A 56,099-nucleotide genomic window follows, 5' to 3' on the forward strand; every position below is an offset into this window, starting at 1 on the left:
GAACTCTTCCAACCGACGCGCGACCGCCACGATCGTCTCGGCATTGCGCATCGAGGTGCCCAACCTCCAGGCGATCAACCCCTCCATCGACTTCACCCCGGTAAATCCCCACAACCGAGCCTCATCGATCTCCGCAGCGATCTCCGCGACCCGCCCGTCAATGGCATTGCGCTGCCCCGCCAACTCCGCCAACTCGGCGAAAAACCCGTCCAGGCGCTCGGACTGACCCATCGCCACATCGGCGGTGTCAGCGGCAACCCGGGAGGACATGACCCCATTCAAGCACCACCCACCGACAAAAACCGGCACCCGAAAACGGCTCGCGCACAGCATGATTTCACGAGATCCACACCAAGGTCGTCACTTGCCCCGCCGAGCCGCAGACGCGACGTAAGCTCACGCTGTGACGTCGCCCGCCGTCGAGATCATCGACAACTACTTCACCTGCGAGTTCACCACGATCTCGCGCGACGGGACGCCGCAGACCTGGCCGGTGAGTCCGCGGTTGCTCGCCGACGGCAGGCTGCTGGTGACCACGAGTATCGGGCTGCCGCAGAAGGCCTTCAACATCCGGCGCAACCCGAAGGTCGGCATGCTGTTCTCCGAGCCGACCGGCAGCGGGGTGTCGCCGCCGGGCGCCGTGCTGATCCAGGGCGATGCGATTGCCGAGGACCGCATCGTCACCGACATCGCGTCGGAGCCGGAACTGGCGGAGCTGGCACGGACGGTGTCGGCGCGCCAGCCGGCCAGCGCGATGTGGAGCACCCGGCTCGGACGCCGGCTGTGGTGGTCCTACCACCTGCGCCTGCTGATCTACGTGACGCCGCGCCGCGTCCTGTACTGGCCCACCCGCGACTTCGCCAGCGCGCCTGAGGAACTCGACCTCAGCGAGGTGCGCCGTGTGGGCTGATGCGGCCAAGCGGCTCAACAGATTCGGCGAGGCGGTGCTGACCGCGTTCGACGCGCACGGCTACCCGATCAGCGTGCGCGTGCCCACCGGCGCCTACGACCCCGCGACCGGCGAGCTGCCCGCGGTGCTGCCCGCCGAGCTCGGCGCCGTCGAGGGACCGGCCAACCTGCTGTGCCACTTCCACGACGAGAAGCTGTGGCGCCTCGACAGCGCACAGGTCATCGGCCGGCTGGAACGCCGCGGCTCGGGCTGGGCCTTCGTCAGCCAGACCTACAGGCCGCGCTCGCGCTGGTACGTCCTGACCTTCCTGCGGAACAACAACCGCGCGGCCCTGCGCTATCTCGACAGACGGGGGCTCGACCGCCCCACTGTGAATTGGGCTGCCGTGCAGGACATCCGGCAGGGCAAGTGATGTCCGGCGAGCTCGCGATCGCACTGACCGCAGCGCTGATCCTGCTCGCGGTCGCCGCGGTGGTGCTCGCCGTCCGGACCCGGCGGGTGGTCGCGACGCCCACCGAACGGGCGGTGCACACCGCGCTGCACACGGCCTCGCTGGCGGCCAGGGCGCTGCGCCGCGGCCTCGACACCGACTCCGCCGAGACCGCGGCGCCGTTCCTGCGCGGCCTCACCGGCACCGACGGTCTGGCCCTGTTCGACGGTGACGGCGGCCTGCTCGCCGAGGACGCCTGGGCCGACGGGTTGTGGGAGCCCGACGTGCGGGAGGCGTGCGTCGGCGCGGCGCGTCAGTCCGTGGCGGGCGGGCGGCGGGTGATGACGCACGCACGGACCGCCGCGGTGGTGGCCCAGCCGCTGCTGGCCGAGTCCGGCGACACTCTCGGCGTGCTCGTGGTCGTCACCACCCGCTCCCCCGCCCCCGGCATGCTCGGCGCCGTGGGTGAGGTGGCCCGCTACGCCGCCAGTCAGGTCGAGCTCGCCGAACTCGACGCGTCCCGGGCCCGACTCGACCGCGCCGAGGTGCTGGCGTTGCGCGCCCAGATCAGCCCGCACTTCATCTACAACGCGCTGAACACGATCGCGTCGTTCGTGCGCACCGACCCGGACCGGGCCCGCGAGCTGATTCTGGAGTTCGCCGACTTCACCCGCTACTCGTTCCGCGCGGCGGGCCAGTTCACCACGCTGGCCGAGGAACTCCGCAACATCGACCGCTACCTGACGTTGGAGCGGGCCCGGTTCGGGACGGCGCTGAAGGTCACCCTGCAGGTCGCACCGGAGGTCCTCAACGTCGTGGTGCCGTTCCTGGCGCTGCAGCCACTGGTGGAGAACGCGGTGCGGCACGGCTTCGCCGGCCGGGGCAGCGGGTCCATCGAACTCGTCGCCCGCGACGAGGGCTCCGATTGCGTCATCACCGTCGAGGACGACGGGGTCGGCATGGATCCCGACGCGTTGCGTGCCGGACCGGGCGACGCCCTGGCCGACGGTGCCCGGGCCTCCGAGGGGGCGGGCGCCCACGTCGGGCTGACCAATGTCGACCATCGTCTGCGGGCCGCGTTCGGCAACGATTACGGTCTGGTGGTCGAGACGGCGATCGGCGCCGGCACGAAGGTGCTCATGCGGGTGCCCAAGTTCCGGTCGGGCGTGCGGGCCAGCGGAGGTGGGTTCGGAGTGGGTCGAAATGAGTAGCGCGTGACCAGGTCGCTCACCGTGCTCGCCGTCGACGACGAAGCTCCCGCCCTCGACGAACTCGCCTATCTCCTCGGCAGACATCCCTGCGTCGCGGAGGTCCACCGCGCCGGCGATGCCACGTCGGCGCTGCGGGAGCTGAACCTGCGCACCATCGACGCGGTGTTCCTCGACATCAACATGCCCGGCCTGTCAGGCATCGAACTGGCCGGTGTGCTGGCCAATTACGCGCAGCCGCCGGCGATCGTGTTCGTCACCGCGCACGACGACAAGGCCGTCGCCGCCTTCGACGTCGGCGCTGTGGACTATCTGCTCAAGCCCATCCGGGAGGGCCGCCTCGACGACGCGGTCCGCCGCGCGGCCGCGGCCCGGTCCGCAGCCCCGGCGGCCGAAACCGTCGACGAGGAGCCGGATTCCGGCGTCGTCCCGGCCGAGCTCGGCGGCGTCACCCATCTGGTCCCCCGGGACAGCATCGGCTGGATCGAAGCCGAGGGCGACTACGCCCGGCTGCACTCGGCGTCGGGTTCGCATCTGGTGCGGATCCCGCTCAGCACGCTCGAAACCCGCTGGCGCGACCACGGGTTCCAGCGGGTGCACCGGTCCTACCTGGTGGCACTGCGCCTGGTCACCGGGCTGCGCACCGCCGACGGCGCGGTGCTGGTGCGGTTGCGCGCCAACGGCGCCTCCCCCGCGGTCGAACTCCCGGTGAGCAGGCGCCAGGCCCGCGAGCTGCGCGACCGTCTGGTGCGCACCCCGATGCGCAGCCTGCGACCGGCCGGAGGCGTCGATGACCAGCAGTGAGCGGCCGCAACGCCGGCGGGTGGTGCTGGCGCACCGGCGCGGCGCCCGCATGGTGCGGACCCGGGTGGAGGTGCAGGAGCAGACGCAAGTCGGCGACGCGCTCGTGCGCGGCCTGATGCGCGCCCAGCTGGGTCTGGCACTGCGGCTGGCCGCTGTCGTGGTCGGCCTGATCGGCGCCATCCCGTTGCTCAATGCGCTGTTCCCCGAACTCGGCAGCATCACGGTGTTCGGGGTCCGGTTGAACTGGCTGGTGCTGGCCGCACTGGTGTACCCGCTGTTGTACGGGATCGGCTGGTTCTACGTGCGCCTGGCCGAACAGGCCGAGCGGGATTTCGTCGGCGTCGTCGACTCCGAGCCGTGACCGGTTCCGCACTGACGGCAGCCGCGCTGCTGAGCGCGGCGGTGGCCACCGTCGCGATCGGCGCCTACGGCGTCCGCTTCTCGCGCACCACCTCCGACTTCCTGGTCGCGTCCCGCACCGTCGGGTCGAGATGGAACGCCGCCGCGATCTCCGGCGAATACCTCTCGGCTGCCTCGTTTCTCGGGGTGGCCGGGCTGATCGCCAAGTACGGCGCCGACGCACTGTGGTATCCGGTCGGGTTCACCGCCGGCTACCTCGGCCTGTTGCTGTTCGTCGCCGCGCCGCTGCGCCGATCGGGCGCCTACACGGTGCCCGACTTCGCCGAGTTCCGGCTCGGCTCGGCACGGCTGCGCAAGATGGCGATGCTGGTGGTCGTCGTGATCTGCGTGTTCTACCTGGTCCCGCAGTACCAGGGCGCCGGCCTGGCCCTGAAAACGCTTCTCGGCATTCCGGTCTGGCTCGGCCCGCTGGCGGTCGGCACGATCGTCATCACCAACGTCGTCGCCGGCGGGATGCGCTCGATCACGTTCGTGCAGGCGTTCCAGTACTGGCTCAAGCTGACCGCGGTCGCGATTCCCGCGCTCGCCCTGGCCGGGCTGTTCCTGACCGACCGGGGCGGCGAACTGGGCGGCCCGCTGCCGCCGACCGTGCAGCAGGACACCACCGTCGAGATCGAGACCGACGTCGTGGTGCAGGTTGCCGAACCCGGCGGGATCACCGTGACCGGCACGCTGGACGGCCGACCGGTCGAGGGCGTGATGATCGGCCCGGCGGGCGAGCACACGCTGGGCGCGGGCAGCACGCTGTCCCTGTCGGCGGGCGCGGCCACCCCGGTGGTGGCAGGCACCCCGAGCGCGGGCACCGACTGGATCGCCTCCGGCGGCGGACTCGGCGGTCATCATCCGCTGTACCAGGTGCTCTCGATCATGGTGGCGACGTTCCTGGGCACCATGGGGCTGCCGCACGTGCTGGTCCGCTTCTACACCAACCCCGACGGCCGCGCGGCGCGGCGCACGGCGCTGACGGTGATCGCGCTGCTGTCGCTGTTCTATCTGTTCCCGACGCTGCTGGGGGTGTTCTCCCGGCTGTACGTGCCGCAGCTGCTGATCACCGGAACAGCCGACGCCGCGGTGCTTCTGGCGCCGGAGTCGGCGATCGCCGGGGCCGCCGGACAGCTGCTGGGCGCGCTCGTGGCCGCCGGTGCGATCGCGGCGTTCCTCGCGACCTCGTCGGGTCTGCTGGTCAGCTTCGCCGGCGCGCTGGCCACCGACGTGCTGCCGGGCCGGGTACGTGACTTCCGCGCCGCGGCCGTGGTCGGCGGTCTGATCCCGATCCCGTTGGCGCTGGCCGCATCCGGCGAACTGGAGCTGTCCCGCAGTGTCGGGCTGGCGTTCGCGGTCGCGGCGTCGACACTGTGTCCGCTGCTGGTGCTGGGCATCTGGTGGCGTGGGCTGACCGCAACCGGGGCGATGTCGGGACTGGCCGTGGGCGGCCTGTTGTCCGGCGGCGCGGTCACCGTCGCGGTGGCCGGCGGCGTCGACGAGGACGTGCTGGGCGGCTGGCCCGCGGTGCTGGTCGGCTACCCCGCGGCCGTCACCGTGCCGGTGGCGTTCGCGACGATGCTGGTGGTCAGCCGCCTCACCCGCGCCACCGCGCCCGCCGACGTCGCGCAGACCTTCGCGCGGATGCACGTGCCGGAGCATCTGGGCATGGGGGTCGAGCGGGTGCCGAACCGGTGAACGCCGTCACCGTTCGTCGTCGCTGATCGACCGTTCACCGCAGCCTGCCCCGAGCTTGCCGTGTCGGCGCCCGCGACCCTGGGTATGTGACCCGCATCTCAACTACGTTCACCCGAGAGCCGGTTCACAGCAGTCAGGAGTGCGATCAAGGTGTCCGAGACAGACCTTCCGATTCGCCCGGAAGCCATCAGCGGCGAACGCTATCTAGAAGTCCAGGCCAGCCCCGAGTTCCAGGAACTGCGAAGCAGGCTGCGCCGCTTCGTCTTTCCGATGACCGCGATCTTCCTGATCTGGTACACCACCTACGTCCTGCTGGGCGCCTTCGCCCACGACTTCATGGCCACCAGGGTCTGGGGTGACATCAACGTCGGGCTGCTCATCGGCCTGGGGCAGTTCCTGTCGACGTTCCTGATCACCGGCCTGTACGTGCGGTTCGCCAACCGGGAACTCGACCCGAAGTCCGAGGCCATCCGCGCCCAACTGGAGAGTGAGCTCAAATGACCACCCTCATGGCCCAGTCCGAGACGGTGGGCAACCCACTGGCCAACATCGGCATCTTCAGCCTGTTCGTGATCGTGACCATGGTCGTGGTGATCCGGGCCAGCAAGCGTAACGCCACCGCCGACGAGTTCTTCACCGGCGGCCGCGGCTTCTCCGGCCCGCAGAACGGCATCGCGATCGCCGGTGACTACCTGTCGGCGGCCAGCTTCCTCGGCATCGCAGGCGCGATCGCGGTCTACGGCTACGACGGCTTCCTGTACTCGATCGGCTTCCTGGTGGCGTGGCTGGTCGCGCTGCTGCTGGTCGCCGAATTGCTGCGCAACACAGGCAAATTCACCATGGCGGACGTGCTGAGCTTCCGCCTGCGGCAGCGGCCGGTGCGGCTGGCCGCGGCCACCAACACACTGACGGTGTCGCTGTTCTACCTGCTGGCCCAGATGGCGGGTGCCGGCGGTCTGGTCGCGCTGCTGCTGGACATCAACAGCCGCGCCGGGCAGTCGCTGGTGATCGCCGTGGTCGGCGTGCTGATGATCGTCTACGTGCTGGTCGGTGGCATGAAGGGCACCACGTGGGTGCAGATCATCAAGGCAGTGCTGCTGATCGTCGGCGCGGGCTTGATGACGGTGATGGTGCTCGCGAAGTTCGGGCTGAACTTCTCCGAGATCCTCGGGTCCGCGCAGTCGGCCATCAGCGGCGCGACCACCGCCGGTGTCGCCGACCGTGACGTGCTGGCCCCCGGCGCGCAGTACGGCGGCTCGCTGACCTCGCAGATCAACTTCATCTCGCTGGCGCTGGCGCTGGTGCTCGGCACCGCGGGCCTGCCGCACGTGCTGATGCGCTTCTACACGGTGCCGACCGCCAAAGAGGCCCGACGGTCCGTCGTGTGGGCGATCGCGCTGATCGGCGCGTTCTACCTGTTCACCCTGGTGCTGGGCTACGGGGCCGCGGCGCTGGTCGGCCCGGACCGCATCCTCGGCGCCGCGGGCGGGGTCAACTCGGCGGCACCGTTGCTGGCCTTCGAACTCGGCGGGGTGATCCTGCTCGGCGTCATCTCCGCGGTCGCGTTCGCGACGATCCTGGCGGTCGTGGCCGGACTGACCATCACCGCGTCGGCATCGTTCGCCCACGACATCTACGCCAGCGTGCTGCGTGGTGGTCCGGGCAAGAAGCCGGTCACCGAGGCCGAGCAGGTCAGGGTCTCCCGGATCACGGCCGTGGTGCTCGGCGTGCTCGCGATCGGGCTGGGCATCCTGGCCAACGGCCAGAACATCGCGTTCCTGGTGGCGCTGGCGTTCGCGGTGGCCGCGGCGGCCAACCTGCCGACGATCATCTACTCGCTGTACTGGCGGCGGTTCAACACCCGCGGCGCGCTGTGGAGCATGTACGGCGGTCTGATCTCGACGATCGTGCTGATCGTGTTCTCCCCGGCGGTGTCGGGGTCGAAGACCGCGATGATCCCTGGCGTCGATTTCGCGTGGTTCCCGCTGGCCAACCCGGGCATCGTGTCGATTCCGCTGGCGTTCATCCTGGGCATCGTCGGCACCCTGACCTCGCCTGATAACGAGGACCCGAAGGTGGCCGCCGAGATGGAGGTGCGCTCGCTGACCGGCATCGGCGCCGAGAAGGCTGTCTCGCACTAACCCCCTTTCCGACGAAATTGCATTCCAGTAGGCAAGAATCGATAAACGCCTACTGGAATGCAATTTCGGCCGTTCTGCGTTTACCGAGCAGTGCCCACCCGTGAGATGTCCGCCTCCGCCACGCCCACCCGCCGCCGCGACTTCGCGCTGCTGACCTATGTGTTGGCGGCCGTGATGCTGGGTGCCACGCTGCCGACACCCATGTACGACCTCTACGGGCGGCAACTGCACTTCTCGGTGCTGACCACCACCGTCATCTTCGCCGTCTACGCGGGCGGGGTGCTCGGCGCGTTGCTGCTGTTCGGCCGCTGGTCCGATGTGGTCGGCCGCAAACCGATGCTGCTGGCCGCCGCGCTGCTGGCGATCGGCAGCTCGGTGGTCTTCCTGGCCGCCGATTCGGTCGCGGCGCTGCTGGTCGGGCGGGTGCTGTCGGGTCTCTCGGTCGGCATCGTCACGGGCACGGCGACCGCCGCGATCCTGGAATCGGCACCACCGCGGTGGCGCACCCGGGCCGCGGGCGTCGCGACGCTGGCCAACCTGGGCGCGCTGGGGCTGGGCCCGATGGTGGCGGGTGCGCTGATCCAGTTCGCGCCCGCGCCGCTGGATACCGCGTTCGTCGTGCACATTGTGCTGATGGCGCTCGCGGTGCTGGCGCTCGCGATGACCGGTGAGACGGCCGAGCGGGGCGGCCGGCTCAGCGTCCAACGCCTCTCGTTGCCGCCGCAGACGCGCGCGGTGTTCGCGGTGGCCGCGACCGCGGCATTCGCCGGCTTCGCGGTGAACGCCATGTTCACCTCGCTCGCACCGACGTTTGTGACCACGTTGATGGGTGTGCAGAGCCACGCCGTGGCCGGTGTGGTGGCGGGTCTGACGGTGTTGACCGCGGGCGTGGTGCAGCCCGCCGCAGTGCGGGTGGCCCCGTCACGCGCGATCGCGGTCGGCAGCGCCGTGCTGGTCTTGGCGATGGTGATGTTGCTTGTGGCACTGACGTTCTCGTCGCTGTGGGGATTGATCGTCGCCGCGGTCGTGGCGGGCATCGGCCAGGGGCTCAGTTTCGGTCGCGGGCTGGCGGCGGTGTCGGAGCGGACACCGCCGGATCGGCGCGCGGAGGTCAGTTCGTCCTACTTCCTGGTCGCCTACGTCGCGCTGTCGCTGCCGATCGTCGCGATGGGGGCCGCCGCCCGCGCCTGGGGTCTGCAGGCCGCGGGCGAGGTGTTCGCGATCGTGATCGGAGTCCTCGCGCTGGTCTGCTTCGTGTCGATCGTGCTCCAGGAGCGGCGTCGCCCGGTCGGGTAGTTCTACCTAGGCACCGCCGAGCCGCCGCGCCCTAGCGTGGGGTGTCATGACCACCTCGGCGTTCCCCACGCCCGCCGACGTCGCGGCGCGCACCCCGCCCGAGCGGGACCGGGCCATCGACGTCATCCGGATCACCGCGCTGATCGCCGTCGTGGCCGGGCACACGGTGATGGCCACCAGCACGATCCGCGACGACGTCTTCATCTGGGAGAACCTGCTCGCCGAGGTGCCGGTGTTCCAGGCGCTGACGTGGGTGTTCCAGGTCATGCCGCTGTTCTTCTTCGCCGGGGTCGCCGCGTCGGTCGGGTCGTGGCGCCCCGGCGCCGGCTGGGGCAACTGGTTGCTGCGCCGCTGCACCCGGCTGTACCGGCCGGTGTTCTGCTACCTGGCGTTCTGGGCCGTGGCACTGGTGATCCTGCGGTCGTTGCTGCCGGTCCACGTCTACGAACCCGTGGCCGGGATCTCCACCCAGCTGCTGTGGTTCCTCGGCGCGTACGTGCTGGTGCTCGCCGCCGTCCCGGTGCTGGCCCGGATCACGACGACAGGCAGGTTCGTCGTCGCGGTGCGGCCACCTATGCCGGCGTCGCGGCGGTCGACGCGATCAGGCTCGCCACCGACGTCCCCGTGCCGTTCGGCTACCTGAACCTGGCGGCGTGGCTGATCCCCGGCATGTGCGGCGTGGCGTACCGGCGGCGCCTGCTGTCGGTGCCTGCGGCATGGCGACCGGTTCGGCGATGTTCGCGGTGAACGTGGCACTGGTGGCGTTCGGCCCGTACGAGCTGAGCCTCGTCGGCATCGAGACCCAGGAACTGAAGAACATGGCGCCGCCGTCGCTACTGATGGCTGGGCACGCAATCATGGTGTGCGCGTGGGCGATCGCCGCGGCACCGCTGATCGCCCGATGGGCCCGCAGGCCCCGGGTGTGGCACCTGACAGTCCTCGGCAACAGCGGCGCGATGACGCTCTACCTGTGGCACATCCCGCTGCTGCTGGGCATGCACCTGGTCTTCGACTATCTCGGTCACCCGCGCTTCGATCCGGCCGCCCCGGGCTTCGTCGCGCTGTCGGTGGTGCAGATGCTGGTGATGGCGGTCGCGGTCGGCGCCGCGTTCGTGGTGCTGCGGCCGCTGGAGAACGATCCGCTCCCGTTCTGGGACGGCGGGTGCGTCTCCGGGCCGGGTCTGCGCAGTGCGGCGGTGGGGACGCTGCTGTGCGTCGCCGGCGCCGCGACGCTGGCCTCGGTCGGGTGGGGCCTCAAGGACCAGGGGCTGCACCTGACCACGGTGATGCTGGCGGCGCTGGCCGGGGCGCGCATGCTCGCCACCGACAGCCGGTGAAGCTCAGCCGCTCTTGCGGCGGAACTCCCGACGGTTCTCCAGCGGGCCGTGCGCGCCGCGCGACTGCTTGGCTCCGGCGTCGCGGTGGGCCGAGCCGTCGACGGCCTTGGCATTCTTGCGCTCGAGCGCTTCTTTGAATCTGCGCTTCTGATCGTCCTCGCCGGCTTCGACGGGCTCATTGGATGCCATGACGGCAGCCTAGTCCTATTGCGAGGTCGCTCGCGTCAGCGCTCAGCGCTTCCCCGGCGGCATGCCGTAGACGTGCGAGATCGGCAGCTTCATCAGCACCCTGCGGTCGTCGACCATGGCCCGCCGGTAGTCGTCCCAGTCCGGATGCTCGCCGGAGATATTGCGGTAGAGCTCGATCAGCCCCTCGACGGTGTCGTCTCCCGGCTCGGCCGCCGGCGGGGTCAGCACCGCGTCGCCCTCGGCGACCGCGTACGACCATCCGTCGTCGGAGCTGACGTGGATCGCCGCCCGCGGATCGCGGCGCAGGTTGCGCGTCTTGGCCCGCGGTTCGGTGATCGACACCGAGATCGTCAGCGTGCGTGGGTCGAAGTGGTAGGACACGTTGGACAGCTGGGGCCTGCCGTCGCGTTTGATGGTGGCGAGCACGCCCAGCGTGTTTCCGCCGATCAGCGCCAGTAGCTTGTCGTCGAAAACGTCGCGCGTCATGGAGACGAGCCTACGACCTCGACGGGTCTGGAATCATCGTGCACGTGGGCCGATTTTCGCCGGGATGTGGGCCGTGACGCGGTATGCGGCGTTCCTGCGCGGGGTCAACGTCGGCGGGGTGAACCTGAAGATGGCCGCCGTCGCGCACACTCTGGAGGCCGCCGGGTTCACCGACGTGACGACGATCCTGGCCAGCGGCAACGTGCTGTTGAGTACCCGCGGAGGCGCCGCCGCGGCGCGGCAGCGGGCCGAGCGGGCGCTGCGCGACGAGTTCGGTTACGACGCCTGGGTGCTGGTCTACGACCTGGACTCCGTCGCCGCGATCTCGGCCGCGTTCCCGTTCGAGCGGGAGGTGCCCGAGCACCACTCCTACGTCACGTTCGTCAGCGACGACGACGTGTTCGGCGAGCTGTCCGGGCTGGCGCGCCGGCCCGCCCCCGACGAGCTGATCCAGCCGGGCGACGGCGTCGTGTACTGGCAGGTGCCGCGGGCCGCGTCCGTCACCAGCACGATGGGCAAGACGATGGGCGCCAAGAGGTACCGGTCCTCGACGACCACGCGCAACCTGCGCACCATCGACAAGATCCTGCGCAGTTGACGCGGGGCGGAACAGGAGAGCTCATGGAACCCGGCGACAAGCCCAACGGCAAACACGACGCCGCCGACGTCACCGGCGTCTCGGAGACCGCGCTGCTGACGCTGCTGGTCCGCGCGACCGAGGCCAGGCGCCCCGACGCGCTGCTCAAGGATCCGATGGCGATCCACCTGGTGGACTCCATCGACTTCGACTTCGCCAAGTTCGGCTTTGTGCGGCGCCAGGATATGTCGTTGCGCTCGTTGGCATTCGACAAACAGACCAGCCGCTACCTGCACGACCATCCGAAGGCCACGGTGGTGGCGCTGGCCGAGGGGCTGCAGACCAGTTTCTACCGGCTCGACGCGCAACCCGGCATCAGCCACGACTTCCGCTGGCTGACCGTCGATCTGCCCCCGATGATCGAGCTGCGCCGCAAACTGCTTCCGGCATCCGACCGGGTGCGCATGCTCGCGCAGTCCGCGCTCGACTTCAGCTGGATGGACCAGGTCGACCCGAGTGAGGGCGTGTTCATCACCGCCGAGGGGCTGCTGATGTACCTGCAACCCGAGGAGTCGATGGGCCTGATCACCGAGTGCGCGGCCCGGTTCCCGGGCGGGCGGATGATGTTCGACCTGCCGCCGGCGGGCTTCGCCCCACTGGTGCGCCGCGGTATGCGCGCGTCGCGCCGCTACAAGGTGCCGCCGATGCCGTTCACGATGTCGGTCGCCGAGGCCGCCGACCTGGTCAACACCGTTCCCGGGGTGCGCGCCGTCCACGACGTGCCTGCCGAACACGCGCGCGGCCGGGTGCTCAACGCGCTGCTGTGGACCGCACAGCGGGTGCCGCTGCTCGATCCGTTCCGGCCCATGTTCACACTGCTCGAGTTCGGCTGACCGGCCGCGCCGGGCGGATTACCCCGCTCAGCCGAAAGCCGTCTCGATGTATTTGAGCGCCTCCCCCTTGTCGACCCCGAGCGCACGTGCCGCGGACACGTAGGTGTGCGCCGCGGTCGCCATCGCCGCATCAGCCGGGTCCGAACGCGCGACGAAGGTGCCGAAGCGTCCCCTCGTCTCCAGAATCCCCGCCGCTTCCAACTCCCGGTACGCCCGCGCCACGGTGTTCACTGCCAGGTTGATCTGACCCGCCAGTTCGCGGACCGTCGGGAGCCGGGTGCCGGGCGTGAGCCTGCCTTCCCGAATACCCCCGATGATCTGCGTTCTGAGCTGGTCAAACAGCGGCCTGGCAGCGTGCGGATCAACGCGTACCCAATCCCCCAACTCGGCCACGTGCCCAGTATCACCCACAGCCGCTAATTTGGGGGTGTGCAGGTGACGGTATTCAGCGGTGCGGGGATCTCCGCCGAGAGCGGTGTCCCGACGTTCCGTGACGTCGAGACCGGCTTGTGGGCCAAGGTCGACCCGTACGAGATCTCCAGCGCCGAGGGCTGGCGGGCGCACCCGGACCGGGTGTGGGCGTGGTATCTGTGGCGCCATCACATGATGAGCGCCGTGGCGCCGAACAACGCGCACCGGGCGGTCGCGGCATGGCAGGACTACGCCGACGTGCACGTGGTCACCCAGAACGTCGACAACCTGCACGAACGTGCGGGCAGTACCCGGGTCCACCACGTGCACGGCAGCCTTTTCGAGTTCCACTGCGACCGGTGCGGGACCGCCTACACCGGCGAGGTGCCCGCGATGGCCGAGCCGGTGGAGTCCGTCGCGCCTCCGACCTGTGAGGTGTGCGGCGGACTGATCAGGCCCAACGTGGTGTGGTTCGGGGAGGCGCTGCCCGACGACGCATGGGAGAAATCGGTCGCCGCGGTGGTCAACGCCGACCTGGTCGTGGTGGTCGGGACGTCGTCGGTGGTATACCCGGCGGCCGGACTGCCCGAGCTGGCGGTGGCCAACGGCACGCCCGTCATCGAGGTCAACCCCGAGCCGACCCCGCTGTCGGCCAGCGCCACGGTGACCCTCCGGGAGAAGGCGGCCGCGGCGCTGCCCGGGCTGCTGCAGCGCCTGCCCGCGCTGCTGGATTAGGGACGGACCGCCACCCCGAGCGCGAACTCGGCCGTGGGCACCGGCACCCACGCCGGGAACGCCCACACCCGGCGGGCTCCGGTGACCCGGAAGCCGGCGGCGGTGATGGTCTTTTCGGTGTCCCTGTGCGTGTGGCAGTTGCCCAACAGTCGCGGCCACACGGTGGCGTCGGCGAAGCGCTGCAGCCGGGCCCGGGGCCCGGTCGAGGCGATGTGTTCCAGGTAGCGCAGCTCCCCACCCGGTCGCAGCATGGAGAATAGTTGCGCCACAACCGATTCCGGGTCCCTGACCGAGCACAGCACCAGTGAGCACACCACCGCGTCGAACGGTTCGGCGCCGGCGTACTCTTCGACGGTCTCGGTGCCGACGGCGATCGGCACCGCGGCGCGGTCGGCGGCCTCTTGCGCGGCCGCGGCGAGCCTGTGTTCGGGTTCGACGGCCACCACCTCGGTCACCGTGTCGGGATAGAACGCGAAGTTGCTTCCCGTGCCTGCGCCGACCTCCAGTACCCGACCGGTCAGCCCGGCAAGGTTGTCCCGGCGCATCGCGCGCAGGTTCTCGGGTTCGCGTGCGGCCATCGCCGTCCACACCCGCGCGAAGAACGGGTTATCCACGCTGTCGCTCATCCACCGCCTCCTTCAGCCAACCCATGATGTCCTGCGGCGAATCCTCCGGCCGGATCGCCGCGGACACCACGTGGCCGCAGCACACCGCCCGCATCAGACTGTCGGCGAACTGCTCCACGTCGCCCCAGGGTAGATAGGGCCGGGAGATGAGCATCGCGGCGATCCCGTGCACGGCGGTCCACAGCTGCAGGGCCAGTATCGTCGGGTCCCCCGGCGGGTAGATCCCCTCTGAGATCAACGCCTGCACCGTCGCGCGCAGGTGTGCGAACGCCGAACTGTTCAACGCGACGTCGACGTCGCTGCCGGGACTGCCCGGACCCAGCATCGCGATCCGGTACAGCACAGGCGTTTTCATCGCGAACGACAGATAGGCCATGCCCTGGGCGCGCAGCACGTCCAGCGCAGGCACGGACGCCTCGGCCGCGGCCTGCATCTCCTCGTCGAGCTTCTCGAAGTAGTGGCTGCACACCGCGTTCAGCAACGCGGTCTTGTCGGCGAAGTGCAGGTAGATAGACGGCGGTGTCACCCCGACCCGTTCGGCGACCGCCCGGATCGACACCGCCTTCTCGTCCCCGCTCTCGAGCAGCAGTTCGGTGGCGGCGTCGAGGATCTCGTCGTGCAGCTGCTCGCCGGCGCCGCGCGGTGCGCGGTGTCGACGCCGTCGTGGCGCGCTGGTCTCAGTCATTCTCGTTCCCGGTCGCAACCCGTTCCCCGGGCTTGCGTGCGGCGGGGACCTCGACGTCCCCCAGCGTCTCACTGAACCCGATCCGTTCGTGCAGTTTCACCAACGGTTTCGGCGCCCACCAGTTCCAGCGACCGAGCATGTGCATGAACGTGGGCACCAGAAGCATGCGCACCAGGGTGGCGTCGGCGAGGATCGCCAGCGTCAGGCCGACGCCGAACATCCGCATGAACGCGACCTTGGCCGCGATCAGCGCGGCGAACGAGATCGACATCACCAGCGCCGCTGCGGTGACGACCCGGCCGGTGCGGGCCAGGCCGAGGGCCACGGCCTCGTCGCTGCGCCGGTGGGCGTCAACGGAACCACCCTCGGCGGACGACCCGCCCGAGGCCAGCCAGTACTCGCGGATGCGCGAGATCAGGAACACCTCGTAGTCCATCGACAGGCCGAAGGCGATGCAGAACAACAACACCGGCATCGTCGCGACGAGCGTTCCGGTCGGTGTGGTGCCGAGCGCTCCGAGATGGCCGTCCTGGAAGATCCACACCAGCGCCCCGAATGCCGCGGTCAGCGACAAGATGTTGAGCACCAACGCTTTCAGTGGCAGCACCACACTGCCGGTGAGCAGGAACAGCAGCACGAACGTGATGACCGCGATCACCGACAGCACCAGGGGCAGCCGGGAGGTGATGGCGTCGGAGCTGTCGCGGTTGATCTGGGCCAGGCCGGTCAACAGCACGTCCTGGCCTTCGGGCGGGGCGATGTCGTGCAGCCCGTCGAGCTGCCTCTCCGAGGCGTCGGTGAACAGCGGCGCGGTGCTGGTGACGGTGAGAAATGCGCTGCCGTCGGCGATCCCGGTGGGCGACGACGGTGGACCCACCGTGACGCCGCCGACGAAGGTGCCGCCGGGCGCCGACACCGACGACACGTCCGGGACGCGGGACAGTTCGGCGGCGTAGCCGTCGATGGCATCGGGCGGCAGGCCTTCGGCGTCCGGCAGCACCACGACGACGTTGTTGGAGGAGTCGACGGCGAAGTCCGTGCGCATGTCGTCACCGACCTGGCGCGCCGATGCGGTGTCCGGCAACACGCGGTCGTCGGGGAATCCCCAGTTCGCACCGAGGAACGGCGCGCCGAGCAGGAGCAGCAGCGCGACGACGGCGGTGCCGATCGGGATCGAGCGCCGCATCACGAATTTCGTGGAGCGGTACCAGAACATCTGCTCGATCTGCTTGGGCGCCGGCTCGGGCCGGTGCAACACCCGCCGGATCAGCTTGCGGACGTCCATCGAGTCGAGTCTGTCGCCGGCCAGTGCGATCGCCGCGGGTGCGACCACGATCGCGGCCACGGCGGCGAAGCCGACGACGGCGATGCCCGCGTAGGCGAACGACTTCAGGAAGTACATCGGGAACAGGATCATCGCGACCATCGACAGCGCGACGGTCAGCGCCGAGAACAGCACGGTGCGGCCGGCGGTCATCATGGTGCGCACCAGGGCGGTGTCGCGGTCGTGTCCGTCCGCCAGTTCGTCGCGGTAGCGACTGATGATCAGCAGGGTGTAGTCGATCGCCAGCGCCAGCCCCATCGCGATGGACAGGTTCAGCGCGAAGATCGACACGTCGGTGACCAAGGTGACCGCGCGCAGCACCGCCATCGATCCGAGGATCGCGAACGCGCCGACGGCCAGCGGCAGTGCGGCCGCGAGCAGGCCGCCGAACACCCACACCAGCACGACGAAGCTCAGCGGAATCGCGATCGACTCCATCATCAGCAGATCTTTTTCGGTCTGCGCGTTGATCTGGACGTAGGTCATCGCGACGCCCCCGGCGCGCACGGTGACCTCGCCGCGGTCGTGGACCAGCTCGTCGGACAGCGCCTTGGCGTGCTTCTGCGCCTCGCTCTCCCCGCCGGTGATCCCGGCGACGATCAGACCGGTCTTCCCGTCCTTGCTCAGCAGTGCCGCGGCCGCCGACGGTTCCGCCGTCCACGGCGAGATCACCGACGCCACGTGCGGGGACGCATCGAGACGGCGGGCGAGGTCGGTGCCGACGGCCTGCGCGGCGGGGCTGTCGGCGCCCTGGTCGTCGGTGACGCTGATCAGCAGCTCCATGTCGCCCTGGTCGAACTTGTCGACCAGCAGTCCGGTGGCGCGCGCGGACTCCGACGTCGGGTCCTGGAAGCCCCCCGCCGACAGGTGTCCCACCACCGGCGCGCCGAAGATTCCGCAGGCCACGGTGATCAGCAGCGCAGCGACGAGGACGCGGCGCGGTGCCGCGATGGCTAACAGAGCGATGCGATGAAGCACTGACGTTCCCCCCTGGATATCGCCGCTAAGTTATCATCGGTAAGTTACGGGGTCAATGCCGGGACACCGATGAGTTTTCGGCTGTCCGCCGGTCAGTCCGGTCATGAATGAGAGCCCCACACGACAGTCCGCCCGCCCACCCGGTTCGGAAGCGGCCGGCGACAGTCGCGCCATCGACCTTGGCCTGTTGATCCTGCGCCTCGGGATCGGCGCGGCGGTACTTCAGGCCGGCCTGATCAAGGTCACCGATTTCTCGATGACGACCCAGTTCATGGCCGACGCCGACTGGCGACTGCCGGGTTTCGCCGCGGCGATGGTCAGCGCCACCGAGATCCTCGGCGGCCTGGCACTGCTGCTCGGCGTGCTCACCCCGCTGGCCGGGTGCGCGGCACTCGGCGCGATGCTGTGCGCCTGGGCGGTCAACGTCTCGGGGGCGGCGTTCTGGTCCGAACCCTTCAACGTGCCGTTCCTGCTCGGACTGGGCGCGGCCACGATGATCTTCACCGGGGCGGGCAGGTACTCGATCGACGGCCTCGTCCCGGGCCGGGTCGCCTGGCCGGTGCGGGTCCGCGTGCTACTGGTGGCGCTCGCGTTCGTGGTGGCGGTGGCGACCTGGGTGGCGCTCTACGGCGTCAATCCGATCCACTTCACCGCGCCGCAGGCGCCGTGAGGGCTACTGGCCGGTAACCCGCGAACCTACCCGGCGGTAAGAATTGCCACAGTTTTCCGATAGCAGGCTCAAAGATTCCTTAGAGCCCGTGGTTACTGTTCAGTACATGTGGATCGACGACACCAACGCTGATGTCATCAAAGTTGATTTCGAGGCTCTCTACCACGGCGATGTCCTGGTGGAAGGGCTGACCTCGGAGCAGCTCGACGACGAGCAGGCCCTACCCACCGCAGTGTGAAAGAACGCGCGCCCTCCCGGGCGCGCGTTCCTCCGTCTGCGGGTTTGCCCGACGCCCGGGCACCTCTGGCGGATCCGAGGTGCTCTCGAGCGTCCGGCGCTCACACCCGTTCTGCTGCGGGCTCGACCATCCCGGCCAGGCGGCCGGTGATCAGGCCCTCGGCCTCGGCGACGATCCGGGCCAACAGATCGCCGACGGTCGGAATGTCGTTGATCAGGCCCATCGCCGTACCGACGGTCCAGATGCCGGCGTCGATGTCGCCGTCGTCGAACACCTTGCGGCCGCGCACGCCGGCCACCAGATCCTTGACGTCCTCGAACTGACCGCCGTCCTTGAGGATCTGCACCACCTCACGCGAGACCACGTTGGACGCCACCCGCGCGGTGTTGTGCAGGCTGCGGAAGATCAGCTCCGTGCCCCGCTCGTCACCGGCGACGATGGCTTCCTTGACGTTCTGGTGGATGCAGGACTCCACAGTGCACATGAAGCGCGAACCCATGTTCACCCCGTCGGCACCGAGTGCCAGCGCCGCGGCCAGACCGCGACCGTCGGCGAACCCGCCGGAGGCGATCATCGGGATCTCGATCTTGTCGGCGGCCGCCGGGATCAGCACCAGGCCCGGGACGTCGTCCTCACCCGGATGCCCCGCGCACTCGAAACCGTCGATGCTGATGCCGTCGACACCCAACGACTGCGCCTTCACCCCGTGCCGCACCGAAGTGCACTTGTGCAGCACCTTGATGCCGTTGTCATGGAACATCGGCAGATGCGGCGCCGGGTTCGAGCCCGCGGTCTCGACGATCTTGATGCCCGAGTCGACGATGACCTGCCGGTACTCGTCGTACGGCGGCGGGTTGATCGACGGCAGAATCGTCAGGTTCACCCCGAACGGCTTGTCCGTCAGATCCCGCGTCCTGGCGATTTCGTTGGCCAGATCAGCCGGTGTCGGCTGGGTCAGCGCGGTGATGAATCCCAGTGCGCCCGCATTGGCAACGGCCGCAACCAGTTCCGCGCGACCGACCCACTGCATACCGCCCTGGGCGATCGGGTGCTCGACACCGAAGACCTCGGTGAACTTCGTCCTGAGCGTCACCCGATCACCTCGGGGCCATACGGATAGCGCCGTCCAAGCGGATCGTCTCGCCGTTGAGCATCGGGTTCTCCACGATGTGCACGGCCAGTGCGCCGTACTCGTCCGGGTCACCGAGGCGGGCCGGGTGCGGCACCTGCTTGCCCAGCGAGTCCTGCGCCTCCTGCGGCAGCGAGCCCAGCAGCGGGGTCTTGAACAGGCCCGGCGCGATGGTGCAGACGCGGATGAACTCGCGCGACAGGTCACGCGCGATCGGCAGGGTCATGCCGACGACGCCGCCCTTGGACGCCGAGTACGCGGCCTGCCCGATCTGGCCCTCGAACGCGGCCACCGACGCGGTGTTGATGATGACGCCGCGCTCACCGTTGATCGGTTCGGTCTTGGCCATGCGCTCGGCGCTCAGCCGCAGCACGTTGAAGGTGCCGATCAGGTTGACCTGCACGACCTTCGTGAACCCGTCGAGCGGGAACGGGCCGTCCTTGCCCAGCGTCTTGGCGGCGTTGCCGATGCCCGCGCAGTTGACGTTGATGCGCAGCGGGCCGAACTCCTCGGCGGCGTCCAGCGCGGCGCTCACCTGCTCCGGATCGGTGACATTGGCCTCGACGAACTTGGCCCGCGGACCCAGCTCGGCGACGACATCGGAACCCTTGAGGTCGATCACCACGACCGAGGCACCCCGGTCGAGCAGTCGCTTCGTCGTGGCCAGACCGAGCCCGGAGGCACCTCCGGTCACGACGGCGGCGGCGTCTTTGATCTCCACAGATCTGTTTCCTTCCTGTCTTGGTGGTGCTCTAAACCCATTCCTGCAGAACAGCTTCGGTGTCCGCGCCCGGCACGCCCGGCGCCTTGGGGGCCGCCGGGACGCTGCGCGAGAACCGCGGCGCGGGCGCCGGGTACAGGGAACCGTTCTCGGTGTAGAAGGTGTCGCGTTCGGTGTTGTGCGGCTCCGACTCGACCTCGGCGAACGACAGCACCGGGGTGACGCAGGCGTCGGTGCCGGCGAACACCTTCGCCCAGTGGTCGCGGTCGTGGGCGACGAAGGCCTTGGTGAACACCTCGCGCAGCTCCGGCCAGCGGCTCATGTCGTTCTGGTCGGGCAGGTCCGCCGGATCCAGGCCGAGGCCGGCCAACAGCTGGGCGTAGAACTGCGGCTCGATCGCGCCGACCGCGACGTGGCGGCCGTCGGCGCAGGTGTAGGTGTCGTAGTACGGCGCGCCGGTGTCGAGCATGTTCACCCCGCGCTCGTCGCTCCACATCCCCATACCGCGGAACGACCACATCATCATCGACAGCACGCTGGCGCCGTCGACCATCGCGGCATCGACGACCTGGCCCTTGCCCGAGCGCTCCCGCTCGTAGAGCGCCGAGAGCACGCCGACGAGCAGGAACATCGAGCCGCCACCGAAGTCGCCGACCAGGTTGAGCGGCGGCACCGGGCGTTCACCCGCACGGCCGATCGCGTGCAGCGCGCCGTTGAGCGAGATGTAGTTGATGTCGTGGCCGGCCTGCTGAGCGCGCGGGCCGTCCTGCCCCCAGCCGGTCATCCGCGCGTAGATCAGCTTGTCGTTGACCTTGGCGCAGTCCTCGGGGCCCAGGCCCAGGCGCTCGGTGACGCCGGGCCGGAAGCCCTCGATCAGCACGTCGGCCTTGGCGATCAGCCGCAGGACCATCTCGCGGTCCTCTTCGCTCTTCAGGTTCGCCGCGACCGATCGCCGGTTGCGCAGCAGGTAGTCGCCGCCCGGTTTGGTCGCCGGGCCGGGGCCCTTGCCGGGGCGTTCGATGCGCACGACGTCGGCGCCGAGATCGCCGAGAATCATTGCCGCGTGCGGCCCAGGGCCGATGCCGGCCAGTTCCACGACTCGAAGTCCCTGTAGTGGTCCAGCCATGCCTAAGCGCCCTTCGTCAGAATCGTTCGGTTGACCGCCGACATAGCTTACTTGTATAACCAAGTCGGACCGCCACGGGGCTTCAGCTGTCGGGAAGGCCCAGATCAAGGGGACGCACATGACCACGACCGACCCGCACACCGACGCCTACGAGGGCATCGACGACCTCACCGTCGGGCTGGAGGGCGGCGTTCTGAGCGTCACCCTGAACCGGCCCGACAGCCTGAACTCGCTCACCGCGCCGATGCTGCAGACGTTCGCCTCGACCCTGGAGCGCGCCGCGAGCGACCCCCGGGTGCGGGTCGTGCGCATCGGCGGCGCCGGCCGCGGCTTCTGCTCGGGCGCGGGCATCAGCGAAGAGGACCATGCCAACCCGGGCGCTTCGGGCACCCCGGCCGACGTGCTCGACGCGGCCAACCGCTGCATCCGCGCGATCGCCGCCCTGCCCCAGCCCGCGGTCGCCTGCGTGCAAGGCGCGGCGGCGGGCGTGGGCGTCTCGCTGGCGCTGGCCTGCGATGTCGTACTCGCTTCGGAGAGGGCGTTTTTCATGCTCGCCTTCACCAAGATCGGCCTGATGCCCGACGGCGGGGCCTCGGCGCTGATCGCCGCCGCTGTGGGCCGAATCCGCGCGATGCGGATGGCGCTGCTGGCCGAACGGATCCCCGCGGACGAGGCGTACGGGTGGGGCCTGGTCAGCGCGGTGTACCCGGCCGCCGACTTCGACGCCGAGGTCGACAAGGTGGTCGACACGCTGGTGTCCGGACCCGCGGTGGCTCTGCGCAAGACCAAGAACGCGATCAACGCCGCGACGCTGTTCGAGCTCGACGGCGCCCTCGAGCTGGAGAAGACCGGGCAGCTGATCCTGTTGGAGTCCGCCGATTTCCGCGAGGGCACCAAGGCCTTCCAGCAACGGCGGGCCGCGAACTTCACCGACTCCTGAGTGATCCCGGTGTAGTTGTTCAACGTCAGCGTGGCCAACTACACCGAAATCGCCTGAGGCGTCCCAGGATCCACCCACGGCGCAGATACGCGGCGTCGCGACGACGCGGCGTAGTCGCCAGCAGGCCGGGCTGCGCGCAGCGTGCCCGAAACCCCGCCATCCGGACCTCGAGATCGCTCCGCCCCCGGGATGCCGTCCGGGGCGTATTCGAGAGCCACCGAACCCCGACCGCAAGTCGCGCTTTCGCTTGCACCTCGCGCCTCTCCCCTCGCACCCCGAACATTGACGACACAAGGAATGACGGCCTAAAGTCTGATTTGCAGAAAGCATTTCCCCATTACGGAAGTATCGAGAGCTCACGAAGAAAGGGGATGTAGTGCGCATCCGACACCTTGGAATCGTTGTGAAGGATCTCGAAACGACTGCCGAGTTCTACCAGAACGTCCTCGGCTTCACCCGCCTCGGCGATATCCGCACCCCTGGCCACTACCCGGGCAACGCACTCGATCTCAGCGACGGTGAGGTCAACTACTCGCTGCTGCAGCCCAACGAGGACATCAAGCGGTCTGAGTGGACCTACGGAGCCATGGGGCCCAACCACATCGGCGTAACCATCGAGGACACCGGCACCGTCGTTGCGGCCCTGAAGGAGCGCGGGATCGAGGTGTACGGCGCCGAACAGGCTGACCCGCCACGCTTCTTCAAGTTCCGCGACCCCGATGGCGTCGAGGTGGACGTCGCCACGCCCGAGCGCGGTTGGAAGTTCTGACCGAGGCGAACCCCGGCGCCGTTCATCGGCGCCCGAGGTTCGACTGAGCCATGAGCGTGTTTTCGGGGCGCACATTGCCGCCGTGGTGGTTCGGGGGAACCATGGCCGCGATCTTTCTGCTTCAGGTCGCAGTCACACTGGCCCGCCCCGTATCGACCTACCGAATGCTGGCGCTGGATGCGGGCGGTACCGCGCTGGGCGTAGCCGCCGGATGCTTCGCGCTGCCCCCCATGCTGCTGGCGGTCGGCTTCGGCCGGTGGTCTGAAAAGCACCATCCTGCTTTGCTTCTCGGCTTCGGACTGGCAGTAGCTGCCGGCGCGTCGTTCGCGCTCGTCCTGGCTGAGTCGGTACTGAACATCGCTTTGGCCACCACCGCGCTGGGGATCGGGCACATGTCGGGCACCATCGGCGCCCAGAGCCTGATGGCTCAGTCTCAGAGCACACTGTCGCGCATCAACAGGTTCGGCATGTTGACCACATTCTCGGCGCTGGGTCAGATCGTGGGACCCGTTACCGGCGGCGTAATCATCGGACACTCCGATCAGCCCAGCCTCGACGCCACCTCATCTGCGCTGCTTGTGGCCGGATGGGTGTTCGTGGCGGGTATACCCGCGGCAATTCTCGCCTGGCGCAGTAGGATTCAGCGATCGACCATCCGAACCGGGCCAGCCCAACGGGTATGGCATCTGTTGCATCGGCGGGGCATGCCCGCGGCACTAATGACAAGTTTCTCCGCCAAGAGCGGTATCGACCTGTTGCTGGTCTACCTACCACTGCTCGGTGCCGCGGTCGGACTCACCCCCTCTCACGTCGGGCTGCTCTTGGGCATCAGTTCGACTGGGGCGGTCTTGGCGCGGGCGGCCACACCGGCATTCGTGCAGCGGGTCCCCACCTTGCGCCTGACCGTCGGCGCAACGGCAGTGGCTTCAGCATGCATGCTGCTCCTTGCGTTTTCGAGCAGCATGTTCGTGTTGGTCATCGCAATGGGGGTACTCGGCTTTGCGCTCGGCCTGTCGCAGACCACAACGATGGACTGGGTGGTCAATTTGGTCGACAAGACGAGTCGCGGATCCGCACTCGGGCTACGCGTGGCAACCAACCGCCTCGGCCAAACCTTCGTCCTGGTTGCTGCGGGCGCAGTGTCCGGATGGCTGGGCGTCCGGATGGCTTTCGTCATGCTTGCGGTGGTCATGCTCAGCACCGCGGCGTCCGGTTTGGTGAGCGAACGAGGAGAACGCGGCGACGCCAACGGCTGAAAACGATTCAGCGGAAACCGGTTCCGCCGCGACCCGGCGGGGCGGACTATCCGGCCAGGCCCTCAGCGATTGTCGAGTTCATCAGCTCACCGATGCGGTCGATGCGCTGCGGGTCCAGACGACTCGACGGCGCCGCCACAGCGATAGCAGCCGGCCGGCTCGATCACGGAACGCCACCGCCACCGACCCGACATCGTCCTCGGTCTCCCCCGAGTTGACGGCATAGCCACGCGAGCGCGCTTCCGCAATCTCGTTCAAGAGTTCGGCCTGCGTGGTGATCGAGCGCGCGGTGCGCGCCACGAACGGCTCTGCCGACAATGGATACAGTGCGGTCAGCTCCTGATCCGTCAACAAAGACAGGAGTGCCTTGCCCAGCGATGCGCAATGCGCAGGCACCAAGGTGCCGGTACGCGCGACCACACGCAACGCCCGTTCCGATTCCACCGCATCGACGTAGCGAACCTCGTTTCCTTCGAGCACACCGAGGTGGACGGTTTCGCCGAGTTTGGCGTTCAACTTTTCCATCGCCGGACGGGCCTGCTTGCGAACGTTCAACGAACTCACGACCGCTAAACCGACCTCAACGAGCGCAGGGCCCGCCACATATGCGCGCGTGACCGGTTCCTGCTGCACGAACCCGTGGTGAGCCAGCATCGCCAGCAGCCGGTGCGCCGTGGAGTGTGCAACGCCGAGGTACTTACATGCGTCGGTCAACCGCACCCGCTGTTGCTCGCGAAACAACAACAACAGCAACAGCGCATTGTTCACCGAAGCGATCGGATAGGCGGGACCCGTTTCGCCGTCCGACCTGGCTTTCTGCATAGAAGAAAGCCTACCCATCCATCGATGGGTAACTCCGGCAGGACTGGCCGAAAACGTGGTGCTTGACCCACCGCGAAATGCGTCCCATTTGCCATATCAAGAATCTGTTTCTACTAAGAAGACATCGCATCGCAACACGCCTCCGGCTGCATCCAAGCTGCTACGCCACCCCCTCGCCGCCCTCTCAACCCGAAGGAACATCAGATGGCACGGCCAACGAAGACCTTGACTGTCGCTGCCGCAGCACTTGCGCTGGCGGTGCCCGCCTGTGGCAGCAGCGGCTCGGACAAAGCCGAGACCGGTTCGGCCGGTGCGAAACGTGCCCGCCGGCGACGAATCGGCGCCATGTCCTACCTCATCGACAGGAGGGAAAAGCGGGCCTGCCCGCACAGGTCACGCCCCCGGGCTGACGACCATGACCGTGCCGGACGCCGGTGTCAAAGTCGGAATGCTGACCCAGATCACGCTGGTGGCGACCGAACCGCAGGTCGTGGTGACAAAGGCCGGCGGAAAGTTCACGTCCATGGCTGGATTCTTCGACGCCGCGAAGGCCGCTCCCGGCACCTTGGTGCAGGCCGGCGGTTCCAGTGCCGCCAACAACGCTCTCACGAGACTGGTCCTGGAGGAGACGACCAGCGCCAAACGGAAGTTCCTGTCGTTCGAGGACACCGGCTCCCGGATCACCGCACTGCTTCGCGGCGATGCAGACATCATGCTCGGCAGCGCGTCCGATAGCTCCGAACAGGTTCGCGCAGTTCAACTCCCGGTCATCGCCGTCGTCGGCGAGGAACGGCTGCAGGCATTCCCCGATGTGCCGACCACGGTCGAGTAGGGCATCGACACCTCCAACGTCCCGGTTCAGTTCCGCGCCGTGATGGGTGCCCCTGACATGCCCGCCGACGCCGCCAGGAGTGCCGGGACGACCTGTCCGAGATGGTCGAGACGGAGGGCTGGAAAACCCTGGCCACCAACGACGGTCTGGTCACTCTCAACTTGCAGGATCAGGAGTTCATCGACTATCTCGACAAGCAGACCGAGATCGTCGGCACCCTGCTCGCAGATCTGGGCCTGAGGAAGGATCGTTGATCCAGCCAGCTCATACCGCGGATTTGGCTAAGTTCGTCGCAGAGTACGAGATCGAAGCAATGGCTGAGGCTGTGCTGCACGACGTGCGACGAGCCCTGGTGGACCACATCGGGTGGCCGTCGCCGGGTCCGGTGACGACGCCGCGCGCCGGTCCCGTGACGCCCTGGGCCGAGTCAAAGCGGCTGTGGGGCAACGCTGATCGGTACGGACCCGCGAGCGCCGGAACCCTACGCGGCCTTCCTCAACGCGTTCGCCGCCCACGTACTCGATCTCGACGACGTCTACACCCCCCCGGCACCACCGTGCACGGCAGCTGTTCGGTCTGGCCGGCGATCTTCGCCGCGGCCGCCACTCGGCCGACCACCGGTAGAGAGGCGTTGGTCACCTGCGCGCTCGGATTCGAGGTGGAGACTCGCGTCGCTCACTCCGCAGGGCAGGCGCATTACAACACGGGCTGGCATGTCACCGGAACCTCCGGCCATGTCGGCGCCGCCGCGGCCGCCGCCCGCACCGTGCGACTCGGCGCCGAACAGGTCGAGCACGCGATCGCGGCCCGCGCCGCCCAGGCGGTCGGCCTGCGGGTGATGGCGGGCAGTGACCTCAAGAGCATGCACCCCGGAAAGGCCGCGATGGACGGGGTCCTGGCGGCCGCGCTGGGCGCGCAGGGATTGACCGCGGGTGCTGCGGCGCTCGAGGGCGACTTCGGCTACCTCGCGGTGATATGAGCGACGACCCTGCACCCGAGAAGATCACGACAGGCCTGGGCGCGTCATGGAACGTCACCGCCAACGGATTCAAGCTGTATCCGAGCGGATCGCTGACCCATCCGATGATCGACGGCGTGCTCTCCTTGCTGACCGGACGCGCTGTCACCGCATCCGATGTCGCCGCGATGGAGGTGCGGTCTCGCGGCCCGCGGCCCGATTCACAGACCTGCGCCGACCGACCTCACGCACCCAGGCCAAGTGCAGCCTCCGGCACTGCGCGGCCGCGGCGGTCACCTGTGGCCGCGTCGGCACCGACGAGCTCGAGGAAGCCGCACTGACCCGCAAGGATCTGGTGGGCCTACGGGATCGGGTGAAGATCGTCGCGGACCCTGCTCTCGGCAAGCAGGACGCCGACCTCGAAATCGTCCTGGCGTCGGGCCAGACTTTGTCGACCGAGATCCGCGATAATCGCGGCACTCCGGCGGCACCGTTGGGAGACGACGAGCTCGGGACGAAGTTCCTCAGCCTCGTCGTCCCGGTCCTGGGCTCTGCGCGCGCCGAAGCTCTTCTCGAGGAATGCTGGCGATTCGACGAGTCGACAGATGCGTCAACGCTCTCGCCAATACGGTGCCGCCGACCGGTGCCTGATGCGCGGCGGCCGGCTGATCAGGTCGACGGACCGGCCTCGATCAGCTGACCGGTGACACCGAACGCGGCTGCTGAGGCCAGGAACGCGACGGTCTGCGCGACCATGCCGCGACGACGTTCGGCTTCCTGCTCGTTCGCGTTGTCGGGCCGCATCTTTCCTGGGGACACGGCGTTGACGGTAATGCCGTCGTCCGCGCACGCCGCCGCCAGCGCCTTCGTCATCCCAACCAGGCCGTGCTTGGCCGCGGAGACGTGAACACGGCCTGGGTCGCCACGCAGCGCGTTACCACCGATCATCGTGACGATCCTCCCGCTGTCCGTGGCGCGCAGCCTGGGCAGGGCCGTAAGAGCGCAGTGCATTGCACCGTCCAGCGTCACCGAACGCACAGCCTGCCAGTCCTCGATCATCAACTCCGACAACGGCACCCGGGTACGCAAGGCGGCGTTGTTGACCAAGACCCGTAGAGGGCCGAGCCGGTCGACGGCCTCGAACAACCGCCCAACCTCGTCCGGATCGGCGACGTCGGCGAGCGCAGCGGTCGCCGACACACCGAGGGCCCGGGCCTCCGCTGCCGTCCTCTCGGCGCCCTCGGCATCAGTCTTTGCGTTGACGACGACATCGTAGCCGGAGCGCGCCAGCGCCAGCACCAATGATCGGCCGAGGTTACGGGCCCCGCCTGTCACCACCGCGACGCCGCTCAGGACGGCCTCCTTGTGAGCCGCACGATCCCAGCGAAGTCGTCCGCATGCTCGGCTGCCCAGCACGCGGCGGCCAACACACCAGCTGCCTCCGCGCCGAGGCGCGGCGCCACGTTGTCGGTGAACTTCTCGGTCAGCTCATCGTCTGAGAGCGGGTTGTCCGGGGTGCCCTTGTTGTCGTCGATGCGGCACGTCACCGATGTGCCGTCCGCCAACTCCACGGTCACCTCGGCCGCACGCTTGCCGATCGCGGTGTCGGACAACACGTCGATGAGCGCACGAGCGGCGGCGACCTCAGGATCCCGCGCGGCCGAGTCGGTAAAATGCTCGGGCTGCGGACGACGAGCCAGAAGCGCCACCGCGACCGCATGCGTCAAGCTGAACTTGGCCTCAAGCCCGCTGCGCGGATCCACCTTACCCGTGACCGTCGCCGCCTTCGAGTTCACGCTCGCACGAACACGTTTGACGTCGGCTACGACAAAACCGTGCTGCGCTCGCAGCTGAAGTACGGCGTCGATCGCCGGATGTGTGAGCGATCCGTTCGGGTAGGCCTTGTAACCGTTGGCCAGTAGGTGCCACCGCGAGCCGAGCTCCTCGAGCAGCTTCGCCGGTGCCGGATCGGCGGACATCACGGCGAGGATGCCACGTGGGCCCTCGATGATGTCGGACGACGAGGTGATGCCCTCCTGTGCCATGACCGCCGACAGCAGACCGTCCATCGCCGCCTTACCGGCGTGCAGGGGCTTGCCGTCGGTACCGTACACCGACTTCAGACCTGCGGCCTGGGTGCCCGCGCTACCCAACGCCATGGTCAGCAAGTGCGGGGTGAGATTCAGCGCCCGGCCCGCCGCAGCAGCGGCGCCGACATGTCCCGCCGTTCCCGTTACATGCCAACCTATTTCGTAGTGCGTATCCCCCGCCGCGCGACCCAGCCGGCACGCCACCTCGAAACCCGCGGCGAATGCCGTCAACGCCTCCCGCCCCGTAACCGTCTGATTCTCGGCGAGCGCGAAGATCACCGGCCACACCGGGGCACCGCCATGGACGGTGGTGTCGCCGGGGTTGAAGGTGTCGTCGTAATCGAAGAGGTGCGCTGCGAAGCCGTTGGTCAGTGCCGCATACGGCATGGACGTGGTCTCTCGGCGACCCATCAGGGTGTACGAGCCGAAGCCGACCAGCCGTGCCGATACCCGTACCAGGGCGTCGACCGAGGCCTCACCGGACGCGACGACGGCCACCCCGATGTGGTCGATCAGCGCGCGCTTCGCTTCGTGAACCACCGCGTCAGGCAGATCGACGAACTGCAGCTCCGCTGCGTACGCCGCCAACGCCGACGTCAAACCGGACGATCGGGCAGATTCGGTCACTGATCCTTCCTCAGGCCCAGATCCCCGAGCAGGTTGCCGACGATTTCCTTCTGTTGCGCCAGGTAGTCGGTGAATTCTGCGCCCTGCAGGTTCTGCGTCACCAGGCCGTCATTGGTGGCGAGGGTCTTCCAGCCTTCGGTCTCCACCATCTTCGACAGGTCGTCCCGGTATCCCTGGACGGCAGCCTCGGGCATGTCGGGGGCGCCCATGATGGCGCGGAACTGGACCGGTACCTGTGAGGAGTCGATGCCCTGCTCCTCGATGGTCGACACCTCGGGGAAAATGTCTAGCCGCTTGTTGCCGACCACTCCGATCACCGAGAGCTGTTCCGCCCGAACCTGTTCGGCGACGTCGGAGGCGCTGCCCAGCATGATGTCGGCGTCGCCACGCAGCAGCGCGGTGATGCGAGAACCGGTGTCTTCGAACGACAGGAACTTCCATCTGGCGTCCACGGTGTCCTGCAGCACCGACCGGGTAAGAGCATCGTTGGCGGTACTGGAGCCGCCCGCCTGCACCAGCGTGTCGGGCGCGCTCTTGGCTGCGTCGACGAAATCGGCGAAGGAGCCGAAGTCACCGCCGGCTTTGGTCACCACGACCTGCGGTTCGGTGGCCACCAGCGCGATGGGGGTGAGCCGGTCCAGGTTGACCGGGCTGTTGGCGATGGTCATCGGGGTGGCCAGCCACGTTGGTGTCACCTGGGCGAGCAGACCCGCGTTCCCCGGCCGATCGATGAGAAACGACATCGCGCCGATCCCGTCGCCGGCAGGAACGTTGCGCACCGGCCACTGGGTATCGATGATCTTGTTGTCGTACATCACCTTGACCATCTGGCGGGTGAACACGTCGGAGCCGCCGCCGACGCCGGTGTGCGTGACCACCTCCACCTTCTCTGACCGGCCCCCCTCGGCCTGCTGAGAACTACCACCGCAGGCAGCCAGTGCGAGGACCGACAGCGCAGTTCCCGTGACGGTGAGGAATCTTCTGACACGAACCATGACATCCACCTTGCAAATCGTTGTTGAGAGTTGTTGAAAATCAGGCATCGCTTTCCACCATCTGTTCGCGAACCTTGCGGGTCCGGCGGCCGAAGGTGAGCACCACCAGCAGCACGACCGACAGGCCGATGAGTACTGCGGAGATGGGGCGCTCCAGGTAGATCATCGGGCTGTTGTCGCTCAGCAGCAGCGCCTGGCGAATGGAATTCTCCGCGATCGGGCCGAGCACGAAGGCGAGAACCAGTGGGGCAGGCGGTATATCGAGCTTGCGCATGGCGTACCCCAGGAGCCCGAAGATCACCAGCAACCAGACGTCGAACACCGAGAAGTTGACGCTGAACACGCCGATGACCGAGATCAGCAGGATGCCCGGGTAGAGCACCTTGTACGGGGTGTTCAACAGCTTCGCGAAGAACGGCACCATCGGCAGGTTCATGATCACCAGGACCACGTTGCCCAGGTACATGCTGGCGATGATCGGCCACACCACGTCGGAATGCTCGTGGAACAGCAGCGGCCCCGGATTGAGTCCGTAGAGCACCAGCGCACCCAGGAGCACCGCGCCAGTGCCGGATCCGGGAATGCCCATGGTCAGCAGCGGCACCATCGCACCACCGGTCTCGGAGTTATTGGCCGCTTCCGGAGCCGCGACGCCCTCGATGGCGCCCTTGCCGAACTCCTCCGGATGCTTCGACGTCCGCTTGGCGACGATGTAGGACACGAACGAGGCGACCGTCGAGCCTGCGCCGGGCAGGATTCCGATGATGAAGCCGAGAACGCCGCCCTGGACCATCGCCGGCGTCGACCGCTTGATGTCCTTGCCCGACGGCAGCATCTCGCGGAACTTCTTGGGAACGGCGAACAGCGGCTTCTGTGTCTTCTGTTCGATGTTGACCAGCACCTCACCGATGGCGAAGATGCCGATCGACAGCGCGATGAACTCGATCCCGCCGGCCAGTTCGATCTCACCTCCGGTGAAGCGTTGTTCGCCGGAGAACAGGTCGGTACCAATCGTGGCCAGAAACAGCCCGATGAACATCGAGATGAAGCCCTTGATCAACGAATCCCCGGCCAGCATTATCACCAGCAGCAGCGCGAAGATCATCAATGCCGAGTACTCCGGCGGACCGAAGTTGACCGCGACATCGGCCGCCAGGGGCGCCAGGAACGTCAGCCCGATCACGCCGATGGTGCCTGCGACGAACGAGGCGATCGCCGCGATACCCAACGCTTGTCCGGCCCGCCCCTTCTTGGCCATCTGGTAGCCGTCCAAACACGTTACGACAGAAGAGGACTCGCCGGGGATGTTCATCAGGATCGAGGTGGTCGAACCGCCGTACTTGGCGCCGTAGTAGATGCCGGCCATCATGATCAGGCCGGTGGCCGGGTCGAAACCGGTGGCCAGCGGCAACAGGATCGAGATCGTCGCCGGCGGCCCGAGGCCGGGCAAGATACCCACCAGCGTGCCCAACAGGCAGCCCACGACCAGCCACATCAAGTTCGTCGGCGTCAGCGCGGCCGCGAACCCCGACAACAGACCGTTCAACGCGTCCATCAACTACCTCCGATCACAGTCGCCCGAGCAAAGCTCTCAAATGCGTTCATTGCCAGATGGTTCCAATCGGGAGGTCGACCTCGAGCAGGACTGCGAACAGCAGGTAGAACACCGGCGGCAACAGCAGCAGTGCGATGACCTGCGGGATCGCGCGCATCCGTTCGACGAGGAGGATGATCGCCAAGATCAGCACCTCGCCCGCCAACAGGAAGCCTGCGGGTTCGAGCAGCGCTGTGCAGACCGCCAGCGCCAGCCACACCATGAGCGCCCGGCTGATCTCAGCCCGGCCGAACGAGAGCGTCGGCGCCTCGGCACTACGCGCGCGCGGTCCGAACGCCGAGACCACGGACAGCAGCAGCCCGAGCGCAACCAGGCAGGTCGTCAACAGCACCGGCAGCAACCCCGGTCCTGGCTCACCGTTCTCGCCGCTGAACGGCAGCTCGGTCACGCTGCGGTACAGCAGCCACGCACCCAACGCCGCCACGACCGCGCCGAGCACCACGTGCACCCGTCGGGTCAGCCCGAGCTCCCCCTCCGTCGCCGGCTCCGATTCGGCAGCGAAGTCAGGGAGCTCCGGCTCACGGGGCTGCTTTCGAGCATCAACTTTCCCGCTCGAGTCATTTACCATGATGCACCTCCTCGGATCGCGTTCCTCCGTCGAAGGTCGACGGCGTGGCGACGCCCGGCGCCATCAGAGCGAACAGACCTCTGCGCCCCGTCAATCCATCCGCCGAAGAGGTGAAACCGTTGGACACGAGCAACGCAGCCTCCACCGCGTCGGCGGCGGCCTTGGAGACCTGCAGCGTGCCGGTTTCGGTGTCTTCGAGGCTCCGTAGACCCGTCGCCTGCGTGGCGCACAAGCCAAGTAGGTGGCGCAGCTTGACGTGGTCGAAGCCGAACAGTCGGCCGACGGCGGCGCCGGCACCGATCGCGCCGGCGACGCTGCGTCGGCTCCAGCCGTCGGCCGACTCCGCCGAGTCGATCACTGCGGCGATGTTGTCGGCGACCCGGCATCCCACCGCGTAGGCCAGTGAGGTGTCGGTCTCCTGGGTGTGTTCGGCGGCGACGGCGACGGCTTCGCGGACCGCGTCCCACCGCTGCGGGGACTGAGAGTCAGATCGCGGATCGGCAGTCTCGATGAACGCGACGATCTCGTCGATGTAGGTCATATCTGTTCCCTCTCCTGAGCCGGAAGCCCCGCTGTCAGCAACTCGGCGAATTCTGTCGATGTGCCGATCTTCTCGACCGCGCGATGGAGCGTCGCCCCGCTGTCGGCGCCGAGCACCGGCTCGGTGAGGGCGCTGACCTTGGCCAGCAGTTCGTCGTCAGTGAGCGGTCGGGCCAAGCTGCCGCGGGCGTGCGGTACGTGTGCGACTACAGGATCGCGGTCGGACGAGTGCACCGTCACCGTCGCCTCGTCGCGGGCGCAGTGCTCGGCCGGGATCAGTTTCGTGACGGCCCGCAGCCGGGCGGCGTCGTCCGAGGTGGCCCGGGCGTCGCTGAACTGCGTCAGCCCGACGGCGCCGTCGAGCAGCCCGGTGGCGACGCCGTGGCGGGCCGAGAACCGCGCCTGCAGGCCGTCTTTGGGCTGCAAGATGCCCATCAGCTCCGGTACGAGGGCATGGCAGCTGACGTCGATGCCGACGATGGTGTCAGGATCGACCTTGCCGCTGGCCTCGACTGCCGCGTCGATCGCCGGGTGCGCGACGATGCCGCAGGGATACGGTTTGAAGGCGTTCTTCTCGAGCTCCCAGTCGCGGTCCCACGATCCGAATAGATCGGCCTCGTCGACCTCGTCGGCCAGCATCCGCAGGATGCCATCGTCGCCGAGGGCCTCGAAGGGGGACGTGCCGTCGGCCCCGCGCCGGGCCGCGAGGATTCCGTTCGAGGCGGCCTTACCCGCATGGAACGGCTTGGTCATCGACCCGAATGCCTCGCGGTGACCGAGTGTCATCGCCGAGGCGGCAGCCAGGGCAGCGTCCAACTGGTCGGCGTTGTAGCCAAGGATCACCGCGGCCGCCACGGTCGCGCCGAAGACCCCGCAGGTCCCGGTGATGTGCCAGCCGCGGTCGTAGTGGTTCGGCGAGATGGCGTTGCCGATCCGCAGTTGGGCCTCGCACCCGAGCGCGAATGCGCGCAGGAACACCTCCCCGTCGACCGGTGCATCGTGCAGGGCGACCACTGCGCCGAGGGTGGCGGCGCCGGGGTGGATCACGGTGGCCAGGTGGGTATCGTCGAAATCGTCGTAGTGGCCGGCGGTTCCCGCGAGGAGGGCACCCCAGTGCTGGTCGACGGTTTCCCGGCGGCCCAGGACCGGCACCGATCCGGTGATCTCGAGGCCTCGCGCGGTTTCGAGCATCACCTCGACTGCGGGCGACATGGCCGCCCCGATCGTTGTACCGAGCACATTGAACAACGAACGCCGCGCCGCGCGATCGGCACCGTCGGGCAGCGGCCGGGAGGCTGCGTGAGCCAAGTCGTGGCTGAACCGGGATGTGCGCTGAGGCACAGATTTGAGCATGCGATGAACGCTACGAAGGCCGATCAGGGCGAACAACGCCGTGGCCCGACGCGATCATTGCAATTTCTGAAATGATTCCTGGCGCGTGCGCGCCCGCAGTAGTGCAATCTTGCTCAGCAACTGCACGTTGGCGTATTGCACGCCGGCCAGCGGGTACACCAGCAAGATGGTCCGGTCGGGAACCAGCGGGTGGGCAATCGGCAGTCGCACGACACGGGCGTGCTGGTGGTCGGTCATCCCTTGCGGCACCAGTGAGACGCCGATCCCCGCGCCGACCATCGATTCGACAACGAACAGGTCGTTGCCCTCCGCGACGATGCGCGGCACGAATCCCGCTCTGGCGCAGGCGCTCACCATCGATGCGCGACTACTCGCGCCGAGCTCCATGGCGACGAACGGGCGGTCGCGCACATCCTCAAGCGATGCGCTTCCGGCCGAAGCCAACGGATCGTCTGCGGGCACGGCCAGCAAAAGCGCCTCGGTGAACAGGGGCTCGACCACGAAGTCGCGCTCGGACGGCGCCACCGAGGTGAAGCCGATGTCCGCCTCACCGCGCAGCAGTGCCGCAATAACGTCGGTCGCCGTCCCCTGCCAGCACCGAAACCGCACTCCCGGGACGGACTCGAGCAGTTCGGCAAGCACGCCGGGCACAAAGCCGAGTCCGAGCGAGTGGGTGTGGGCTATTCGCACCAGACTCGTGTGACCGGCGTCGGCGCGAGTATTCGAAATCGCGTCCTGTCTGCCGCGAAGTACGGCGTGTGCCTCGCGCTCGAACACCCGCCCCGCTGGGAGCATGCGCACCCGCCGACCCGACTGTTCGACCAGCGACACACCGAGCTTGCGTTCCAGCGATCGGACCGCACGCTGCACGGTGGCGACGCTGACTCCGAGGTCGGTCGCCGCGTGACCGAAGTGCTCGGTGCGTGCGAACACCACGAACGTCTCGAGATCGACGAACGTGACGTCTTTGGCTCCCTCCTGCGTCATCGCGAGATCACGGCGGCGTCTGCGTCTCCTTTCACGGCGGAAAGAATGCACCCTACGCCACCGAGAGTCCCGGCCGGTGCCCGACGAGGACGAGTGCGCCCAACACCAAGTTCGGGCTGGACGGCGGGGCGTCGGCGCTGATCGCCGCCGTGGGCCGTATCCGCGCGATGCGGATGGCGCTGCTGGCCGAACGGATCCCGGCCGACGAGGCGTACGGGTGGGGCCTGGTCAGCGCGGTGTACCCGGCCGCCGACTTCGACGCCGAGGTCGACAAGGTGGTCAACACGCTGGTGTCTGGACCCGCGAGGGCACCAAGGCCTTCCAGCAACGACGGGCCGCGAACTTCACCGACTCCTGACGCGGCACCCGCCGATTGTGGGCTCTGTGTACGGAACTGACCGAATCGCGTACATATCCCCCACAACTCGGCGCCGCACGGAAAATCATTCGACGTGAACCGGGCGCGTCGGCGACCATCGACCGGTGAGCGCGCAGTACCAGATCGAGCAGCCGGTGGCCCCCGCCGGCTGGCGCGTGCTCGCGCCATTTCGATCCCGTGAATACCGGCTGCTGATCGCGGCGGTCTCGCTGTCGATCTTTGCCGAGGGCATGTGGGCGGTGGTGATGGCCCTGCAGGTCATCGAGCTGTCCGGCGACCCGGTGGCGCTGTCGCTGGTGGCCGGGTGCATGGGCGCGGGCCTGGTGTCCTTCGTGCTGGTCGGTGGTCTGGCCGCCGACCGGCTCCCCCAGCGCGGCATCATCATCGCCGTCGAGATCGTCAACACGGTCGCGGTGTCCGCCGTCGCGGTGCTCGGCCTCGTCGGTGCACTGCGCATCTGGCATATGGCGGTGGCGGCAGCGGTGCTGGGTATCGCGGCCGCGTTCTTCTTCCCGGCCTACAGCGCGCTGCTGCCCAGGATCCTGCCCGCCGACCAGCTGCTGGCCGCCAACGGCGTGGAAGGTGTGGTGCGCCCGGTGTTCCAGCGCGCCGCCGGCCCGGCGGTGGCCGGCCTGGTGGTCGGGGCGACGATACCCTCGGCAGGCGCGGTCGTGGTGGCCGCGTTGTTCGCGGTCGGCCTGATCCTGCTGGTGGCCACCCGCCCGCAGCTGACCGGCGCTGCGGCACAGCCTGTTTCGCAGACGAAGCTGCTGCAGGATCTGCGCGAGGGCTGGGCGTTCGTGGTCCGCACCCCGTGGCTGTCGTGGACGCTGCTGTTCGCGAGCATGTTCGTGCTCGTGGTGCTCGGGCCGATCGAGGTCCTGTTGCCGTTCATCGTCGCCGACAGGTTCACCCACGGCGCACAGACCTACGGGTTCATCCTGGCGTTCTTCGGGATGGGCAGTGCCGCAGGCGCGTTGGCGGTGTCCTCACGGCGGCTGCCGCGCCGGTACCTCACCGTGATGATGACGATGTGGGGCCTGGGCTCGGCTCCGCTGGTGATCGTCGGCGTGACGTCGTCGTTTCCGCTGATGGCCGCGGCGACGTTCGTCGTCGGGCTCACCGACGGCGCCGGCATGGTCATCTGGGGCACGCTGCTGCAGCGCCGCGTGCCCACCGCGATGCTGGGCCGGGTGTCCAGCCTGGACTTCTTCGTGTCGCTGGCGTTCATGCCGGTGTCGTTCGCGATCGCAGGCCCGTTGTCGAAAGTCGTGCCGATGGAGGCGATCTTCCTGGCCGCGGGCCTGCTGCCGGTGTTGCTGGCCGCCGTGGCGGTGACGGCCGCCCGGATGCGTCGCGACGAACTGGCCCACCCGCTCGATTAGGGCGCCGCGGTCAGCACCCGCGGGCCGTGGTCGGTGACGGCGATGGTGTGCTCGGTGTGCGCGGTGCGGGAGCCGTCCGCCGAGCGCAGCGTCCAGCCGTCCGGGTCGACGACCAGGCGGCGCGTGCCCCGCGCCCACCACGGTTCCAGGGCCAGCGTCAGGCCCGGCCGCAGCGCCAAGCCGCGCCCCCGCTTGCCGCGGTTGGGGACGTGCGGATCCTCGTGCATGGTGCGGCCGAGGCCGTGGCCGCCGAAATCGGTGTTGACGCCGTAACCTTCGGCGGCCGCGACCTCTCCGATGGCCGCCGAGATGTCACCGAGATGCCCGCCGGGGACCGCGGCCGCGATCCCCGCGTCCAGCGCCCGGCGGGTGGACTCGACCAGCGCGACGTCGCCCGGGTCGGCGGGGTCTCCGACGATCACCGTCACCGCGGCGTCGGCCACCCACCCGTCGATCGACACCGCGAAGTCCATGGTGAGCAGGTCACCGTCACGCAACTCGTAGTCGTGCGGAAGGCCGTGCAGCACAGCGTCGTTGACCGACAGGCAGATGACATTGCGGAACGGGCCCCTGCCGAACGACGGCGCATAGTCCCAGTAGCACGAGACGGCACCGCGCTCGTCGACCAGCGCCCTGGCCCGGTGCTCCAGTTGCATCAGGTTGACGCCGGGTTCGGCGTCGCGGCTCAGCGTCGCGAGCGTGCGGCCGACGAATTCGCCGGTGACCGCCATCTTGTCGATTTCTCCGGCGGTCTTGAGTTCGATCATGGGCACAGCTTCCGTCTCGGCGGTATTTTTATACCGCCACCGTACCAGCATCGGTATTTCTATACCGCTATGCTGTGCGGCATGGTCCGTGTGCCGCTCAGCCCCGAACAGATCCGAGCCGGTCAGCGCCTCGGCGCGCTGATGAGGACGGCGCGCGCCGGTCGCTCCCCCGAGGACGTCGCGCGGGACGCGGGAATCTCACCGGAGACGCTACGCAAGATCGAGGTGGGCCGGATGCCCAGCCCGAGCTTCGGCACGGTGGTGGGACTGTGCGAGGCGCTCGGCCTGCCGCTGCAGCGGGCGGTCGAGGTGTGGCGCGCCGATGCGCGGGACGACGACGAACAGGTCGCGATCTGAGCTAGACGCCGAACATCGGCGGCAGTGCCAGCACCATCACCAGACCCCAGAAGAAGTGGGTCAGCATCGGCGCGAGCACTCCCCCGGTGGCGCGCCGCAGCAGTGCGCAGATGGTGCCCAGGATGATCGCGGCGAACCCGAGCATCGGGTTGCCGGTGGTCGCCGCCGTCGCGATGACGTACAGCGCGGTCGACACGATCACCGGGTGGTACTTGAGCAGCGCGGTGTAGAGCGCGCCGCGGAAGAACATCTCCTCGGCCACGCCGTTGATCACCGTGATGAACACGATCAGGTACAGCGGGCCTGCGTTGGAGTACTGCAGCACCTCGCGGACGTAGTCGTTGACGCCGGGGATCTCGCGCACCACCAGCGCGCCGACGACGAAGACCGCACCGAGCAGCAGCCCGACCACGGTCCCGGTGAGCACCGGCCGCTGGTTGCGCCCGCGGACACAGATGTGCCCCATGTGCAGCGGGCCCGACGCGAAGGCGCCGGCCGCCCACACCCCGGCGAGGGCGAGCGTGAGCCAGATGAAGGTCTCGTCGCCGGGCGGGCGGCTCAACGAGTAACCCAGTAGCGCGGCGCCGATGAGCAGGAAGCCACCCACCACGAACTTGCGCCGCCCGATCACGCCCGGCGGCTCGTTGTACGGCGGCGCCTTCGTACTCGCGATCTTGCGCAGCTCGCCCGCCCAGCTCACCGGGGCGCTCACGCGGGAATCACCTTGGGCACCAGTCCGAGCATCGTGTCCAACCCGGTCCGCACCGCCGCGGCCACCGGACCGGGGACGAAGCCGAGCAGGCCGAGGAACGGCCGCACGACCGGCGGTGTGACCGCGGCGGCGAGCTGGCGCAGCCGCAGGGTGTCGCCGCCGGCCCAGTCGGGATCGGTGTCGGCGAGGTGGTGCGGGTCGGGCAGTTCGTCGACCGGCCTTCGCGGTGGACTGGCCACGGAGCGCTGGACTGCCTCCTCGACGCCGACCAGCCCGTCGGCCGGTTCGGGCACCCGGTCGCGCAGACTGCGCGCCGACGCCATCATCGGAAAGTCCAGTGATTCGACGAGATCGGCGGCCAGCCCGCCCGGCACCGGCAGCACCACCCCGGTCAGCTTCGACACCAGCGAGGTGTCGACGCCGTACACGGCGACCGGCGCGCGCCAGATGCCCGCGGCCCGGGCGTAGGTGCGCAGCAGGTCGCCGTAGGTGGTGGTCTCCGGCCCGGCGATGTCGTAGGCGCCGGCGGGCACGGTGTCGGAGTCTGCCGCGGCGACCAGGTAGTGCAGTGCGTCGCTGATCGAGATCGGGTCGATGGGGTTGGCCGACCATTCCGGCATCGGCAGCACCAGGAACCGGTCGCCGACGTAGCGCAGCATCTCGAACGACGTGGACCCGGCGCCGATGATGATCGCCGCGCCCAGCCACACCACGTCCGGTCCGCCGTCGATGGTCAGTGCCGCGGCCACCTCGGCGCGGCTGGCCAGATGCTCGGACAGCACATCGCCGTCGGGCACGAACCCGCCGAGATAGACGATGCGGCGCACCCCCGCCGCTTTGGCCGCGACGGCCACGTTGGCCGCGGCCCGGTTGTCGGCTTCCCGGAAACCGGGCTGGCCGATGCCGTGCACCAGGTAGTAGAGGACGTCGACGGGTCCCGCGTCGGTGAACGCCTGACCCACCGACACCTCGTCGTGCGCGTCGAGGGTGACCGTCGACACATCCTCGTACCAGCCGAAATCGGCCAGTCGATCCCGGTTGCGGCTCGCCGCGACGACCTGATGGCCCTCGTCGAGCAGCGCAGCGACCAGCCGCGATCCGATATAGCCGGTCGCGCCGGTGACCAGGGTGCGCACGGAATTCACGGTAGGCCTATACCCAGGCCTACGCGGTTCAGAACCCGCGGCGCCGCGTTAACTGGGTCACGCCGGATTCCGGTGCAGCTTGACCAGCTCCCGATACAGCGCCGCGTTGGTCCGGATGCCGGCGATCTCGTCGTCGCTGAGCTGGCGCCGCACCTTGCCCGGGACACCGGCGACCATCGACCCCGGCGGGATCACCGCGCCCTGCGGCACCACCGCGCCGGCCGCGATCAGCGAACCCGATCCGACGACGGCGCCGTTGAGCACCACCGCTCCCATCCCGACCAGGGAGTCGTCTTCGATGGTGCAGCCGTGCAGCACCGCGTTGTGCCCGACGCTGACCCCGGCGCCGATCCGGGCCGGGAAGCCGGGGTCGACGTGGATCGTCACCCCGTCCTGGATGTTGGCGCCCGCCCCGATGTCGATGAGCTCGGCCTCGGCGCGCAGGATCGTGCCGTACCAGGCGCTCGCGCCCTCGGCGAGACGGACGTGACCGACGATGGTGGCGTTCGGCGCCACCCAGCTGTCGGGATGCAGTTGGGGGGCACGTCCGGCGACGGGCAGGATCAGAGGCTCGGGCATGGCCGTCATCGTAGGAGCCGCCGGACGGGGCCGGGTGCGGACGCTCTGGGCGCGGCGTGCGATCCTCACGTCGTGACATCGACGTCAGCCCCCACCGCACTGGAAATCGTCGACGGAGTCGACCTCACCGGCAAGACCTGCGTCATCACCGGCGCCTCGTCGGGACTGGGCCGCGAGTCCGCCCGCGCGCTGGCCAAGACCGGCGCCCACGTGATCCTGGCGGCCCGCAACACCGAAGCGCTCGCCGAGACCGAGGCGTGGGTGCGCGCGGAGCTGCCCGCCGCCCGGCTGTCCGTGGTGCACCTGGACCTGACGTCGCTGGCGAGCGTCTCGACCGCGGCCGAAGAGATCGCCGAGCTGACGCCCGCGGTGCACGTGCTGATGAACAACGCCGGAGTGATGTTCACCCCGTTCGGGCGCACCGCCGAGGGCTTCGAAATGCAGTTCGGCACAAACCATCTGGGCCACTTCGAGCTGACCCGGTTGCTGTTCCCGGCACTGGTCGCCGCCGACGGGGCGCGGGTGGTCAACCTGTCGTCGGAAGGCCACCGGATGGGTGACGTCGACTTCGAGGACCCGAACTGGGAGCACCGCGAGTACGACAAGTTCGCCGCCTACGGCGCGTCGAAGACCGCCAACATCCTGCACGCGGTGGAGCTGGATCGCCGGCTGCGCGACAGCAGCGTGCGCGCGTTCGCGGTGCATCCCGGGATCGTGGCCACCTCGCTGGCGCGGCACATGACCAACGACGACTTCGCGGCCCTGAACAAGTCGAGTTCGTCGCGGGCGGGCGACAAGCCGCCGACGGACTTCCGCAAGCAGTTCACGACGCCGGAACACGGTGCGGCCACCCAGGTGTGGGCGGCCGTCAGCGACGAACTCGACGGCACCGGCGCTGTGTACCTGGCCGACTGCCAGGTGCGGGACGCCGCGCCGTATGCCGCGGACGAGTCCCGCGCGCTGGCGCTGTGGGCGCTGTCGGAACATCTCTGCACCGCCGGCGCGGCCGGTCTGGGCTCGCGTGCGTGAACCGGGATGCGGAGGTCATCTACCTTCGCTCCCACGGTGAACGGGACCGCTCGACTTGGCCCACGCCAATCCGGGCACATAACATGCCAGTCGACTTGACGACTGTAAGGAGCACCACGTGAAGACCCGTACCAGCAAGGCCATCGGCGTCGCTGTCAGTGTCGCCGCGATCGGCCTGTCGGTCCCGCTGTCCATCACCGCGAACGCCGAGCCGTCCACCCCGGTCGTCGAGATCCCCGATCCCCAGGGACCGGACTGCGGCGCGTTCAAGGAGGCGCTGCCGAACTGGAAGGGCCTGGCGAACATGCCGGTCAGCACCGCGCTGGCCTCGATCCCCGACATCTCGACGTTCAACTCCGCGATCTCCGGTCAGCTCAACCCCGCGGTCAACATCACCAGCGTGCTCGACAACGGCCCGTACGTGGTGTTCGCGCCCACCGACGAGGCGTTCGCCGCGCTTCCGCCCGAGCAGCTCGAAGTGCTGCGCACCGATCCGGCGGCGCTGACCAGCCTGGTGTACTACCACGCGTTCCTCGGTCTGCTGGGCCCCGACGACGTCAAGGGCCAGCGTCCGACCCAGGAGGGCACCGAGATCGAGGTGACCGGCTCCGGCGGCGACATCCAGGTCAACGAGACCGCCGAGGTGGTGTGCGGCGGCATCCAGGCGGAGAACGCGCGCATCTACATCGTGGACAAGGTGCTCAACCCGGCCGAGGCTCCGGCGCCGATCGCCCCGACCACCACGAGCACCACCGAGACGGCGACCACCACGGCCGAGACCACCGCCGAGACCACCCCGGAGACGGCTCCGCCGGCGCCGGCCGAGTCACCGGTGTCCCCGGCCGCCGAGGCGCCGATCGGCTGATCTTCCGCAGAGCGAATCGGGCGCGTTCCGCGACACCCAGTGTCGCGAAACGCGCCCGATTCGTTTGGTCCAGCCGGCTAGACGCCGAGGTCGCGGCCGATGATCTCTTTCATGATCTCGGTGGTGCCACCGAAGATCGTCTGGATCCGACCGTCGACGTAGGCACGTGCGACGCGGTATTCCAGCATGTAGCCGTAGCCGCCGTGCAGCTGCACGCACTGGTCGACGACCTTCTTGGCGGTCTCGGTGGCCCACCACTTGGCCTTGGCCGCCTCGACCGCGGTCAGCTCACCGTCGACGACGCCCTGCAGGCAGCGGTCGATGTAGGTCTCGGTGATCTCGAGCTCGGTCTCCATCTCGGCGAGCAGGAACCGGTTGTGCTGGAAGCTGCCGATGGGCTGCCCGAATGCCTTGCGGTCCTTGGAGTACTGCAGCGTCTCGTCGAACACCGCACGTGCGCCCGCGATCGCCGAGATCGCGATCGACAGCCGCTCCGAGGGCAGGTTGGTCATCAGGTGGTAGAAGCCGCGACCTTCCTTGCCGAGCAGGTTCGCGTTCGGCACGCGGACGTTCTCGAAGTGCAGCTCGGAGGTGTCCTGGCTGTGCAGGCCCATCTTGTCGAGCTTGCGGCCGCGGGTGAAGCCCTCCATGTCGCGCTCGACCACGAACAGCGAGAAGCCCTTGTGTCCGGCTTCGGGGTCGGTGCGGGCGACGACGACGCACAGGTCGCAGTTGATGCCCGACGAGATGAACGTCTTGGAGCCGTTGATGATCCAGTCGTCACCGTCGCGCACCGCGGAGGTGCGGATGCCCGCGAGGTCGCTGCCCGCGCCGGGCTCGGTCATCGCGACCGCGATGATCGTCTCGCCGCTCGCGATACCCCGCAGCCACCGCTTCTTCTGCTCGTCGTTGGTCAGGTCCTTGAAGTACGGCCCGACGACGTCGTTGTGCAGGCTCAGCGCGGGACCGTGCACCCCGGACTTCGCCATCTCCTCGTCGATGATCGCGTTGAACCGGAAGTCATCCGATCCGCCGCCGCCGTACTCCTCGGGCATGTTGAACCCGATGAGGCCGTACTTGCCCGCCGCGGTGTAGGCCGACCGGTCGACGATGCGCTCGGTCTCCCACTTCTCGGAGTTCGGGACGAGCTCGCGCTCGATGTACTCCTTGACGGTGTCGCGGAACGCCTCGTGCTCGGCGTCGTAAATCGTTCGTTTCAAAGGCATTTCGTCTTCCTTACTTGGCTTGCTTGGCTTACTTGGCCTTCCAGACCGGCTCGCGCTTCTGCGCGAAGGCCAGCGGTCCTTCCATGGCGTCCTCGGTCTTCAGCAGCGTCGAGAACTCACCGAACGTCTGCTTCCAGAACGGTTCCTCGTCGCCGACCACGCCGTCGATGGCGCCGTAGGACACCCGCTTGCTGGCGCGTACGGCCAGCGGCGCGTTGCAGGTGATCCGCTCGGCCAGCGCCAGAGCCGCGTCGACGACGGTGCCGTCGGGCACGACCTGGTTGATCAGGCCCCAGCGCAGCGCGTCGGCGGAGCTGATCGGCTCACCGGTGTAGATCAGCTCCAGCGCCACCTTGCGCGGCAGCTGCTCGACGATGCGGAAGACCCCGCCCGCTCCGGCGATCAGGCCGCGTTTCACTTCGGGCAGACCGAATTTCGCGCGTTCCTCGGCGACCACCAGATCGCTGGCCAGGGCCAGCTCGGTGCCGCCGCCCAGCGCGGTGCCGTTGACCGCCGCGATGGTCGGCTTGTCGATGAAGTGCCGCACGTAGCCGGCGAAGCCCCACTCCGAATGCTCGGGATGGAACAGGTTCTCGCCGCGCGAGATCGCCTTGAGATCCGCTCCGGCACAGAAGGATTTGTCGCCGGCGCCGGTCAGGATCACCGCGCGGACCTCGGGGTCCTCCTGCGCGGCCTGCAGCGCGTCGCCGACGGCCGTGCTCACCGACGCGTTGATCGCGTTGCGGGCCTCGGGACGGTTGATAGTGATGACCAGTACGTCATTGTTCCTGCCCCGACGCTCGGTCAGAGCGCCGGGGGCGGTTTCGGTCGCGGTTTCGGTCACAGCAGTTCCAGGATGGTCGCGTTGGCCTGGCCGCCGCCCTCGCACATCGTCTGCAGGCCGTACTGAATGTTGTTGTCCCGCATGTGGTAGAGCAGCGTGGTCAGGATGCGCGCACCCGAGCCGCCGAGCGGATGGCCCAGTGCGATCGCGCCGCCGTTGGGGTTCAGCTTGGTCTCGTCCGCGCCGATGTCCTTGAGCCAGGCCATCGGAACCGGGGCGAACGCCTCGTTGACCTCGAACACGCCGATCTGGTCCAGGCTCAGGCCGGACTTCTTCAGCGCCTTCTGGGTGGCCGGGATCGGGGCGGTCAGCATGATCACCGGGTCGGCGCCTGCGAGCACCGCGGTGTGCACCTTGGCCAGCGGCTTGAGGCCCAGCTCGTTGGCCTTCTCGGCCGACATCAGCAGCAGTGCGGCCGAGCCGTCGGAGATCTGGCTGGAGTTACCGGCGTGGATCACGCCGTCCTCCTTGAACGCCGGCTTGATCTTGGCCATCGACTCGACGGTGCCGCCGCGGCGGATGCCGCCGTCTTCGAGCACGACGGTGTCGTTGCCGTCGGCGTCCTTGGTCGTGATGCCGACGATCTGGTCCTTGAACGCACCGGAATCCTGTGCGGCAGCTGCCTTCTCATGCGAGCGCAGCGAGAACTCGTCGAGCTGGGTGCGGCTCAGGCCCCACTGCTCGGCGATCATCTCGGCGCCGACGCCCTGGTTGGGGGTCTTGTCGTAACGAGCCTTGAACGACTCGCCGTAGGGGTTTCCGCCGTTGGCCAGCGAGGAGCCCATCGGGGTGCGCGACATCGACTCGACACCGCCGGCGACGACGACGTCGTAGTGACCGGCGATCACCCCGGCGACGGCGAAGTGCAGCGACTGCTGGCTGGAGCCACACTGACGGTCCACGGTGACACCGGGAACGGTCTCGGGCCAACCGGCGGACAGCACCGCGGTGCGGGCGATGTCGAGCGCCTGCTCACCGGCCTGCATGACGCAGCCCCAGATCACGTCGTCGACGAGCGCGGGATCCACCCCGGCCCGCTCCACCAGACCGTTGAGGACCTGGGCCGACAACTCGGCCGGATGGATTCCCGACAACGCACCGTTTCGCTTTCCGACTGGAGAGCGCACTGCCTCGACGATCACGGCTTCAGCCATGGAGATACTCCTTCTTTGGATCGGCTTTACGCACGAAAGTAACGAACAAGGTTTACTAGGTCAACCTACTGGTTGGCAGGCCTCCGAGCGGGCCGCGACCTGCGCCGACCTCGACCGATCCGGACATCGGGCCTGCACATGGTTTACTGAGTTGCACAGCTGGTGTGCAGCGTAGTCGACCGTCGAGGAGGTGTGATGACCCGTAGCACTCCCCTGGCTCCGATGATCGGGCCGGACGCCGTCGCCTCCCGCGCCGCGGTCCGGTCCCCCAAGACCGCTGAGCTCGTCGCCGGCACGTTACGCCGGATGGTGGTCGACGGGCAGCTCAAGGACGGCGACTTCCTGCCGAATGAGGCCGAGCTGATGGCCCACTTCGGTGTCAGCCGCCCGACGCTGCGCGAAGCGGTCCGCGTGCTGGAGTCCGAGCGCCTGGTCGAGGTGCGCCGCGGATCGCGCACCGGTGCGCGGGTCCGGGTGCCCGGCCCCGAGGTGGTCGCCCGGCCCGCCGGGCTGCTGCTGGAGCTGTCCGGCGCAACGATCGCCGACCTGCTGACCGCGAAGTCGGGTATCGAACCGATGGCTGCGCGACTGCTCGCCGAGTCCGGTTCGGACGAGGCGTTCGACGAGCTCGAGCGGATGCTGGAGGAACTCGCCGCCGACGGCCATCAGTCCAGTCGGCTGGCCGAGACCACCGGGCTGTTCCATCTGCGCGTGGTGCAACTGTCGGGCAACGCGACGCTGAGCATCATCGCGGGCATGCTGCACGAGATCACGGTCAGGCACACGGCTTTCGTGTTCAACGAGCGCCGGCCGGTATCCAAGGCCGACTACGACACGCTGTTGCGGTCCTACCGCAAGCTGATGCAGTTCCTGCGCGCGGGCGACGCCGTCGGCGCCGAGACGCACTGGCGCAAGCACCTCGACAAGACGCGCGAGCTGCTGCTCACCGGCCTGGAGAGTGTGCCCGTCCGCGACGTGATGGGCTAGTCGCCCCGCTGCCAGGTGACGTGCGCCGGCACGGTGTCGTCCCACGGCTGGCGGGTCACCATGTCGGCGACCATCACGTAGCCGCGCTCGAACTCACCGGTGGCGGCGTCCACCAGCCGGTATTCCTGACGCTGCCGATGGATTGGTTGCGCGTCGAGCAGCAGCACCCGCACCTCGCCGGGTTCGAAGTGGCACCGCTTCTGCAGTGCCGCGATCAACTGCTCGTTGTGCATGTGCCCGTCGCCGAAGTTCCAGCCAATCGCGGTGCTGCAGATCCGTTCGCCGTCGGTCAGCACGTAGTCGTCCTCGTTCCAGCCTGCCATCGCCCGGTGGGCCAGCGTGAACATCGCGCGGCCGTGGGTGTTGAACGAACGGAACGCATACCCCATGTACTGGTAGATCTCGGCGGTCTCCTTGCTGCCGTAGAACTTCTCCATCTGCGCGGCGGGCATGCTCGCGATTGCGACGATGCCGTTGGAGATCTTCTCGGCCGCCGACGGTTTCACACACCACAGCGAGGTGTCCCAGTTGCCGGCGTAGTAGCGCATGCCGGGCAGGAAGGACACCTTGCGCGGGAACAGGTTTCCGATCACGACGGTGCCGGCGACAACCGCGAACAACAGGATCGGCCACGGGCTCTGCAGATCCGAGAGCCCGACGCCGGCGTTGCCGACGAACAGCGCCAGCACGCTGAACATCATGAAGACGTTCCACTCCAGCGGCACGCCCATCGGGATCGCCGACAGGATGCCGAAGTGGAAGATCAGCATCACCGTCGCCGCGATCGCGGTGGCCCAGCCGCCATGGGAGAAGAACAGTGCCAGTGGCACGAGCATCTCGATCGCCGTCGAAAAGTGCGCCAGCACGCGCGACGCGCGGCCGGGCCGCAGGTCGTCCGGGAAGTGCTCGAAGAACTTCCGTTTGATCGACCGCGGCCGGATGATCGGGTTGTTGCTCATCATCGTGGAGATGACGAACGGGAAGTGCTTGTTCAGCTTGGACGTGGCCGCACCCACCCAGATCACCAGGCACACGAGCTTGGCTGCGATGACGATGTCGGCGCCGCTGAACAGGAAGCACACCGCCAGCGCGCCGTACACCTCGCCGCGGGCGGCCAGGAACAGCACCTTGTCGCGCAGCCCGGCCACCACCAGCAGGCCGACGACGGCGGCGGTCTGCCAGACCGGCAGCACGCCGACCTCGGATCCGAGTTCGGGGATGGGCCCCGTGCCGTCGGAGAACAACGCGATCACCAGGACCACCAGCAGCGCGGCGTAGAGCACCACGTCGACCGGGGTGCGGGTGTCCCCGGCGGTCAGGGGCACCCGGTTCGGCCACGGTGGCAGCCGAATCGTCTTGGGCCGCAACCAGTACAGGATCGACCCCATCGGCGGGAAGAACCGGTTGTTCAGCGGGCCGAAGCCGCAGCCGAGGCCGACGATCTCGAACAGCATCGTGTAGAGGACGACCTTCTGGTACACGATCGGCTCGTGGTACCAGGCGGCCACGTCGGTGAAGCCGTCTATGCCGCTGGTGGTCAGGACGATCAGCCAGGCGCCCAAGATGTAGAGCAGGATCTTGACCACGTAGAACAGGTGCATCACCACCGGCGTGCCGAAGCCGACCTCGGCCCAGTGGCGCGCCATGGGCACGATCCGCTCGGCCCGGGTGCCCTTGCTCCATTCCGCGTAGTCGACGACGGGCGCGTCCTGCTTCAGAAACCCCATGCACACAGACTAGAACGTGTTCCAGTTTCGATTCCCGCGAACAGACACAAAATCGCCGAGACTATCCAGAAACTAGATCGACCCGCTAACTCCTGGTTGATGGGACTTCTTGATCTCGCTCGCGATCTTCTTACTGATGTCCACTTTCGAGTACTCAGCGAACTGCCGGTGTAAGGCCTCTGCCGAGCTCTTGATGTCGGTCGCCGCCACCGCGTGTGTCATTCCAGCGGCCGCAATCAACGACTGCGCGGTTGCCTTGACTCGGTCAGCAAGTGTAGCCATGCGGTTCCTTCCAGTGTGTTAATAATAAGGCTAGTGACGCCATTTTGAGTTCCATGTTCGTGTGTGTGAACCCGGGGCAGTCCCCAACGCGACCCGTTCTCGGGCGCGGCGCTGGCCCTAGGACTTGCGTCCGACGGGGGCGTCTAAGGCCTGGGTCCAAGAAGGGTGAAGGCGATGGCTGCCATCACGACGGTGGCGACGACAGCCACCGCCACTGGCAGATTTTGGTTCTTCTGCGGGGCACTGCCCATTATCGGAGCGTGGACGACCATCATCAATCCACCGATTCGTAGACGACTGCCGTCCACAAGTGGCGTACGCTTTCCCGTCGCGGTCTCGATATGTTCGACCAGCCCATCTTTGAAGACAAGGCTCGAAACTTGGGGAGGGAGCCCCTTCTTAAAGATATGTTCTTCTCCTCCCCCGCCAACGAATATTGGCTGTGCGCCCAGACCGACGTGTGATGTTTCATAGGGTGCCCATTCCACTTCGACGCTGGCTTCTCGGGCCATACTCTGGACGAAGTACATCGCCAAGCCCAGTGCTAGTCCCAGCACGGCAATCCCTGTGACTCGTCCAGCCAAGCCCGGCAAGAACATCGATGCCAACAAGAAGCCCATACACCCGACGGCACCTCCGATGGCACCTGCGCCGATACCGCGAATTAAGCCGAGGTTGGGGACCGCTTTGGACAGCATGGCTCCGAGCATCGCTCCCATCAGTGACCATGCCAAGATTCGTAAGGCGTAGAACTTGAGTTCAAAAGAACCGACGTCCATGTTGAAAAGTACCTGTGCTGCCGCACCGGAGACGAAACCCGCCAGAGCACTGGCTCCCAGAACCTGCGCTCCGCGACTGGCCGTCAGATCGTGCCGCCGATACCACTCGCCAGCGGCGAACAACATGAACCCCAGGACACTCGCGAAGGCCGCTGACCACAGACCCATTTCCACCACCAGCCGAAACTGGTTGACAACGACGTAGTTCTCCTCCCCATCGCCGACCAAAATATCGGCAAGCACTGCTCCGAGCGCACCGCCCACTGTCCCTGCCGTGGCATACAACAGCTGCTGGTTCGATCTGAGTGCGTTTATGCCATTGGCCACGAAACCATCCCCGCTTCTTCCTAGATCAGAACTTTCAGCAGTGAGCCCCTGGAAAAAACCCCAGGTGGTCCAGAACCCATGCAGATAACGTATCGAGTTGTGTCGACCCGGTTTGAAACCCGCCATCGGATGCTTGTGCCGCCAAGGCAATCCCGACAGAACCGGATTCCGTTTCAACCAAGGCGATTTGGCGCACCAGGTAGGGACCTTCCGGTGAGGGGCCCCAGCCCCCTTTGACGGCGGCATGATTTTTGCCGGCCAGTCCCCATTGTTGGTTGCCTGCCACGTCGCCCATGTCGTTGATTACGGAATCGCTTCGACTTAGGCACCGTAGTTTGGATGCGAATGTCGCTTGATTAGCCAGGGACCAGTCGGTTTGCCCAAATGCGGTGAACTCGCTCCGTCTGCGTTCGGACTCCACGATGGTCGAGCTGTCGCCAGCCTCCACGAGGACGGCGCCCACGGATGCTGCAGCTTCTTCGGGTTGCCCCAGCTGCGCCCATAGAGCCTCCGCTGCGGCGTTATCGGAGCTCCTGATTGCGGGGTCAACAAAAGGCGCGGCGGCTTCCTGCGAGTTCCGAAGCGCAGCGATTGCCAGAGGCACCTTGATCGTTGACCATGCCGGCCCCGTCCTCCACGAGCCGAAACTCCGAACTCCGTTGGCACTGGCGATGGCAACCCCAACGTCACCGGCTATGTCGCTACTGACCGCTTCGAAACTTCGTTGAAGCTCATCGACGCCGCCAACCGCCACCGATGGTGAAGCGGCGGTCGTCCCTACGATCGCTTCGGGACGATTTGTATCCGAAGCTTCAACGCTGTGCTCATCGCGCAGTTCTGCGGTGGCCAGGTTTCCGTCAGCGCTGCAAGAAGTGACTCCCACTGCACACGCCACCGCCATTGCTGCAAAAAAAGCACTGCGCCAAAGATGCGCAGTATTGCTAATAGAGATATACCTCCGCATCTTTACCACCCCAGCATGTAATCCAATCATTCTCGGCAGGAGCAGCACACGTCACCTCGAACAACTGACCACCGGGTGCACAAGATGCCCCAGGAACACTGTCGCACCGAACCGCCCCAACCACGTCCATGGTGCGCCGCTCCTTAGAGGGCTCGCTGAAGTTGTCCCAATACGCACGGAGGATGTTCTCGGTGAACTTGCATGACGTTTTCGGAGTTCCCCGTATGGCTTTCGTGGCCCAGCCTGACCGATTCGTCAGGTGATAGCCACCGGTGCACGACTGTTGGTTGGCGTCAAGCCCAGGCGCCTCTGGTGGTGGAATCACGTTAGTGGGAGTAGGTGCCGTCGTGGGCATCGGCGCGATGGGAGGAGTACTCCACGCTCGCGTGTACGGAGCTGTTGGCGTCGCGGAGAGGCTCGGTTCCGAGCCACTCCCTTCGTCAGAAGACGACCCGGGGTTCACCTTGAGACCCACGACCGCCGCACCGAGCACGACAGGAACCAGCAGCCAAGCCATCTTCGCGGGCAATCTCGGTGAAGCGGCGGGGGTCGGTTGAGGCGAGTGGGGCTGGGTGACCGTTATAGCCGGGGAACTCCGTCGATGCACCGCAGGAACTGGCGCCGTCGGCGCAACCACCGGGGCCGGCGGGACCGAAGCGGGCGGCGGCGGATTCACTGGCGCCGCCTTCCATGCCTGCTCCAATGCTGAATCCCAGCTGGACAAGGTCGGTCGATCGGTTGCGGGCCGGGTCAATGTGTCGCCAATGACCTGACGCAAGCTCGGGTGGACCGAGGCAGGCAGCCTTGCGCGGCTGGTGGCGTCCTGGCTACCGACTATCAATCTCAATGCCAGAAGTCCCAGTTTGTAACGGTCCGACGAGGTTGTCGCCTTTCTCTCGCCGGCGGGAACCTCCCAACCCGGCGTTTCCAACTGAGTGGTCAACGACACGCCGTTGACACGCATGGCATCACAGTCGATGAAATAGATCTCCGGGCGGCTGGACAAAGCAAAGAGGAGATTCTTGGGCGATAGATCGCCGACACAGATGCCGTGACCGTGCAGAAACGTCAGGGCTGAGACCAAACTGCGCAGCAATCCGTACCGCTGACGATCGGAAACAACCTGTCCTCCAAAGCTTCTCGCAAGTACATGCGGTTCGTTGAGCAAGTGTTGGAACTCGGCGGCAATCGTTGACGGACCCTTGACTGTCCAAAACGTGGTGAAGAACTCGTCGGGGATACTCGGCATCACGAAGCCCTTGGCCTTGCCGTTGTCCTCCACTACTCGGCATGGCCACGCCGCGATGCTGATGAGTCGCGCCCCTTCACCGTACGGAAGCGCCTCCAGGAAGGCTGGCATTGCCTTGAGGGCATTCACGTCAAGTGCGGCTAATGCTGCAGGCTTGTATTCCTTGTACACCATCGATTTGGCGAAAGGAATGCTCACCTGCGGGGCTCTATAAACGACACCTTGGCCGCCCTGGCCTATCTTGACCAGCGTCGACGAAATCCTTCTGAGTTCGATGGGCTCAGTCACTTATAGACGCCTTACGCAACGTCAATAGCCCCCAAATCTGCCGATGCCAAGTCTTTATCACTTCGAACCAGGCGTACGCGGACGGATCGCCACCAGTGTGCGATCGTCGTCGAAGGTCTCACGACTGAAATCCACCGCGTGAGCGAACTCGATGAGCGAGGGCGCGGCGGCCCCGAACAGCTCCCTGAAGAGATTCCCGACCCCCCCTTGTCCACCTCCGAGCGGATCACCGATCCCATCGGTACCGAGAAGCAGCACGTCGCCATGTCCAAACTCCACAATCGAAGGCTCAATGCGGGAGGGCACTCGCGGCAGACCTGAGACCGCCGAGGATGAAATACCGCCCTCCCCAACTGTTTTGCCGTCGAGTACGGGCCTAAACTCGCCGTCATGGAGCAGCCACGCACCGGAATCGCCGACTCCGATCACGAAGGCTCTATAGGCTCCGGAGTCCACCTCCTCCACTACTGCACAGGTCATGGTGGTGGCTAATTCGTTCTCGGCCAAACCCGGGTCGGGCTCTGGGGTCTTGAAGACAACCTGTGCCCGCTCCGTCAATGCCCATGCCGTACTCTTGACTAACGCCTCCCAGTCCGTCGCTTCGGTCGCCGTGGGAACTTGGGAGAGCAACCACTGTGCCGCATAGTTGACCACGGCGCTCGACCCGAGATGTGACTGAGCAGCCGCAGACACCCCATCAGCAACGATAGCCACAATTCGACCGTCCTGCATTAGATGAATCGCAAAGTCGTCCTGACGTGGCGAACCGTTGTACCTGTGGAAATGTCCACGCAGCGACGCTCCCCACACCGTCATCGCATTAGTTGACCACCCATCAACAATAGTGTCGGGTCGAAAGGGCAACGACCGGAACGCTTCTCCTATCGGGGTCGCCTCAACATCGGGTGAGGCGGAACCAATTATCAACTGCGGCACCCGAACCGGCCCTGAAACCTCCGAGACAACAGCTCGCCGAACGCCCTCGGATTGGGTTTCCGACGCCTCGCGATCGTTTGGTTCGAGCTCTCCGTCGATGGGAGCAACAGTCCCGACCGAAATAGCGACGTCCGGAACCGAATGCCAACCTGCTTCTGAGGGTCGCGGCACCCCGTTAATCCCGAGCACTCTGTGTGATTGCTCCGAATCCAGCAAGATCTCTACAGCGAACTCGTCAGACGCATTACCCGCTGCGGTGGGCAAGCTCTCGTCGTCAGCGCCAGTCACCTTTTGCGACTGTGACCGCTTGCCCCATCGACGTTTTGGCGTACCAGCCATAGCCGTTTACCGCTACAGGATGTCGACAGCCAGCGAGAAACCTTCCGGCTTCTCCATTTGCAGCTCGGCAGCCCCTGACGCCAGCGCCTGGCCGGAACTGATCACCGATTGCGTTAAAGAGGTGATGAATTCGCTGATCGCCGCGCCTGTATCGACGCCCTTGGCCGCGATAAACGCATATTCTGGTTTAGTGGCGATTTCTTTCACGGTCGCGGCGTCTGCCTCACCGATTCCGAAGGCTAGAATGTTGGGGCGACCGTGCTGCGCCAGAAGATTTGATCGCGCAGTCTGCCAATCTTCGCCTGAGTTCGGCTGACCATCGGTCAGGAAAAACACCGCAGGCCGGTTCACGGCATACCCTAAAGATTTAAGTTTGGGAATGTCCTGATTGACACGTGAAGTGAGTTCATCAAACGCTGCAGAATATGAAGTCATCCCTCTCGCCTGCAGCGTCGGCATCGCAGGAAGCTCACGCAAATCACTAGGCACAAGGTAGGTGTGTGCAGTGTCGGAGAAACCCACAACCGAAAAACGCACCTTAGCGGCGGCGAACGACTCCTTTTGTAGCGAGTCTTGAAGTGTTACCAGCCCCTCGTTGAGTTCTGAGATATTCGGAGTCATCGAACCCGATTCGTCGGCGACGAAATACACCGGAAGCACCGTGCCCTGTGGTTCCACCCTTATGTCCCCTTCGCTGCGTCAGCTGCTGGCCTCCCCCCGCGGGTAGACCATTGGATTCAACCACAGACGCGCGCTACAGAAGCAGGTCCCGAAAATTTGCCAGCGCTGAGACTAGGCGTCCTGTTTGGCGGGCGGGCGGTAGAAGATCACCAGCTGGCCGATGCCGCCGGCCAGGCCGAGCACGACGGCGATGAGCAGGCCCCACCAGCCGTGCAGCAGGTCGTAGAAGGCGCTGCCGGAGAACAGCAGGTAGTCGAGGCTGAGCTTGCCCGCGCCGATCGTGGCGATGCCGACCGCCGAGGCCGCGAGCACGAGGTTGTACTCCCAGCCCTCCTTGACGATGAAGAACCCGTTGGCCCGGTGCACGGTCCAGGCCGCGACGAGCATCAACGCGACGAAGCCGGCTGCCGGGACCGGGGTCAGCAGGCCCAGCGCCAGCCCGATGCCCGCGGCCATCTCGGTGCTCGCGGCGATCCGGGCGTGGAACATGCCCGGCCGCATCCCCATGCTGTCGAACCAGCCGGCGGTGCCTTTCAGTCCGCCCTTGCCGAAGAACTTGTTGTAACCGTGTGCGGCCATCGTCAGACCGAGGACGACTCGCAGGATCAGGACTCCGACGTCATAGGCACTCATGTAACAGAACTTAGAACATCTGTCACGTCGCTGCCCAGCCCCCGTCCTACTCCGCCGGCACCCAGTTGCCGTGGAAACCCGCCGGCACCCGGTGCGGTAATCGGACCGCGGCGACGTCGTCGAGGGTCTGTGCGTCCAGGATCGCCAGCTCGCTGCGATCGGTGGCACGGTCGTACACGTAACCCATCAGCACACCGTCGTCCTCGCCGGCGTCGGGTGCCGACGGGTGGAAGACGAACTCACCGACGGTCTTTTCGTTCCCGAAGGACCGGGACATCGAACCGGATCCGGTGAAGTCGTGCTTGAGCAGGGTGTCGGCGCAGGATCCGCCTCCGGTGACCGTCGGGGCGTAGCCGTAGCGGTGCGGCCGGCCCACCACGCGTTCGTCGACGCGCGGGAACTCTTGCCCCCGGTCGTCGATCCGGGACTCCCGCACCTTGCCGTCTGCCAGATCGACGGTCCACCTATCCAGCGTCGGCATGCCCTCGTTGGGCCCGAGACGGTCGGTGGCGAACATCTTCTCGTGCCGCACGACGTCGAGCACGACGGTGTCGCCGTCGTCGAACGCGTTCATCGGGTGGAACACGTAGCAGGGCTCGATCTCGAACCAGCGGACGTCGGCGTTGCCGCCCTCGCGGGGCATGACGCCGATTCGGGCCGGGTACCGCGGGTTCCACGAGTACGGGAACGCCGGGTCGCCGGACCGCCGGCCCGGGCGGCGCGCGGCGACCGGGTCGGGGATGCGCACCCGGCCGATCAGCGCGGACAACACCAGGCGCGCGGGCAGTTGCAGCCAGCGCGGCACACCGACCGCGGCGGCCCGCCGCGCGTCGAAGGTGACCGGAAGGTCGTAGAACACCACATGGCGCTCGGTCAGCGAGAAGTCGTGCATCATCGGGCTGCCCGTGACCTCGACGTCGATGGTGCGTCTGGCCCGTCCGTCTGTCCCGATCACCGAGTACTGCACCGTGTTTCCGTTGAGCAGGCAGTAGGACACCGCATGCAGTTCGCCGGTCTGCGGGTCGCGCTTGGGGTGTGCGGTGTAACCGCCGGTCAGGGTCCCGTCGAAATCGCAGACGCCGACGGTCTCCAGTTCGTC

The 56,099-nt window shown here is 67.4% G+C and carries 60 protein-coding genes and 2 pseudogenes (2 of these 62 cut by a window edge); 28 read left to right on the plus strand and 34 right to left on the minus strand.

Going from position 1 to position 56,099, the window contains the following annotated elements; translation table 11 throughout:
* Positions 1 to 270, minus strand: the start of a protein-coding gene (locus C6A87_RS20915) for a DUF222 domain-containing protein (RefSeq protein WP_311114008.1). Its footprint begins 1,011 nt before the window's first position; 270 of the gene's 1,281 nt are visible here — the first part of the coding sequence; the start codon lies at positions 268 to 270; its stop codon lies beyond the left edge, outside the window.
* 133 nt (positions 271 to 403) lie between these two features.
* Between C6A87_RS20915 and C6A87_RS20920 the strand changes: the two genes are divergently transcribed.
* From C6A87_RS20920 to C6A87_RS20965, 10 genes and pseudogenes are all read left to right on the plus strand, one after another.
* Positions 404 to 910, plus strand: a complete 507-nt coding sequence (locus tag C6A87_RS20920; protein ID WP_311114009.1) for a pyridoxamine 5'-phosphate oxidase family protein — start codon at positions 404 to 406, stop codon at positions 908 to 910.
* On the plus strand, positions 900 to 1,322 hold the full coding sequence (locus C6A87_RS20925) for a hypothetical protein (protein WP_311114010.1): 423 nt from the start codon (positions 900 to 902) through the stop codon (positions 1,320 to 1,322). The genes C6A87_RS20920 and C6A87_RS20925 overlap by 11 nt, the downstream gene beginning before the upstream one ends.
* Positions 1,322 to 2,551 carry a histidine kinase gene (locus C6A87_RS20930; RefSeq protein WP_311114011.1) on the plus strand — a complete coding sequence of 410 codons (1,230 nt, stop codon included), beginning with the start codon at positions 1,322 to 1,324 and terminating at the stop codon, positions 2,549 to 2,551. The genes C6A87_RS20925 and C6A87_RS20930 overlap by 1 nt, the downstream gene beginning before the upstream one ends.
* A gap of 3 nt (positions 2,552 to 2,554) precedes the next feature.
* A complete protein-coding gene (locus C6A87_RS20935; protein ID WP_311114012.1) occupies positions 2,555 to 3,352 on the plus strand; it encodes a LytTR family DNA-binding domain-containing protein in 798 nt (265 codons plus the stop codon).
* Positions 3,339 to 3,713 (plus strand): hypothetical protein, encoded by a 375-nt coding sequence (locus tag C6A87_RS20940; RefSeq protein WP_311114013.1) that lies wholly within the window; start codon positions 3,339 to 3,341, stop codon positions 3,711 to 3,713. Before C6A87_RS20935 ends, C6A87_RS20940 begins: the two co-directional genes overlap by 14 nt.
* A complete protein-coding gene (locus tag C6A87_RS20945; protein WP_311114014.1) occupies positions 3,710 to 5,452 on the plus strand; it encodes a cation acetate symporter in 1,743 nt (580 codons plus the stop codon). Before C6A87_RS20940 ends, C6A87_RS20945 begins: the two co-directional genes overlap by 4 nt.
* A gap of 150 nt (positions 5,453 to 5,602) precedes the next feature.
* Entirely contained in the window at positions 5,603 to 5,953 is a 351-nt protein-coding gene (locus tag C6A87_RS20950) for a DUF485 domain-containing protein (protein WP_311114015.1), read from the plus strand.
* Positions 5,950 to 7,593 carry a cation acetate symporter gene (locus tag C6A87_RS20955; protein ID WP_311114016.1) on the plus strand — a complete coding sequence of 548 codons (1,644 nt, stop codon included), beginning with the start codon at positions 5,950 to 5,952 and terminating at the stop codon, positions 7,591 to 7,593. The genes C6A87_RS20950 and C6A87_RS20955 overlap by 4 nt, the downstream gene beginning before the upstream one ends.
* Before the next feature lie 105 nt (positions 7,594 to 7,698).
* Entirely contained in the window at positions 7,699 to 8,889 is a 1,191-nt protein-coding gene (locus C6A87_RS20960; RefSeq protein WP_311114017.1) for an MFS transporter, read from the plus strand.
* A 46-nt stretch (positions 8,890 to 8,935) separates the two neighbouring features.
* A pseudogene (locus tag C6A87_RS20965) lies at positions 8,936 to 10,226 on the plus strand (acyltransferase).
* Positions 10,227 to 10,229: 3 nt separating this feature from the next.
* On the opposite strand, the gene C6A87_RS20970 reads toward C6A87_RS20965, so the two are convergent.
* Both C6A87_RS20970 and C6A87_RS20975 read right to left on the minus strand, forming a co-directional pair.
* Entirely contained in the window at positions 10,230 to 10,415 is a 186-nt protein-coding gene (locus tag C6A87_RS20970; RefSeq protein ID WP_311114018.1) for a DUF5302 domain-containing protein, read from the minus strand.
* Positions 10,416 to 10,457: 42 nt separating this feature from the next.
* A complete protein-coding gene (locus tag C6A87_RS20975; protein ID WP_311114019.1) occupies positions 10,458 to 10,901 on the minus strand; it encodes a PPOX class F420-dependent oxidoreductase in 444 nt (147 codons plus the stop codon).
* A 73-nt stretch (positions 10,902 to 10,974) separates the two neighbouring features.
* On the opposite strand from C6A87_RS20975, the gene C6A87_RS20980 reads away from it, so the two are divergent.
* Positions 10,975 to 11,499, plus strand: coding sequence for a DUF1697 domain-containing protein (locus tag C6A87_RS20980; RefSeq protein ID WP_311118025.1), 525 nt, complete (start codon positions 10,975 to 10,977; stop codon positions 11,497 to 11,499).
* A gap of 23 nt (positions 11,500 to 11,522) precedes the next feature.
* The gene (locus C6A87_RS20985) at positions 11,523 to 12,371 is read left to right on the plus strand and encodes a class I SAM-dependent methyltransferase (protein WP_311114020.1); all 849 of its coding nucleotides are present in this window, start codon (positions 11,523 to 11,525) and stop codon (positions 12,369 to 12,371) included.
* A 27-nt stretch (positions 12,372 to 12,398) separates the two neighbouring features.
* On the opposite strand, the gene C6A87_RS20990 is transcribed toward C6A87_RS20985, so the two are convergent.
* Complete coding sequence (locus tag C6A87_RS20990) at positions 12,399 to 12,764, minus strand: GntR family transcriptional regulator (RefSeq protein ID WP_311114021.1); 366 nt, start codon at positions 12,762 to 12,764, stop codon at positions 12,399 to 12,401.
* Positions 12,765 to 12,800: 36 nt separating this feature from the next.
* On the opposite strand from C6A87_RS20990, the gene C6A87_RS20995 reads away from it, so the two are divergent.
* Positions 12,801 to 13,517 (plus strand): NAD-dependent deacylase, encoded by a 717-nt coding sequence (locus C6A87_RS20995; RefSeq protein ID WP_311114022.1) that lies wholly within the window; start codon positions 12,801 to 12,803, stop codon positions 13,515 to 13,517.
* On the opposite strand, the gene C6A87_RS21000 is transcribed toward C6A87_RS20995, so the two are convergent.
* Genes C6A87_RS21000 through C6A87_RS21010 form a run of 3 tightly spaced genes read right to left on the minus strand, consistent with a single transcriptional unit; the run spans position 13,514 to position 17,130 of the window.
* Positions 13,514 to 14,143, minus strand: coding sequence for a class I SAM-dependent methyltransferase (locus C6A87_RS21000; RefSeq protein ID WP_311114023.1), 630 nt, complete (start codon positions 14,141 to 14,143; stop codon positions 13,514 to 13,516). The genes C6A87_RS20995 and C6A87_RS21000 overlap by 4 nt on opposite strands.
* Positions 14,124 to 14,828 carry a TetR/AcrR family transcriptional regulator gene (locus C6A87_RS21005; protein WP_311114024.1) on the minus strand — a complete coding sequence of 235 codons (705 nt, stop codon included), beginning with the start codon at positions 14,826 to 14,828 and terminating at the stop codon, positions 14,124 to 14,126. The genes C6A87_RS21000 and C6A87_RS21005 overlap by 20 nt, the downstream gene beginning before the upstream one ends.
* Positions 14,821 to 17,130 carry an MMPL family transporter gene (locus tag C6A87_RS21010; RefSeq protein WP_311114025.1) on the minus strand — a complete coding sequence of 770 codons (2,310 nt, stop codon included), beginning with the start codon at positions 17,128 to 17,130 and terminating at the stop codon, positions 14,821 to 14,823. Before C6A87_RS21010 ends, C6A87_RS21005 begins: the two co-directional genes overlap by 8 nt.
* 103 nt (positions 17,131 to 17,233) lie before the next feature.
* Between C6A87_RS21010 and C6A87_RS21015 the strand changes: the two genes are divergently transcribed.
* Positions 17,234 to 17,800 carry a DoxX family protein gene (locus tag C6A87_RS21015; protein ID WP_311114026.1) on the plus strand — a complete coding sequence of 189 codons (567 nt, stop codon included), beginning with the start codon at positions 17,234 to 17,236 and terminating at the stop codon, positions 17,798 to 17,800.
* Positions 17,801 to 17,906: 106 nt separating this feature from the next.
* On the plus strand, positions 17,907 to 18,038 hold the full coding sequence (locus C6A87_RS21020) for a hypothetical protein (RefSeq protein ID WP_003931151.1): 132 nt from the start codon (positions 17,907 to 17,909) through the stop codon (positions 18,036 to 18,038).
* Between the two features lie 100 nt (positions 18,039 to 18,138).
* On the opposite strand, the gene C6A87_RS21025 is transcribed toward C6A87_RS21020, so the two are convergent.
* From C6A87_RS21025 to C6A87_RS21035, 3 genes are read right to left on the minus strand one after another with little or no spacing between them, the layout of a single operon-like run.
* A complete protein-coding gene (locus C6A87_RS21025; RefSeq protein WP_311114027.1) occupies positions 18,139 to 19,131 on the minus strand; it encodes a nitronate monooxygenase family protein in 993 nt (330 codons plus the stop codon).
* Between the two features lie 4 nt (positions 19,132 to 19,135).
* On the minus strand, positions 19,136 to 19,888 hold the full coding sequence (locus C6A87_RS21030) for a 3-hydroxyacyl-CoA dehydrogenase (protein ID WP_311114028.1): 753 nt from the start codon (positions 19,886 to 19,888) through the stop codon (positions 19,136 to 19,138).
* A 31-nt stretch (positions 19,889 to 19,919) separates the two neighbouring features.
* Entirely contained in the window at positions 19,920 to 21,014 is a 1,095-nt protein-coding gene (locus C6A87_RS21035; protein WP_311114029.1) for a CaiB/BaiF CoA-transferase family protein, read from the minus strand.
* Between the two features lie 118 nt (positions 21,015 to 21,132).
* Here C6A87_RS21035 and C6A87_RS21040 point away from each other — a divergent pair, with 118 nt between their 5' ends.
* The 3 genes from C6A87_RS21040 to C6A87_RS21050 all read left to right on the plus strand — a co-directional run bounded on the left by C6A87_RS21040 (position 21,133) and on the right by C6A87_RS21050 (position 23,979).
* Entirely contained in the window at positions 21,133 to 21,954 is an 822-nt protein-coding gene (locus C6A87_RS21040) for an enoyl-CoA hydratase (RefSeq protein WP_311114030.1), read from the plus strand.
* A 376-nt stretch (positions 21,955 to 22,330) separates the two neighbouring features.
* Complete coding sequence (locus C6A87_RS21045; RefSeq protein WP_311114031.1) at positions 22,331 to 22,723, plus strand: VOC family protein; 393 nt, start codon at positions 22,331 to 22,333, stop codon at positions 22,721 to 22,723.
* 50 nt (positions 22,724 to 22,773) lie between these two features.
* Positions 22,774 to 23,979, plus strand: coding sequence for an MFS transporter (locus C6A87_RS21050; protein ID WP_311114032.1), 1,206 nt, complete (start codon positions 22,774 to 22,776; stop codon positions 23,977 to 23,979).
* Between the two features lie 81 nt (positions 23,980 to 24,060).
* Here C6A87_RS21050 and C6A87_RS21055 read toward each other — a convergent pair whose 3' ends face one another.
* The gene (locus C6A87_RS21055) at positions 24,061 to 24,801 is read right to left on the minus strand and encodes an IclR family transcriptional regulator (RefSeq protein WP_311114033.1); all 741 of its coding nucleotides are present in this window, start codon (positions 24,799 to 24,801) and stop codon (positions 24,061 to 24,063) included.
* Positions 24,802 to 25,216: 415 nt separating this feature from the next.
* Here C6A87_RS21055 and C6A87_RS21060 point away from each other — a divergent pair, with 415 nt between their 5' ends.
* The 4 genes from C6A87_RS21060 (at position 25,217) to C6A87_RS21075 (ending at position 27,291) form a co-directional block, all read left to right on the plus strand.
* A complete protein-coding gene (locus C6A87_RS21060) occupies positions 25,217 to 25,633 on the plus strand; it encodes a tripartite tricarboxylate transporter substrate-binding protein (RefSeq protein ID WP_311114034.1) in 417 nt (138 codons plus the stop codon).
* A gap of 101 nt (positions 25,634 to 25,734) precedes the next feature.
* The gene (locus C6A87_RS21065; protein ID WP_311114035.1) at positions 25,735 to 25,887 is read left to right on the plus strand and encodes a hypothetical protein; all 153 of its coding nucleotides are present in this window, start codon (positions 25,735 to 25,737) and stop codon (positions 25,885 to 25,887) included.
* 59 nt (positions 25,888 to 25,946) lie between these two features.
* On the plus strand, positions 25,947 to 26,612 hold the full coding sequence (locus C6A87_RS21070; RefSeq protein WP_396836913.1) for an MmgE/PrpD family protein: 666 nt from the start codon (positions 25,947 to 25,949) through the stop codon (positions 26,610 to 26,612).
* Between the two features lie 46 nt (positions 26,613 to 26,658).
* The gene (locus C6A87_RS21075; protein WP_311114037.1) at positions 26,659 to 27,291 is read left to right on the plus strand and encodes a hypothetical protein; all 633 of its coding nucleotides are present in this window, start codon (positions 26,659 to 26,661) and stop codon (positions 27,289 to 27,291) included.
* On the opposite strand, the gene C6A87_RS21080 is transcribed toward C6A87_RS21075, so the two are convergent.
* Genes C6A87_RS21080 through C6A87_RS21115 form a run of 8 tightly spaced genes read right to left on the minus strand, consistent with a single transcriptional unit; the run spans position 27,261 to position 35,312 of the window.
* Entirely contained in the window at positions 27,261 to 27,929 is a 669-nt protein-coding gene (locus C6A87_RS21080; RefSeq protein WP_311114038.1) for an SDR family NAD(P)-dependent oxidoreductase, read from the minus strand. The genes C6A87_RS21075 and C6A87_RS21080 overlap by 31 nt on opposite strands.
* Before the next feature lie 11 nt (positions 27,930 to 27,940).
* The gene (locus tag C6A87_RS21085; RefSeq protein ID WP_311114039.1) at positions 27,941 to 29,308 is read right to left on the minus strand and encodes an MmgE/PrpD family protein; all 1,368 of its coding nucleotides are present in this window, start codon (positions 29,306 to 29,308) and stop codon (positions 27,941 to 27,943) included.
* Positions 29,305 to 30,303, minus strand: a complete 999-nt coding sequence (locus C6A87_RS21090) for a tripartite tricarboxylate transporter substrate-binding protein (protein ID WP_311114040.1) — start codon at positions 30,301 to 30,303, stop codon at positions 29,305 to 29,307. Before C6A87_RS21090 ends, C6A87_RS21085 begins: the two co-directional genes overlap by 4 nt.
* A 40-nt stretch (positions 30,304 to 30,343) precedes the next feature.
* Positions 30,344 to 31,858, minus strand: coding sequence for a tripartite tricarboxylate transporter permease (locus C6A87_RS21095; protein ID WP_311114041.1), 1,515 nt, complete (start codon positions 31,856 to 31,858; stop codon positions 30,344 to 30,346).
* A 46-nt stretch (positions 31,859 to 31,904) separates the two neighbouring features.
* Complete coding sequence (locus tag C6A87_RS21100) at positions 31,905 to 32,486, minus strand: tripartite tricarboxylate transporter TctB family protein (protein WP_311114042.1); 582 nt, start codon at positions 32,484 to 32,486, stop codon at positions 31,905 to 31,907.
* Entirely contained in the window at positions 32,476 to 33,027 is a 552-nt protein-coding gene (locus tag C6A87_RS21105) for an MmgE/PrpD family protein (RefSeq protein ID WP_311114043.1), read from the minus strand. Before C6A87_RS21105 ends, C6A87_RS21100 begins: the two co-directional genes overlap by 11 nt.
* Positions 33,024 to 34,379, minus strand: a complete 1,356-nt coding sequence (locus C6A87_RS21110; protein ID WP_311114044.1) for an MmgE/PrpD family protein — start codon at positions 34,377 to 34,379, stop codon at positions 33,024 to 33,026. Before C6A87_RS21110 ends, C6A87_RS21105 begins: the two co-directional genes overlap by 4 nt.
* Positions 34,380 to 34,433: 54 nt before the next feature.
* Entirely contained in the window at positions 34,434 to 35,312 is an 879-nt protein-coding gene (locus C6A87_RS21115) for a LysR family transcriptional regulator (protein ID WP_396836914.1), read from the minus strand.
* Between the two features lie 155 nt (positions 35,313 to 35,467).
* Between C6A87_RS21115 and C6A87_RS21120 the strand changes: the two are divergent.
* Positions 35,468 to 35,695: pseudogene (locus C6A87_RS21120) on the plus strand (enoyl-CoA hydratase-related protein); the annotation flags it as partial.
* Between the two features lie 172 nt (positions 35,696 to 35,867).
* A complete protein-coding gene (gene tet(V) / locus C6A87_RS21125) occupies positions 35,868 to 37,130 on the plus strand; it encodes a tetracycline efflux MFS transporter Tet(V) (RefSeq protein ID WP_311118026.1) in 1,263 nt (420 codons plus the stop codon).
* Here the strand turns inward: tet(V) and map are convergent.
* Complete coding sequence (gene map / locus C6A87_RS21130; protein ID WP_311114046.1) at positions 37,127 to 37,897, minus strand: type I methionyl aminopeptidase; 771 nt, start codon at positions 37,895 to 37,897, stop codon at positions 37,127 to 37,129. The two genes, tet(V) and map, sit on opposite strands and share 4 nt — an antisense overlap.
* A gap of 81 nt (positions 37,898 to 37,978) precedes the next feature.
* Between map and C6A87_RS21135 the strand changes: the two genes are divergently transcribed.
* Positions 37,979 to 38,254, plus strand: coding sequence for a helix-turn-helix transcriptional regulator (locus C6A87_RS21135; protein ID WP_311114047.1), 276 nt, complete (start codon positions 37,979 to 37,981; stop codon positions 38,252 to 38,254).
* 1 nt (position 38,255) lies between these two features.
* On the opposite strand, the gene C6A87_RS21140 is transcribed toward C6A87_RS21135, so the two are convergent.
* The 3 genes from C6A87_RS21140 to C6A87_RS21150 are packed head-to-tail and all read right to left on the minus strand — an operon-like array spanning position 38,256 to position 40,690.
* Positions 38,256 to 38,966 (minus strand): type II CAAX endopeptidase family protein, encoded by a 711-nt coding sequence (locus C6A87_RS21140; RefSeq protein ID WP_311114048.1) that lies wholly within the window; start codon positions 38,964 to 38,966, stop codon positions 38,256 to 38,258.
* A complete protein-coding gene (locus C6A87_RS21145) occupies positions 38,963 to 40,111 on the minus strand; it encodes an NAD(P)H-binding protein (protein ID WP_311114049.1) in 1,149 nt (382 codons plus the stop codon). Before C6A87_RS21145 ends, C6A87_RS21140 begins: the two co-directional genes overlap by 4 nt.
* A gap of 57 nt (positions 40,112 to 40,168) precedes the next feature.
* A complete protein-coding gene (locus C6A87_RS21150; protein WP_311114050.1) occupies positions 40,169 to 40,690 on the minus strand; it encodes a gamma carbonic anhydrase family protein in 522 nt (173 codons plus the stop codon).
* 72 nt (positions 40,691 to 40,762) lie between these two features.
* On the opposite strand from C6A87_RS21150, the gene C6A87_RS21155 reads away from it, so the two are divergent.
* Positions 40,763 to 41,719 (plus strand): SDR family NAD(P)-dependent oxidoreductase, encoded by a 957-nt coding sequence (locus C6A87_RS21155; protein WP_311114051.1) that lies wholly within the window; start codon positions 40,763 to 40,765, stop codon positions 41,717 to 41,719.
* Positions 41,720 to 41,837: 118 nt separating this feature from the next.
* A complete protein-coding gene (locus tag C6A87_RS21160) occupies positions 41,838 to 42,584 on the plus strand; it encodes a fasciclin domain-containing protein (protein ID WP_311114052.1) in 747 nt (248 codons plus the stop codon).
* Positions 42,585 to 42,661: 77 nt separating this feature from the next.
* Here C6A87_RS21160 and C6A87_RS21165 read toward each other — a convergent pair whose 3' ends face one another.
* The 3 genes from C6A87_RS21165 to C6A87_RS21175 are packed head-to-tail and all read right to left on the minus strand — an operon-like array spanning position 42,662 to position 45,808.
* Complete coding sequence (locus C6A87_RS21165) at positions 42,662 to 43,804, minus strand: acyl-CoA dehydrogenase family protein (protein WP_311118027.1); 1,143 nt, start codon at positions 43,802 to 43,804, stop codon at positions 42,662 to 42,664.
* 34 nt (positions 43,805 to 43,838) lie between these two features.
* On the minus strand, positions 43,839 to 44,654 hold the full coding sequence (locus C6A87_RS21170) for an enoyl-CoA hydratase-related protein (RefSeq protein ID WP_311114053.1): 816 nt from the start codon (positions 44,652 to 44,654) through the stop codon (positions 43,839 to 43,841).
* Entirely contained in the window at positions 44,651 to 45,808 is a 1,158-nt protein-coding gene (locus C6A87_RS21175) for a thiolase family protein (protein WP_311114054.1), read from the minus strand. Before C6A87_RS21175 ends, C6A87_RS21170 begins: the two co-directional genes overlap by 4 nt.
* 195 nt (positions 45,809 to 46,003) lie before the next feature.
* Here C6A87_RS21175 and C6A87_RS21180 point away from each other — a divergent pair, with 195 nt between their 5' ends.
* Positions 46,004 to 46,795, plus strand: coding sequence for a FadR/GntR family transcriptional regulator (locus C6A87_RS21180; protein ID WP_311114055.1), 792 nt, complete (start codon positions 46,004 to 46,006; stop codon positions 46,793 to 46,795).
* Here C6A87_RS21180 and C6A87_RS21185 read toward each other — a convergent pair.
* From C6A87_RS21185 to C6A87_RS21220, 8 genes are all read right to left on the minus strand, one after another.
* Positions 46,792 to 48,522 carry a DUF3556 domain-containing protein gene (locus C6A87_RS21185; protein WP_311114056.1) on the minus strand — a complete coding sequence of 577 codons (1,731 nt, stop codon included), beginning with the start codon at positions 48,520 to 48,522 and terminating at the stop codon, positions 46,792 to 46,794. The genes C6A87_RS21180 and C6A87_RS21185 overlap by 4 nt on opposite strands.
* Before the next feature lie 425 nt (positions 48,523 to 48,947).
* Positions 48,948 to 50,036: a hypothetical protein gene (locus C6A87_RS21190; RefSeq protein ID WP_311114057.1), complete on the minus strand. Its 1,089-nt coding sequence runs from the start codon at positions 50,034 to 50,036 to the stop codon at positions 48,948 to 48,950.
* Complete coding sequence (locus C6A87_RS21195; protein WP_311114058.1) at positions 49,945 to 50,883, minus strand: hypothetical protein; 939 nt, start codon at positions 50,881 to 50,883, stop codon at positions 49,945 to 49,947. Before C6A87_RS21195 ends, C6A87_RS21190 begins: the two co-directional genes overlap by 92 nt.
* Positions 50,852 to 52,411 (minus strand): serine/threonine-protein kinase, encoded by a 1,560-nt coding sequence (locus tag C6A87_RS21200; RefSeq protein WP_311114059.1) that lies wholly within the window; start codon positions 52,409 to 52,411, stop codon positions 50,852 to 50,854. Before C6A87_RS21200 ends, C6A87_RS21195 begins: the two co-directional genes overlap by 32 nt.
* Positions 52,412 to 52,468: 57 nt before the next feature.
* Complete coding sequence (locus C6A87_RS21205) at positions 52,469 to 53,635, minus strand: protein phosphatase 2C domain-containing protein (protein ID WP_311114060.1); 1,167 nt, start codon at positions 53,633 to 53,635, stop codon at positions 52,469 to 52,471.
* A 63-nt stretch (positions 53,636 to 53,698) separates the two neighbouring features.
* A complete protein-coding gene (locus C6A87_RS21210; protein ID WP_311114061.1) occupies positions 53,699 to 54,337 on the minus strand; it encodes a VWA domain-containing protein in 639 nt (212 codons plus the stop codon).
* Between the two features lie 141 nt (positions 54,338 to 54,478).
* Complete coding sequence (locus tag C6A87_RS21215; protein ID WP_311114062.1) at positions 54,479 to 55,000, minus strand: DoxX family protein; 522 nt, start codon at positions 54,998 to 55,000, stop codon at positions 54,479 to 54,481.
* Positions 55,001 to 55,046: 46 nt separating this feature from the next.
* Positions 55,047 to 56,099, minus strand: the 3' portion of a protein-coding gene (locus C6A87_RS21220; RefSeq protein ID WP_311114063.1) for a carotenoid oxygenase family protein. 387 nt of this gene lie beyond the right edge of the window; 1,053 of the gene's 1,440 nt are visible here — the last part of the coding sequence; its start codon lies off the right edge, out of view; its stop codon occupies positions 55,047 to 55,049.

Source organism: Mycobacterium sp. ITM-2016-00317, assembly GCF_002968295.1.
Classification (GTDB): domain Bacteria; phylum Actinomycetota; class Actinomycetes; order Mycobacteriales; family Mycobacteriaceae; genus Mycobacterium.

Excerpts from the sequence above, each read along its gene's own strand:
- C6A87_RS20930 (WP_311114011.1), top strand. The coding sequence starts at position 1,322 with ATGTCCGGCGAGCTCGCGATCGCACTGACCGCAGCGCTGATCCTGCTC.
- C6A87_RS20940 (WP_311114013.1), top strand. The coding sequence starts at position 3,339 with ATGACCAGCAGTGAGCGGCCGCAACGCCGGCGGGTGGTGCTGGCGCAC.
- C6A87_RS20955 (WP_311114016.1), top strand. The coding sequence starts at position 5,950 with ATGACCACCCTCATGGCCCAGTCCGAGACGGTGGGCAACCCACTGGCC.
- C6A87_RS20960 (WP_311114017.1), top strand. The coding sequence starts at position 7,699 with ATGTCCGCCTCCGCCACGCCCACCCGCCGCCGCGACTTCGCGCTGCTG.
- C6A87_RS20970 (WP_311114018.1), bottom strand. The coding sequence starts at position 10,415 with ATGGCATCCAATGAGCCCGTCGAAGCCGGCGAGGACGATCAGAAGCGC.
- C6A87_RS20975 (WP_311114019.1), bottom strand. The coding sequence starts at position 10,901 with ATGACGCGCGACGTTTTCGACGACAAGCTACTGGCGCTGATCGGCGGA.
- C6A87_RS20985 (WP_311114020.1), top strand. The coding sequence starts at position 11,523 with ATGGAACCCGGCGACAAGCCCAACGGCAAACACGACGCCGCCGACGTC.
- C6A87_RS21000 (WP_311114023.1), bottom strand. The coding sequence starts at position 14,143 with ATGAGCGACAGCGTGGATAACCCGTTCTTCGCGCGGGTGTGGACGGCG.
- C6A87_RS21005 (WP_311114024.1), bottom strand. The coding sequence starts at position 14,828 with ATGACTGAGACCAGCGCGCCACGACGGCGTCGACACCGCGCACCGCGC.
- C6A87_RS21015 (WP_311114026.1), top strand. The coding sequence starts at position 17,234 with ATGAATGAGAGCCCCACACGACAGTCCGCCCGCCCACCCGGTTCGGAA.
- C6A87_RS21020 (WP_003931151.1), top strand. The coding sequence starts at position 17,907 with ATGTGGATCGACGACACCAACGCTGATGTCATCAAAGTTGATTTCGAG.
- C6A87_RS21035 (WP_311114029.1), bottom strand. The coding sequence starts at position 21,014 with ATGGCTGGACCACTACAGGGACTTCGAGTCGTGGAACTGGCCGGCATC.
- C6A87_RS21040 (WP_311114030.1), top strand. The coding sequence starts at position 21,133 with ATGACCACGACCGACCCGCACACCGACGCCTACGAGGGCATCGACGAC.
- C6A87_RS21050 (WP_311114032.1), top strand. The coding sequence starts at position 22,774 with ATGAGCGTGTTTTCGGGGCGCACATTGCCGCCGTGGTGGTTCGGGGGA.
- C6A87_RS21055 (WP_311114033.1), bottom strand. The coding sequence starts at position 24,801 with ATGCAGAAAGCCAGGTCGGACGGCGAAACGGGTCCCGCCTATCCGATC.
- C6A87_RS21060 (WP_311114034.1), top strand. The coding sequence starts at position 25,217 with ATGACCGTGCCGGACGCCGGTGTCAAAGTCGGAATGCTGACCCAGATC.
- C6A87_RS21065 (WP_311114035.1), top strand. The coding sequence starts at position 25,735 with ATGGTCGAGACGGAGGGCTGGAAAACCCTGGCCACCAACGACGGTCTG.
- C6A87_RS21070 (WP_396836913.1), top strand. The coding sequence starts at position 25,947 with ATGGCTGAGGCTGTGCTGCACGACGTGCGACGAGCCCTGGTGGACCAC.
- C6A87_RS21075 (WP_311114037.1), top strand. The coding sequence starts at position 26,659 with ATGGAACGTCACCGCCAACGGATTCAAGCTGTATCCGAGCGGATCGCT.
- C6A87_RS21090 (WP_311114040.1), bottom strand. The coding sequence starts at position 30,303 with ATGGTTCGTGTCAGAAGATTCCTCACCGTCACGGGAACTGCGCTGTCG.
- C6A87_RS21095 (WP_311114041.1), bottom strand. The coding sequence starts at position 31,858 with ATGGACGCGTTGAACGGTCTGTTGTCGGGGTTCGCGGCCGCGCTGACG.
- C6A87_RS21100 (WP_311114042.1), bottom strand. The coding sequence starts at position 32,486 with ATGGTAAATGACTCGAGCGGGAAAGTTGATGCTCGAAAGCAGCCCCGT.
- C6A87_RS21105 (WP_311114043.1), bottom strand. The coding sequence starts at position 33,027 with ATGACCTACATCGACGAGATCGTCGCGTTCATCGAGACTGCCGATCCG.
- C6A87_RS21110 (WP_311114044.1), bottom strand. The coding sequence starts at position 34,379 with ATGCTCAAATCTGTGCCTCAGCGCACATCCCGGTTCAGCCACGACTTG.
- map (WP_311114046.1), bottom strand. The coding sequence starts at position 37,897 with ATGATCGAACTCAAGACCGCCGGAGAAATCGACAAGATGGCGGTCACC.
- C6A87_RS21135 (WP_311114047.1), top strand. The coding sequence starts at position 37,979 with ATGGTCCGTGTGCCGCTCAGCCCCGAACAGATCCGAGCCGGTCAGCGC.
- C6A87_RS21150 (WP_311114050.1), bottom strand. The coding sequence starts at position 40,690 with ATGCCCGAGCCTCTGATCCTGCCCGTCGCCGGACGTGCCCCCCAACTG.
- C6A87_RS21175 (WP_311114054.1), bottom strand. The coding sequence starts at position 45,808 with ATGGCTGAAGCCGTGATCGTCGAGGCAGTGCGCTCTCCAGTCGGAAAG.
- C6A87_RS21180 (WP_311114055.1), top strand. The coding sequence starts at position 46,004 with ATGACCCGTAGCACTCCCCTGGCTCCGATGATCGGGCCGGACGCCGTC.
- C6A87_RS21185 (WP_311114056.1), bottom strand. The coding sequence starts at position 48,522 with ATGGGGTTTCTGAAGCAGGACGCGCCCGTCGTCGACTACGCGGAATGG.
- C6A87_RS21190 (WP_311114057.1), bottom strand. The coding sequence starts at position 50,036 with ATGGCGGGTTTCAAACCGGGTCGACACAACTCGATACGTTATCTGCAT.
- C6A87_RS21215 (WP_311114062.1), bottom strand. The coding sequence starts at position 55,000 with ATGAGTGCCTATGACGTCGGAGTCCTGATCCTGCGAGTCGTCCTCGGT.